Consider the following 41,848-nt stretch of genomic DNA (forward strand, 5'->3'; position numbering starts at 1 on the left):
ATCAAAAACAGAGCGGGTGCTTGATCCATGGACGGAACAAGCACACCAACAACGGCGCCCGTTCTCATTTTGCTTGGCCCCCCCGGGGCCGGCAAAGGCACGCAAGCACGTGTTCTGGAAGAGCAATTTGGCCTCGTTCAACTGAGCACGGGCGATTTGCTGCGCGCAGCGGTTGCCGCTGGCACAGATGCGGGTAAAGCAGCGAAAGCCGTGATGGAAGCTGGCGATTTGGTTTCTGACGAGATCGTCATCAACATCCTGCGCGATCGTTTGAAAGAGGATGACTGCGCCAAAGGCGTCATCCTTGATGGCTTTCCACGCACAACCGTTCAAGCCGAAGCGCTTGACACATTGCTCGCGGAAACAGGTCAAAAGATCAACGCAGCTGTCAGCCTAGAGGTTGATGACGCTGAAATGGTCACACGTATTTCTGGTCGCTTCACCTGCGGCGGTTGCGGCGAGGGCTATCACGACAGCTTTAAGCCAACTGCCAAAACAAACACTTGCGACAAGTGTGGCAGCACAGATATGAAGCGCCGCGCAGATGACAATGCCGAAACAGTCGGTCAACGACTTGAAGCATATCACGCGCAAACAGCGCCGCTGATTACCTACTACGACGGTAAGGGTGCGCTGAAAACAATTGATGCAATGGGCGATATCGCTCGCATCTCAAAGGACTTGGCTACACTCGTCGCAAAAGCGATCGCTTAAGTAGCAAAGGGAGACGCAGGGGCATTTGCCCCTGTTGAGGGAAACGGGACAAGAGGGAGGAAGGCTTATGGCCGACAACTCATCCAACAATGCATATTGGAGTGCCAATGTGCGCATTATTCGCTGGAGCCTAGTTATCTGGGCTGTGGTGTCATTCGGGTTTGGCATTTTGCTGCGCCCCATGCTGTCCGGCATTTCTGTCGGTGGTACGGACCTTGGTTTTTGGTTCGCACAACAGGGATCGATTCTCGTCTTTTTGGCGATCATCTTTTTCTACGCGTGGCGCATGAACAAACTTGACGCTGAACACGGCGTTGACGAGCAATAAGGGCTGACATCAATGGATCAGTATACACTAAACCTGCTGTTTGTTGGCGCGTCTTTTGCGCTCTACATCGGCATCGCGATCTGGGCCCGTGCGGGTTCCACATCTGAATTTTACGCTGCAGGTCGCGGCGTTCATCCTGTCACCAACGGCATGGCGACTGCGGCTGACTGGATGTCAGCGGCGTCTTTCATTTCGATGGCTGGCCTTATCGCTTTCACCGGCTATGACAACTCTTCCTTCCTGATGGGTTGGACAGGTGGTTACGTTCTGCTTGCTCTGCTTCTTGCGCCTTACCTGCGTAAGTTCGGCAAGTTCACCGTGCCTGAGTTCATCGGCGATCGCTTCTACAGCCCGACTGCACGTCTTGTTGCGGTTATCTGCTTGATCGTTGCGTCCGTAACTTACGTTATCGGTCAGATGACGGGTGTTGGCGTTGCCTTCTCTCGCTTCTTGGAAGTTTCCAACACTGCTGGTCTGTTGATCGGTGCTTGTGTGGTTTTTGCTTACGCTGTTCTTGGCGGCATGAAGGGTGTGACATACACTCAGGTTGCTCAGTACTGCGTATTGATCATGGCCTACACAATCCCTGCGATCTTCATCTCTTTGCAGCTGACAGGTAACCCGATCCCGGGTCTTGGTCTCTTCTCTGAGTACCAGCCAGGCGGCGAAGCTTCTGGCCTCTACCTGCTGGAAAAGCTTGACGCAGTTGTCCAAGATCTCGGCTTTGCATCCTACACGGGTCACCACCAGGACACATTGAACATGGTTCTGTTCACACTGTCCCTGATGATCGGTACAGCGGGTCTGCCACACGTCATCATGCGCTTCTTCACCGTTCCTAAGGTGTCTGACGCACGTTGGTCTGCAGGTTGGGCATTGGTCTTCATCGCTCTGCTTTATCTCACAGCCCCTGCGGTTGGTGCGATGGCGCGTTTGAACATCATCGACACAGTCTACAACAACGGCATCACTGAAGAGCCAATCGAATATGAAGCACGTCCAACATGGATGAAAAACTGGGAAGTTACCGGTTTGCTGAAGTTCGAAGACAAAAATGGCGACGGCCGCATTCAGTTCTACAACGACAAGTCCGACAAATTCGCAGCAACAGCTGAAGCGAATGGTTGGAAAGGTTCTGAGCTGAGCGTGAACCGCGACATCCTTGTTCTGGCCAACCCTGAGATTGCACAGCTTCCGGGCTGGGTTATTGCTCTGGTTGCGGCGGGTGGCCTTGCGGCGGCTCTGTCCACAGCGGCTGGTTTGCTTCTGGCGATTTCATCTTCTGTGTCACACGACTTGTTCAAAGGTCAGCTGACACCGAATATGTCTGAGAAAAACGAGCTTCTGACAGCGCGTCTTTCCATGGCTGTTGCAATTGTGATCGCGACTTACTTGGGTCTGAACCCTCCAGGCTTTGCGGCGCAAACTGTTGCTCTGGCCTTTGGTCTCGCGGCGGCATCTTTGTTCCCTGCATTGATGATGGGCATCTTCTCTAAGCGCATCAACAACAAGGGCGCAGTTGCAGGTATGGTTTCAGGTCTCGTGGTTACGCTGATCTACATCTTCTTGCACAAAGGTTGGTTCTTCATCCCAGGAACAAACACGTTCACAGATGCAGATCCTCTTCTGCTGTCCATCAAATCCACCTCCTTCGGTGCGATTGGTGCGATGATCAACTTTGCAGTGGCATACTTTGTATCCAACGCAACAGAAGACACACCACAAGAGATCAAAGACTTGGTCGAAAGCGTTCGTGTTCCACGCGGCGCAGGTGCGGCAACGGACCACTAAGCCCAAGGCTTATAAAACACTCTGCCTCCGAATATACTTCGGGGGCAGAACCCCTACATAGAGGAAGCCTGATATGGCACTCAGCACTGAAACCGTCGCAGAATTCCTGCAAACCGTGCATCCCTATGACAGTCTTGATCCAGCAGAGCGCGGGGCGCTCGCAGATCAAATCACATCACTAGAAATTCCCAAGGATCAGGTCATCTACGCGCTCGGCGATACGATGGATGCGCTCTACATCATTTATAGCGGCAACGTTGCGGTCTCCGACGATACCGGCGCACCTTTATCGCAACTAACCTCGCGAAACTCGTTTGGTGAACGCGCGTTGATGCGCGGCGGCATTGCGGGAACATCCGCGCGCACGCAATCTGATACAGTTTTACTGACCCTGCCCGCCCATGCCTTTCAAACCCTGCAAAGCACAAGTGATGCGGTGCGCCGTTTTTTTGATCGCTCGCGCCCTGTTCAAGCCACCAAGCAAACGCTCGCAACGCAGCGCGTAGATAGCCTAATGTCATCCCCCGCTATTTCCTGCGCAACAGGAACAAGCGCGCAACAGGCCGCAAGCCAAATGCGTGATACGGGTGTTTCGGCGCTTTGTGTTGAAAACGATGGTGAGTTGAAAGGCATTCTTACCAATCGCGATCTTACAAGCAAAATCCTAGCAGACGCACGCGATCCTGAAACACCTGTCGCCGAGATTATGACGCAAGACCCGATGTCTTTGCCGCCCTCGGCCATTGGGTCGGATGTTCTTCATCTAATGATGGAGAAGCACATCGGTCACGTACCGATCGTTGAGGCAGGCAAGCTGGTAGGCATCGTCACGCAGACCGATCTGACCCGCGTTCAAGCTGTGACGTCTGGTGAAATCGTCGCGGAAATCGCGGGTGCCGATACAGCCGAAGACATGGCGCTCGTTACGTCACGCATTCCCCAATTGTTGATGCAGCTGGTCACGACGGGAACAAGTCACGAAGTCGTAACGCGCTTGATCACCGACATTGCCGATGCTGCAACGCGCCGCCTGCTTGCTTTGGCAGAACTGAAACTGGGTGCGCCGCCCGTGCCCTATCTTTGGCTCGCCTGCGGCAGTCAAGGGCGCCAAGAACAAACCGGCGTTTCGGACCAAGACAATTGCTTGATTATCCACGACGATATGAAGCCCGAGGATGACACCTATTTCAAAGCCCTTGCGAACTTCGTGTGCGATGGACTGGACACCTGCGGCTATATCTACTGCCCCGGTGATATGATGGCCAGCGCCGACAGATGGCGCCAACCGCTGGCCGTGTGGAAGGGTTATTTTGACCGCTGGATCGAAACGCCTGACAAAGAGGCCCAGATGCTGGCCTCGGTCATGTTCGATCTACGCCCTATCGGCGGTGAGCAAAGCCTGTTTGAGAACTTGCAAAACGCAACGCTCGACAAAGCTGCGAAAAATTCGATTTTTGTCGGGCATATGATTGCCAACTCACTTGGCCACACACCGCCCCTTGGGCTGTTTGGCGGGCTAACCACAGTGAAAGACCCTGCGCACAAGAACCAAATCGACATGAAGCACAACGGCGTGGTTCCGGTCGTGGATCTTGGCCGCGTTTATGCGTTGCAAGGCAAGCTCATCCAAGCAAACACGCGCGCGCGCCTTGTTGCGGCGCAATCTGCTGGCGTTTTAAGCACCACAGGTGGCGCCGATCTTTTGGCCGCCTACGACTTCATCGCTCAGACGCGGCTTGAACACCAAGCCAACCAAGTCAAAGCGGGCGTTGCGCCAGACAATTTCCTTGCACCAAACGCGTTGCCTGACTTTGATCGAAGTCATCTACGCGACGCCTTTGTTGTGATAAAAACCATGCAATCGGCCATAGGCCACGGGCGCGGCATGCTCTAACGAGCGTCGATGCCCTAGGAGAATAGAATGTTTTTGGAACTTATCGGCGTTATCTTTGCAGGTGTTGCAATGGCAGGCGTTGTAATGCTGCTCAACCGCCTTGTTGGTGGCCGCATCCCAAAGTGGATGATGCCCGTTGCCGCTGGCATTGCCATGATTGGCGCAACGATTTCCAATGAATACAGTTGGTTCGAACGCACGCAAGCTGGATTGCCTGATGGCGTGGAAATGGTCACCAGTTTTGAAAAAAAGGGGCTGATGCGCCCTTGGACCTATGTGAAACCCTATACGGACAAATTTGCAGCGCTCGATCAGTTGTCTCTGCGAGAGCACGAAGCCCAGCCCGACATGAAGCTGTTGGACTTGCTGCTCTTTGCGCGTTGGTCCGCAATCCAAAAAGTTCCGATGGTGTTTGACTGTGCCAATGGTCGTCAAGCCGCCCTTATTGAAGGCGCTGAATTTAGCGCTGATGGGCAAGTGGAAACCGCCGCGTGGTTTTCGCCCCCCGCCAATGATCCTGTCCAAAAAGCAGCCTGCGCAAAGGTGTAAAACGTGCTCACTTCCCTAAGCCTTCGACTTCGAATCTTTCTCTTTTTCGCAGCGCTTGCTTTGGGTGCTCTGGCCATCACCTGCTTGGCTTTATGGCAAGGCTATAACAAAGGCGGCGGCAGCGCAGGTTTCATCCAAGCTGGCGTGATTTCAGGCTTTGGTATTTTGGGCCTAAGCGCGGGCGTTTGGCTTTTGTTTGACGAAAACGTCGCCAAACCAATCGAACGTCTCGCAGCGCAAATGCGCGTGCGGGCCCATGGCGGCGTAGAAGGCGAGCTGGACAAAAAAGCATCGCGCTTCTTGGGTGATCTTGCCCCCGCCGCAGAAGCTGTCACCGATGGGCTTGCCAAAGGAACATATCAAACTGCGCAAAGCGTTGCGCTTGCGACGGAAAAGCTCGCTTCGGAGCGCGAACGACTAGAGGCTTTGCTGAGCGATATCCCTGTCGCAATGATCATGGTGAGCGAAGTGCATAAAATCGTTCTTTATGACAGCCAATCTGCGAATGCGCTCAAGCAGATCGCACAACCGCGTCTGCATTCGTCAATTTTTGACTACTTGGATGAAACATCTCTGCGCTTAGCCCACAAACAGATGATCAAATCGGGGAAAAACGAACGTTTTAAGGCGCTTGGGGTAAACGGTGATTGTGAATTTGATGCAGTTATCCAGCCTTTGGGCGAGGCCAAAGGCTATATGCTCGTGCTCGAAAACAGCGTACATTTGAGCGAGGAAAACGCGCGCGCGCTCGTTTACGATTTTGATCTTCTGGATGATCTTGGTGACGGAACGTTGCAAGACAAGCCGCTTCAGAAGTTGACATTCACCGTTTTTGATACGGAAACAACAGGCCTGCTCCCGCATAAGGACGAGATCGTGCAAATCGGTGCGGTTCGCATCGTGAACGGTAAACTCATAGATGGGGAAGTCATCAACACGCTTGTTGATCCTGACATGCCGATTCCCGCCACCTCGACCAAAATACATGGCATCAGCGATGCGATGGTGCGCGGCGCGCCGCCCATTACCGAGGCCGCGCGGGACTTTCACACGTTCGCGAGTGGCTCTGTCATCATGGCACACAATGCGCCGTTTGATATGGCGTTTTTGCGCAGACACGCGAAGCAAACAGGTGTCGAGTGGACAAACCCGATCCTCGACACCGTTCTTTTGTCAGCTATCACCTTTGGTCAAAGCGAAGAACACACTCTGGACGCTCTGTGCGAGCGTTTAAACATTACAATCGAGCCACGCCTACGACACACGGCTCTCGGGGATGCTATCGCCACGGCACAGGTCATGTGCGCTCTACTTCCGATGCTGGAAGCGCGGGGGTTCGATACCTTGGGCAAACTTTTGGCCGAAAGCCGTAAACACGGGCGCCTCTTGGACGACGCAAACGCGTAACGGGCGTCTGTTTTGTTCGAAAAACGGAATTGAGAAGGATGGTGGTGGCGATGCAGGGATTTGAACCCCGGACACGCGGATTATGATTCCGCTGCTCTAACCAACTGAGCTACATCGCCAACACGGCGCGGAATACTGGACTGCAAATGCCTCGTCAAGTTAGAAAGACACAAGTTTCGTCGGAAATTTTCGATCCTTTTCATAGATCACTTTTAGCTCTGTGAAATTGCCGATGTTGGAACTGCATTTGCCTTCAATATGGCCCAGATTTTCTGCCCTTTGCGCAGCTCCATTTGCGCAAGGGCACGCGCAGAAATGCGCGCAAGCAAACGATCAGATCCCGCACGAAGCGCAATCGCGACGCTTGGCCCTTCTCCATGATGAATTTCGGTGATCTGAACCTCTAGCGCGTTTTGGGTCGATAGCCCTTGCGGCGAGGCAAGTGACAGAATCACATCCTGTGCCCGGATGCGCAGGCGCACTTTCTTACCGACTTCCGCATCAATCTTGGGCACATGCAAAAAGCCGTTGCTCAAACGAATCGCGCTCAATCCATCTTGCGCGTGATGATCAATCACGCCGCTCAGAAGCGCGCCTGCATCTTGTACGCCAATCAACTTAACGTTCGATGGATCGGCCAAAACGTCCTCCGCCAACCCCTGCGTCACGCAGCGCCCGCCGCGAAGCACAACCAATGTATCCGCGAGGCGAACAATCTCAGACATATCATGGGTGACGTAGATCATCGCAGGGCCCCCTTCTGCGCGCAGGCGCTCCAGATAGGGCAAGATTTCCTGTTTGCGGCTTTGGTCTAGCGCGGCAAGCGGTTCGTCGAGCAGCAGCAATTGCGGATCGCTGAGCAATGCGCGCCCCAAGGCCACTCTTTGCTTTTCCCCGCCTGACAACCCACCTGGCCGACGTTTCAGCAACGCTTCGATTCCGAGAACGTCTATCAAGCGGCGACGCTGAGGTTCGCTCGGCGGATTGCGGGCAAATCGTGCGCCGAAATCTAGGTTCCGCGCGACTGTAAGATGCGGAAACAGACGCGCATCTTGGAAGACATAGCCGATCCGCCGTTTGAAAGGCGGCAGGTTGATCCCGCGCGCGTGATCAAACAGCACGCTATCGCCCAAGGTAATTCGGCCCTCATTAGGCGTGCTCAGACCCGCAATCGCGTTTACCAAACTGGTTTTGCCGCTGCCGGAGTGGCCGAAAAGAACTGTCGTGCCAGCGCCGGCATTCATCTGAGCCTTAAGGTTAAAGGCCCCCAAATCCTGAGTAATATCAAGGCGCAAGCTCATAACCCTGCAACCTTACGCGCGGCGCGGCGCGCAAAGATTTCGGACAATGCCAAAGCCGCAATCGAAACGACAACGGACAGCACAATCAAACGCAGCGCCGCGTCTTCACCGCCAGGAACTTGAAGCAAAGTATAAATCGCAGACGGGAGTGTTTCGGTTTCCCCCGGAATTGAGGCCACGAACGTGATTGTCGCGCCGAATTCTCCCATTGCTTTGGCAAATCCAAGCACTGCCCCCGCCAAGAGACCGGGCGAAATCAACGGCAAAGTCACATGCCAAAACACTGCCCAGCGCGACGCCCCGAGCGTTGCGGCCGCATCTTCAAGCCCTCGGTCTACCGCGTCCAAACCCAAACGGATCGCACGGACCATAAGCGGGAATCCCATTATCGCGGCGGCCAGAGCCGCCCCAGTCCAGCGAAATGCAATGCTTATGCCAAAGATCGCGTCTAGCGCCTCTCCGATGGGTCCCTGTTTCCCAAATAGCGCCAAAAGGGCGTAGCCGGTCACAACGGGTGGCATCACTAGTGGTAAATGGATGAGAATGTTCAAAAGCGGCTTGCCGATGAAACGCCCACGCGCCAACGCCCAAGCCATCGCAATAGCAAAGGGAAGCGAAACCAGCGTCGCGGTGAATGCGACTTTGAGGGACAAAGCAACAATCGCCATTTCCGCAGTCGAAAATATCATCGGCAGCGGCTTTCATCGTCTTGAGAAATCTGAAGAAACCCATTTCGAGAGAAAATTGCATGGGAATTTGCGATTGTTTGCAAGGCAATTTCGGCGCCGTCGCGCGCATCTTTCGCAAGTGCACTCGGATAACGGATCAGCGGATAGTCACTTTGCTTTGGTGTAAAGACACGGCGCACCCGCGGCTCTGCCACAACATCGCTGGCATAGACAAACCCCAAAGGCGCTTCTTGTCGCGCAACAAGGGCCAAGGCCAATCTCACATTCGAAGCCTCCGCCAAATGCGGCCTCAACGCCGCAAGCCAACCTTGCCCTTCCAAATACGCAGCGGTGTATTGCCCGGCAGGTACAGAGCGCAATTGCCCGACAGCCAATCGCCCCCCCTTCAGCACATTTAGCACATCCACTTCGCTCAAAACGTCTAGATCAGGCGCTGTGTTTGCCCCCGCAAGCACCAGCGCATTTCCAGCGACGTCGCAGCGACTAGCGGATGCAAGAACACCCTCTGCATCTAACCAATTCATCCAATCCTTATGCGCCAAGATGATAACATCCGCCTCAGCGCCCTGTGCGATCTGGCGCGCGAGGGCGGCGCTCCCTCCATATACGGCCACGGCATCGAGGTCTTTTTCTTCAATCACCTCGTCAAGAACTGTTTTGAGACTGGACGCCGCAAAAATCACCACTGGCTCGGCGCGCAAAGGCAGCGCCAATGCAAGCAAAGCAATCCCAAGGCTAATAAAATGACGCATTCCACCCATGTCGCGACTATCTCGAAAGCGGCGAGAACCTGCAAGCACCGCTTGCGCGTTTTGAACCTGCGCGCTAGGGCTGAGCGGACAAAATATCGCCAAGGCACCGCCAAAAATGCTGTTCTACCGCCTTCTCCTATCACTTCTTACGCCCTTGATCATACTGGCGCTAAGCGTGCGCGTTTTACGCAAGCAAGAACGGTTTATCGATTTGCTCCAGCGTCTAGGGATGTGGCGAAACCTGCCCCGCGGCGCGGTAGTCTGGATTCATGGCGCATCTAATGGCGAACTAACAGCAGCCCGCCCAATAATCGCAGAACTGGCCGAGCGCGATCCATCATCAACGCTCTTGATCACTTGCAATACAATAAGCGCCAGAAAAATGGTCCTTAGCTGGGGGCTGCCACGGACAGATGCGCGTCTGGCTCCACTTGATTTGCGCCACAGGTATCGCGGGATAATGACGCGAATGGATTTGCAAAAGTTCATTTTGCTTGAGGCAGATCACTGGCCCAATCGAATTCTATGCGCACGCAAGCTGAATATTCCGCTCGCATTGGTTGGTGGCCGTATTTCCCAAAAAAGCGCCAACAGTTGGTCGCGTTTCTCTCGTCTTGCCGCGCAAATGTTCTCCAGTTTTGATCTCATTAGCGCGCAGGATGATAGTTCGGAAAAACGGTTACGAGATCTCGGTGCATCGCAAGCGGCGTTTTGCCCCCAAATAGCGTTGAAATCGCTCTATCACGGCGACAGCAGCAGGGCGTTGGATCATGAGCAGCGCCGCCTATTTTGGCTCGCCGCATCTACACACGAAGGCGAAGATGAAGTGCTATTGCGTACCGCAGCTGAAGCGCAAAAACACATTTCTGGACTTCAAATGATCTTGGCCCCCCGCCACCCCAAGCGCGCACCGGATATTCTAAAGATTGCAAAATCTCTGGATTTGAAAACCCTTCAACGCAGTGAAGGGCATGACCTTGAAGGCACATTCGATGTTTTTCTCGCTGATACTTTGGGAGAAATGGGCAAATGGTATGAGGCATCGGGCGTTTGCTTTGTCGCAGGTTCGCTCATCGCTAAGGGCGGCCATACCCCCTACGAGCCAGCATATTACGATTGCGCGCTGCTGCATGGCCCCTTTTTAGAGAACTTCGCAGAACCTTATGCGAATCTACAAAACGCTAAGGGCGCAAAGCTTTGCGAAACGGAGCAAGAAATCTGCGCTGCGTTAATCGAGCTGCAATCGAAAACAAACGCGGAAACAATGCGCGCAAACGCGCGCAAAGCTTTGGCTGCGACCCAGAACGTCACACCGGTGCTAGATGCGCTAGATGCTTTGGCAAAGACCTGATAATATGAAGAAACCTAAATCGAAGCAGAAACGCAAAAACAAAGAACGTTCGCGCTAAGAACGACCAAATATATGTCAGACAATCAAACTTTAGACCTCCCGCATTTAGCTATCGATATGCTCGGCGCGAAAAAGACGGGATTGCGCACTCAATTTGCCGCGCTCTGTTTTCGCCGACGAAAAGGTAAGCTTGAAATCCTACTGGTGACCAGCCGCCGTTCCCGGCGCTGGATTATCCCAAAAGGCTGGCCGCAAGATGGACTGCCTCCGTCTCAAAGCGCGGCGGTTGAAGCCATGGAAGAAGCTGGCGTAGAAGGGAAAGTGTTTAATGCCAGTATCGGCGCTTTTTCTTATACCAAAAGATATGGACCAAGCCGAGCTTTGCCTTGCGTTGCATTGGTTTATCCGCTCAAAGTCAAAAAAATGCACAAGAGCTATCGTGAAGCGAAACAAAGGAAACGAAAGTGGTTTAGTCGCGCAGCTGCTGCGAAACGTGTCACTGATCCAGAATTGGCATTCATAATACGCACTTTCGATCCTAAGCAGATTGCTAAATAGACTTTTAAGTCGACTATCCTTCTCAATCGAGATTACATTGAACGTATGATCAAATATGCTCTTAAATGTTCCGAAGGACATCAGTTTGACAGCTGGTTTCAATCGGCTCCGGCTTTTGACAAACTCAATTCCGCAAACATGGTGACCTGCGCTGTTTGCGGCAGCTTGGACATTCAGAAAATACTAATGGCGCCCGCGGTGCGCCCTGCGAGAACTGTCAGTAAGGCGCCTGAAAAACCTTGCGAAAGCGTGCAAGCTGGTGCGCTGACAACACCCGCGAGTCCGGAAGAGAAGATGATCGCAGAAATGCGGAAAAAAGTCGAAAGCAGCAGCGAATATGTAGGCGCTGACTTCGCGAACCAAGCCCGCGCGATGCATGAGGGCGATTCCCCCGAAAAGCCAATCTACGGGGAAGCCAAACTAGATGACGCGCGCAAGTTGTTAGAAGACGGTGTTCCGGTCCTGCCGCTCCCGTTTCGTCCAAGTGGGAAAGACAATTAATGGAAATTATCCTGACAGGAGCCAATCGCGGCATTGGTGCCGAGATGAGCGCGCAATTGCGTGCGCGCGGCGATCAAGTTGTTGCGACCTCACGCGATGGCAGCACGGGCGCAACGCTCGACGTTAGTGACCCAGAGCAGATTGCGCGCTTTGCTCAAGCCCAATCAGGGCCGCTGGATTTACTGATATGCAATGCGGGCGTCTACCTCGACAAAGGGCATGTGCTGCAAGGCGGGTACGAGTCACAGCTTTGGGCAGACACATTTGCGGTCAATGTCACGGGCGTTTTCTTAACGATCCAAGCCTTGCTGCCTGCATTAGAGCGCAGCGCCGCGCCGAAGATCGCAATTGTTGCATCGCAAATGGGATCCTCCGAGCGTGCAGGCGGCAACGCCTTTATCTATCGCGCCTCCAAGGCGGCCGCTGTCAACCTTGCCCGCAATCTCGCGATTGAATTAGGTCCTAAAAATATAGCAGTTGGTGCCTATCACCCTGGTTGGGTTCAGACAGATATGGGCGGCAAAGAAGCCGACATTGATGTTGCGACGTCTGCTAGGGGCTTGATCGCGCGATTTGATCTTCTAACCCCGAACCACACAGGGGTTTTTGAGAATTACGACGGCGCGACAATTCCTTTTTAGAAGGAACACAACCGCGACACTGCACCCCCCTTGCCCTTAGGGCGTGTGAGCCGTAAACGCTTGCCAACCTTTCCCAACAAGGACGCGAGCATGCCCGTTCTAGTGATGAAATTCGGCGGAACTTCCGTCGCGAACCTCGACCGGATCAAACGCGCGGCAAAGCGCGTCGGTGTTGAAGTCGCCAAAGGCTATGACGTTATCGTCATTGTCTCTGCGATGTCTGGCAAAACCAATGAGCTGGTAGGCTGGGTGAACGAAACATCCCCGCTTTACGATGCGCGTGAATATGATGCGATTGTTAGCTCTGGCGAAAACGTCACAGCTGGTTTGATGGCCCTTACGTTGCAAGAAATGGACATCCCCGCACGCAGCTGGCAAGGCTGGCAGGTTCCGGTGAAAACCACCTCAGCACATTCTGCGGCGCGGATCGAAGAAATTCCAAACGAAAACATCAACGCAAAGTTTGCAGAAGGTATGCGCGTTGCTGTTGTTGCTGGTTTTCAAGGAATTAGCCCAGAAGGGCGCATCACAACGCTCGGACGCGGCGGCTCGGATACGACCGCAGTTGCCTTTGCTGCTGCCTTTGAAGCAGAGCGCTGCGACATTTATACTGACGTAGACGGTGTTTATACGACGGATCCACGTATCACCGACAAAGCGCGCAAGCTCGACAAGATCGCCTTTGAGGAAATGCTCGAACTTGCCAGCTTGGGCGCAAAGGTTTTGCAAACCCGCTCGGTTGAATTGGCGATGCGGAATAAAGTGAAATTGCGGGTTCTCAGCTCGTTCGAAGAACAATCAGATGACGCAGGCACATTGGTCTGCGCCGAGGAGGAAATCATGGAATCTAACGTCGTTTCAGGCATCGCCTATAGCCGCGATGAAGCAAAAATGACCCTCGTTTCTGTCGCTGACCGTCCGGGAATCGCTGCCGCTATTTTTGGCCCCTTGTCCGACGCAGGCGTGAATGTGGATATGATCATCCAGAACATCGCCGAAGACGGCCGCACCGACATGACGTTCTCTTGCCCAACCGATCAAGTGAAACGCGCGGAAAAAGCAATGGAAGATGCAAAAGCATCAGGCGAGATCAACTTCCACGATCTGATCGCTGATACCGAAGTCGCTAAAATTTCCGCTGTTGGCATTGGCATGCGTAGCCAGTCAGGCGTAGCGGCGAAGATGTTCAAGACCCTCAGCGATGAAGGCGTTAACATCAAAGTTATCGCGACCTCCGAGATCAAAATCTCAGTTCTTGTTGATCGCAAGTATATGGAACTCGCTGTGCAAGCGCTGCATGATGCGTTCGAGCTAGATAAAGCGGCATAAAGCCAATCAGAAAGGCAGGTATAAAATTTCCTGCTTTTCATTTTTGTCTTTGCTCTCCCCTTCTTACACCGCATGCCCTATACGTCGTTTGTGACGAGGGCGGCGCGCGAGCGCCGCTATTGCTGTGTCGGGAGGCCAGAAGCACAACATGGTTCAAAACCGAGAAAGCGAAAGCCGCAAGCTTTTGGGGCGCTTACGCGACGCCATGGCCGAAGATGGTGATGGTCAACAGCGACTCGACAAAATCACCAAACTGATTGCGTCGTCTATGCAAACCGAAGTTTGCTCGATCTATCTCTTTCGCGACGCCGAAACTTTAGAGCTTTGTGCTACCGAGGGTCTGAAACAAGAATCGGTACACCAAACGCGCCTTCGATTGGGTGAAGGTTTGGTTGGCCTCGTCGCCAAGAAATCGAAAACGATAAATACTGCCGATGCGCCGTCCGAAAAAGGCTTTCGGTTTATGCCTGAAACCGGCGAGGAAATTTACTCCTCTTTTCTAGGTGTGCCAATTCAACGCCTTGGCGAAAATCTGGGCGTATTGGTTGTTCAATCCAAAGCCGAGCGGCTGTTTTCTTCGGATGAACTCTATGCGCTCGAAGTTGTGGCGATGATTCTGGCTGAAATGACAGAACTCGGAGCATTCCTTGGCGAAGGTGAAGCGCTGTCCGCGCGCCACCAACAACCTGTTCTGCTGCGCGGCACAACAGGCCAAGAAGGGGCCGCAATGGGGCACGTCTGGCTGCATGAGCCACGCGTTGTTGTCACGCATCTCGTCGCTGAAGACCCTGAAACCGAATCCAAGCGCCTTGCGGAAGCTGTCGACACGCTTCGCATCGGCGTCGATAAACTGCTCGCAGGCGCGGCTGGCGGAGATGGTGAACAAATTCAGGTTCTTGAAGCCTATCGCATGTTCGCAAATTCCAAAGGCTGGATGCGCCGTATGGAAGAAGACATTGCCAATGGCATGTCTGCTGAAGCAGCGGTTGAAAAAGAACAGACCCAAGCCAGAACACGCCTGGGACAGGTCAGCGACACCTATTTGCGTGAGCGTCTTCAAGACCTCGACGATCTCTCCAACCGCTTATTGCGCATTCTAACGGGGCAAGGCAGCCAAACAGGGGCCGAACTACCGACGGACCCGGTTCTCGTTGCGCGCAACATCGGGCCTGGCGAGTTGCTTGAATACGGACGTTCCTTGAAGGCAATCGTGCTTGAAGAAGGCTCTGTTGGCTCGCATGCCGCAATCGTTGCGCGTGCACTTGCGATTCCTTTGGTGATCCACACCGAAACGATTACGCGCGAGGCCTTAAACGGCGATCACATCATGGTCGATGGCGATCAGGGCATCGTGCATCTGCGCCCCGACGATAACGTCACCACAGCATTTCGTGATAAAATCGCGATGCAAGCCGATGCGCAGGAACGCTACTCTGCCATCCGCGACATGCCGGCAACCAGTGCCTGTGGCACGACCATCGCGATGCATATGAACGCAGGCTTGATGGCCGATCTCCCTTCGCTTTCCAGCTCGGGCGCCGAAGGTGTTGGCCTATTCCGAACAGAGCTTCAGTTCCTTGTGCGCAACCAGATGCCAAAGCGATCCGAGTTGAGCGCGCTTTATAGCCGCGTTTTGGACGCAGCAGGCGACATGCGCGTGGTCTTTCGAACGCTCGATATCGGCTCTGACAAAGTCTTGACCTACATGAAGCCCAATGACGAACCGAACCCTGCCTTGGGCTGGCGCGCTATTCGGGTCGGGTTAGACAAACCGGGCGTGATGCGCATGCAGCTCCAAGCGCTATTGCGCGCAGCCGCTGGGCGCAATTTGTCGATCATGTTCCCGTTTGTGGCCCAATATAGCGAATACGTTGCCGCCAAAGCCGAAATGGACAAAGCGATGGAGCGCGAGCGCCGTTTGGGGCACCCCTTGCCCGAAAAACTAGAAATTGGCGCAATGCTGGAGACACCATCTTTGGCATTTGCACCGCAAGCGTTCTTTGATGAAGTCGGTTTTCTGTCTATTGGCGGCAACGATCTAAAACAGTTCTTCTTTGCCGCAGACCGCGAAAACGAGCGCGTTAGGCGCCGCTATGACACGCTTTCGATCCCCTTCCTCAGCTTCTTGCAAGGGATTGTCGCGCGATGTGCAACTTCTGGAACTGCGCTGTCCTTTTGCGGCGAGGACGCAGGGCGCCCTGTTGAAGCGGCCTGTTTCGCAGCAATTGGCATCCGCACCTTGTCTATGCGCCCTGCCTCCATCGGCCCGGTCAAACATATGTTGCGCCGTGTCGATCTGAATGAATTGCGGAACATTATCGAAGAATGTCACGAAAAAGGGGCCGAAAGTGTACGCGAACCTGTGATGGACTATTTAAAAACGGTCGCGCGTTAGCGTTTCGCTAATTTCACAGCATCAGACAAACGCAACACCAGCTGCGCGCGCGCAACCCCGTGTTGCTGGCCCGCGCGCATCAATCCGAAATGCACATGCGCCATTTCTTGGTAATAGCTTGTGTACGCGTAATTGGTCGCAGCGCCCGCGACGGCACCAATGATTGGAACGGCCTGCGCGGCCAGTTTCTGCCCTAGCGCCGCGCTTAAACGTGGCGCAATGCGCGCAATGATGCTTTGCACGGCCGCCCCCGTAAGCGTGACGCGGGCGCTCAAGAAACCCATGTCGGCACCATCATCATCAGAGAGCGGCCCCGCAGCGGCGAAAACTTGCAAGCATTCCGCCTGAATTTCAGGATCATTGGGGTCAAACCCATATTCCTTGGCGATGCCTTGGATCGCGCGTAGCAAAACCGTTGTTGTGACAGGCAGCTCTGCCAACGCCGTTGGCAAGCCACCTGCGCCCCCTGCTGCGCCCATCGCCGTAGCTGCGACAGTATTGAGCCATAACCCCTGATCAGGAAGCACGCCCCTGCTCCGACTCGCTGCTTTCAAAGCCACATTCAGCGCTTTGGTTGTCGCCTCTTCCAACCTGTCTTTGACTGGATCAGGCAGGCGCTCTAACAGGTTTTCGGCTTGGCCACCCAATAGGTTTAGGACTTGAATGCCGACGCCGCCCGCTTTGCAATAGCGTTCTGCAATAAGCGTAATGTCTCGATCAAGGTCAGCGGGGATTAACGCGTTGTTCATCAATCAAAGATCGGAGCGGTCGGTCGATTTTTCAAGCGCTGCGCGAAACATCGCCTTGAACGCCATCCCACGCGCCTTTGGTAATTTCTAAACCAAGCACACGTTCAGGGTTCGTCGGAGGCGGCATAAAGACCCCCTCTAACCTCTTAAAACCAAACTTTTCGTAATATGGCGCATCGCCAACGAGCATGACACGATCCCAACCAGAATCGGCGGCGCGGGCAAGACTATCTCGGATCAACGCGCCTCCAAGCCCTTCGCCTTGACGTGTCGGGTGAACCGCAACGGGGCCAAGCAAAAGCACAGAATGCGCGCCGATTTTAACAGGCCAGTAGCGAATGGCACCAGCGAGGATACCATCACTGTCGCGCGCAACGCAGCTTAGCTCTTTGACCGTAGAAACACCGTCACGCAACCTATAAGAGGATAGCGCTTCACGCCCCGGCGCAAAGCACAGATCATAAAGCGCCTCGACTTCCCACCAATCCGCTTCTGTTTCACGTCTAAGTTCGTACACGCGCCGCTACCATCCATTTTGACTGGCATCGCGCCTAACATGACGTTAGCGATTGGGCAAACAAGGAGCGCCAAGATGTTTTACAAACCCGAAGATGGTCACGAGCTAGCTCATAACCCTTTCAACGCCATTGTGACACCACGCCCGATCGGTTGGATCTCGACCCGCGATAGCGAAGGTCGCGACAATCTCGCGCCTTATAGCTTTTTCAACGCAGTCGCATATGTGCCGCCACAAGTCATGTTCGCCTCGACAGGCACAAAAGAGGATCGCGACAATACGAAAGACAGCGTCGCAGTGATCCGCGAAACGGGTGTTTTTTGCGTGAATGTTGTCTCTGCCAACTTGCAAGATGCGATGAATGCGTCCAGCGCGACGTTAGCTGCAGGGCAGGATGAATTTGCACATGCGGGCCTGACAAAAGCCGAGTGCGAAAGCATCAATGCCCCGCGCGTTGCAGCTGCGCCTGCCGCGCTAGAGTGCAAACTTACGCAAATCATCACATTGGAAGGGCAAAGCAACTATCTGGTTCTTGGCGAGGTCACCGGAGTTCACCTGGACGATACTTGCATAATTGATGGGCGCTTTGATGTGACGACGTTCCAACCGCTGGCGCGGCTCGGATATCGAGATTATTCCATTGTCAAAGACGTTTTCGAGCTCAGCAGACCAGACGATTAAAAACGGGGGGCAATGCCCCCCGCTTACAATCAATGCCCGCCAAGAATACCTGTGCGAACCTGATAATCCACCGCGATTTCATAGTCGGGGTCATCATCGCTATCGACCATCAAGTGACCGGCTTTGTTCAGCAATTCGTGGCAATCACGGCTTAGGTGGCGCAGTTGAATGCGCTTTCCAGCTTCTTCATATTTCCCAGCAACCGCTTCGATCGCCTGCAATGCAGATTGATCCACGACACGGCTTTGTTTGAAATCTACGATCACCTCTTTTGGGTCATTTTCCACATTGAAAAGTTCGATAAAGCCATCAGAAGATCCAAAGAACAACGGCCCTTGGATTTCATAAACTTTCGCGCCCTCCGAAGTCGAAGACGGCCGCTCGATTGCATGAATACGGCGCGCGTTGTTCCAAGCATAAGCAAGCGCAGACACGATAACACCGACAACAACCGCCACGGCGAGGTCCGAATAAACAGTAACGACCGTCACCAATATGATTACGAATGCATCGGTTAACGGGACACGGCGCAAAATCGTGAGCGAGTTCCAAGCGAAGGTTCCAATCACGACCATAAACATAACGCCAACCAGCGCGGCCAATGGGATTAGCTCGATCACGGATGATCCGACCACAATGAACAACAGCAAGAATAACGCAGCAGCGATACCGGCGATCCGTGTGCGGCCACCTGATTTCACGTTGATCATCGACTGACCGATCATTGCGCAACCGCCCATGCCGCCGAAGAAGCCAGTGACAGTATTGGAAATTCCTTGCGCAATACATTCTTGCGATGCACCGCCGCGCTTGTTGGTCATTTCGCCCACAAGGTTCAAGGTGAGCAAGCTCTCAATCAGGCCAATAGCAGCGAGAATGACTGAATAGGGCAGGATGATTTCGAAGGTTTCCCAATTCAAAGGAACGCTTGGAATATGAAAGGACGGCAACCCGCCTTCGATAGAGGCCAAGTCACCAACGCGTGGCACGTCAAGTCCGAAGCCAATCACCACCGCTGCGACGATACCAATGCCAGCAAGAGGCGCTGGGATCACTTTTGTAATGCGAGGAACGACCCAAATGATCGCCATCGTCGCGCCGACCAGTGTCAGCATGAGAATAAGTGGGCCGCCAGACAGCCACTCGCCGCCAGACATGCCATGTCCTGTATTCACCACAGTCCCCGGCACCTTAAATTGGGTCAACTGTGCGAGGAAAATCACAATCGCAAGGCCATTTACAAAGCCAAGCATAACAGGATGCGGCACCAAGCGGATGAACTTGCCCCAATGCATCGCTCCGGCAAAAATCTGCAAAAGCCCCATCAAAACGACCGTCGCAAACAGATATTCAACGCCGTGCTGCGCAACCAAAGCAACCATAACTACGGCCAAAGCACCAGTTGCACCGGAAATCATCCCCGGTCGACCACCGATCAACGCGGTTATAAGGCCAACGATGAAAGCGGCATAAAGACCAACAAGCGGGTGAACCCCTGCAACAAATGCAAAGGCCACAGCTTCGGGCACCAAGGCCAAAGCAACTGTCAGTCCAGACAGAAGTTCGATACGCAGCCGCGCTACGGAAAATCCTTCGTCTGGCATCCAGCGCAAATCCGGAGGGGTCATACGGTTGGCGAATGCACCGAGAATGGCTCGTTTCATGAGGTAACCTATCTAACGGGAGAAGCGTGTTAGCGCTGCCTTATCCCAAGCACTGTGCAAAGAACACCCCTCCTCTCTTGCAAATTGGCCTGAAGCCGAGAATCATGAGTTTTCTTTGTACGATGGCCTCGTTACCGTGCACTTAAAGTGCCAAATGAGAACAATAGGAACCAAACATGAAAGAGACTATGATTGCTGTGATCGGCGGGTCGGGTATTTACGATATCGACGGGCTTGAAGATGCGGCTTGGCAGGCTGTCGAAACCCCTTGGGGCACCCCCTCGGACGAGATTCTCACAGGCACTTTGCAAGGCGTCAAAATGGCCTTTCTGCCGCGCCATGGTCGTGGTCATGTGCATAGCCCTACAACGGTTCCCTATCGTGCCAACATTGATGCGTTAAAACGAATTGGGGCGACGGACATAATTTCTGTCTCTGCTTGCGGCAGCTTTCGCGAAGAGATGGCACCGGGCGATTTTGTCATCGTTGATCAATTCATTGACAGAACTTTCGCACGTGAAAAATCATTCTTTGGAACTGGCTGCGTTGCCCATGTTTCCGTAGCGCACCCGACCTGCCCTCGCTTGTCAGACGCGTGCCACACGGCGGCGAAAGATGCGGGCATCAACGTCCATATGGGCGGCACGTATCTCGCGATGGAAGGGCCGCAGTTCTCTACCCTCGCCGAAAGCAAAATGTATCGCACAAGCTGGGGCGCGGACGTCATCGGCATGACCAACATGCCCGAAGCGAAACTCGCCCGCGAAGCGGAGCTTTGTTACGCCTCTGTTGCGATGATCACCGATTATGACAGCTGGCACCCCGATCACGGTGAAGTCGATGTCACAGAGATCATCAAAACATTGATGGGCAATTCTGATAAAGGCCGCGATCTGGTGAAAAGATTACCTGCACTTCTTGGCGCAAAGCGCGAAGATTGCCCACATGGATGTGATAAGGCGCTGGAATTTGGGGTCATGACCGCCCCCGAGAAGCGGGATCCGGAATTGGTTTCCAAGCTAAGCGCCGTCGCTGGCAGGGTCCTTGGATAATGGATATGTCTCTTTGGTTGGCCTTTGTAGCCGCATCAGTCGCGCTCTTGCTCATTCCCGGACCAACAATCTTGTTGGTCCTGAGCTATGCGCTTACTCAGGGGCGCAAAGTGGCCATTGCAACGGCGTCTGGCGTAGCTTTGGGTGACTTGATCGCCATGACCGCATCCTTGATTGGGCTCGGTGCCTTGATTGCCACCTCTGCGCTGGCCTTTAACATCGTCAAATGGGCGGGCGCAGCCTACCTCGTTTACCTTGGGCTGAAGATGTTAAAACATGCACCGGACAAAGGTGCGGGTCTGGTCAAGACTGACAATCACGCAAGCGCGCGACAGGTTTTTTGGCACTCCGCTCTTGTGACGGCGTTAAACCCAAAAAGCATTGGCTTCTTTGTTGCCTTCGTTCCGCAGTTCATTGCTGTAGACTCCGCTTACGCACCCCAAGCAATTGTCCTGATCGCCACCTTCGTTGGCCTAGCTGCGTTAAATGCGTTTGCCTACGCCCTCCTTGCGGATCGTCTTCGCACGCAAATTTCGCGGCCCATCGTAATGCGGCGTTTAACGCAAGCGGGTGGCATTACTCTTATTGGCATGGGCGCGGCAACCGCTGCTCTGCGCCGCGCGTGAGAGTGCGCGCGCTACTTGTTTGGCTTGCGCTGACAAGTAGCGCGCAAGCTCAGGAATTCATTGATGCTGAGCATGCTTTGAATGACGAGGATTTTTATCGCTTGGTCGCCTGTGCAGCGCCCCCGATGGATGCCTGCCAAAAACAAATCGTCAAATGGGACAAGGCCGATCTGAGCGTTGGCATAACCAAAATGGATCGCGCCTATCTTGGTGGCAAAGCCAAACGCGCGCAGGCCGCTCTTGCTCGTGCGATCCAAGAAGTGAACAGCGCAGGCAGCGCGATAAACTTGCGGCGCGATGACAAAAACCCAGATATCGAGATCCTGTTCCTTGATATACCGCGCGGCGGCGAAATACGCGGCTCTGGCTTTACGCGGCTCGAGGGAACCCCAATCTCAGCAGCGGGCGTACGTGTCTTCGTTAGCGAAAGCTCCATTCTGAAAGCGGTTATAATCTTCACACCAGCCCTACAAATCCGCGCATATGAAAGCGCTATGCTTGAAGAGATCACTCAAGGGTTAGGATTTCTGACCGACATTGGCGGTACATTCTACGAAACACGCTCGATCTTTTCGCAATCAAGCAACGCCCTTACGAAACTCGGGAAACAGGACATCATGGCACTTGGCCAGCACTATCCGGCGCGTTAGACACCACATGAACGCTAAAGGACACTGCCCGATGAAAACCGTCAGAGACTACATTCGCACCATTCCCGATTTTCCACATGAAGGAATTATGTTCCGCGATGTAACGACCTTGTTTTCTGACCCTCGCGGATTTCGCTTGGCGATTGATCAACTGCTACACCCCTATGTGGGTATCAAGATTGATAAGGTCGTCGGCCTCGAAGCGCGTGGTTTCATTCTTGGCGGCGCGATTGCACACCAGCTTAGCATCGGTTTTGTGCCTGTTCGCAAGGCGGGCAAACTGCCGGGCAAAACCATTTCGCAGGATTACAAACTGGAATATGGCGAAGCCACCGTTGAGCTGCACGATGACGCTATTGCAGCAGGCGAAAAAATCCTCGTCATTGATGATTTGCTCGCAACTGGCGGCACAGCTGAGGCTGGTATCAAATTGATCGAGCGCTTAGGCGGCGAGGTCATTGGATGCGCTTTTGTGATAGACCTGCCCGAGCTAGGCGGGCGAGCAAAGCTAGAGGCGCTCGGGATGGACGTTAAGGCCCTTTGTTCTTTTGACGGTGCATAATTGGGCTTAGCCGCCGCACTACTTAGGCCAAAACAACGCCGGGATTCATTATTCCATAGGGGTCCAACGCCGATTTAATCGCGCGCATTGCCGCCAGTTTCGCTGGATCACCATAGGTTTCCAAATCGGCTGTTTTCAATCGCCCAACACCGTGTTCGGCACTGAACGAGCCATCTAATTCGTGCACCAACTTATGAACAACCGATTTAACACTTGATCGCAACTCGCTGTAATCGGACGGCTTCTTTCCCGCGTCGGGGAAAATATTATAGTGCAGATTGCCATCCCCCAAATGCCCAAAACAATTGACCCTCAATGGCCCGATTTCAGCAACCGCGTTGTTGGCACGTTCGATAAATTCAGGTACCGCGCTGATCGGAACCGAAATATCGTGCGACGAAACGGAACCAATCCGACGATTTGCCTCTGGGATATGTTCGCGCACTGACCAAAAATCAGTGCGTTGGGCAACAGATTGCGCAATCAGGCCATCGCTAACAAGCCCAAGCTCTAAACCCGTTTCAAAAAGCGTTTCCAGCGCCGCCTGTGGATCAAGTCCGCGGGACAAACCGATATCAATCAAAACACTCCACTCCGGGTTTTGCGTAAAGGGTCTGCGAATATCAGGCAGGCATTCAGCAACAAAATCCAAGCCTTGCCGATGGATGATTTCAAATGCACTGACCGCTTCTCCAAGCTGGCTCCGCGCTGCAGACAGCAATGCGATTGCATCCTCAGGGGAGTTAACAACCATGAACGCGGTGCCCTCCCCAGCGGGTCGCGGGCTAAGCTTAAGGGAGGCCGCTGTGATAATGCCAAGCGATCCTTCTGCGCCGATCAATAGGTTGCGCAAGTCATAACCTGTATTGTCCTTTCGCAGACGCGAAAGCCCGTTCCAAATGCTCCCATCTGGTAAAACGGCTTCTAGCCCCAAACACAAATCACGCGCATTGCCATAGCGCAAAACGTTAACGCCGCCTGCGTTAGTGGCCAAATTTCCACCAATCTGCGCAGTTCCTTCTGCGGCAAGACAAAGGGGAAACAAGCGATCGACGTTTTCTGCGGCGCTTTGCACATCGGCAAGAATGGTTCCTGCTTCTGCAATCAGCACATTTTCATCTGCATGCACCGAGCGAATGGCATTCATGCGCTCCAATGAAACGATCAGCGCGGTGGGTCCGGCTTGGGCGATTTGCCCCCCCACCAAGCCAGTTCCACCGCCGTAGGGAATAATGCCCACGCGCGCTTGGCTTGCGAGTTTTACAATTGTCGCAACCTGCTCTGTGGTTTCTGGCAAAGCGAGCAGCGTCGGCTCTGCTTCAAACAACCCGCGAGGTTCCTCAAGATAGCGTGGCTCTGCGTCCTTGATGAGATGCGCAGGCAGTTTGCTGCACAGCGTTGCTTCGAAATCAGGTGTGATAGAGTTCAACATGTTAAGACCTCGCCAAGGTGTTTTTGAGTGCAACTAACCAGCGTTTGTGCGTCCGCGCCGATCCATACGCAATGCAGAATAAAGAACATGGGTGCGCCAACGCCCATCAATCTGAAGATAGGCTTGCGCAACGCCTTCGTATTTGAACCCTGATCGCTCTAACAGCCCACGGGACGCCTTGTTTTCTGGCAGGCATGCCGCTTCCAATCGAGACAAATCCATGCGCTCGAAAGCGTAGTGAACCATGGCCGCAATCGCCTCGCCCATATAGCCTTGGCGCGCATATTCTTGCCCGACCCAATACCCAAGCGTTCCACATTGCGCGGGGCCACGTCGAATATTGTCCAACGTAATTGCACCAATCAATGCACCATCTGCACGACGTTCCATAAACAACGGCAATGCTGTATCGCCGTTGATCGAGCGTTGCGCCCAATAGACCCGATTAGTGAAAGCTTTGCGCGTCAAGTGGTTAGCGGCCCAAGTTGGTTCCCACTTGGTTAGAAAATCTGCGCTATCAAACCGCAAATCAGCCCATGTACGAAAATCGGAATGCGCTGGTGGTCGCAGAGTAAGGCGCTCTGTCTCTAACCTAACTTTGCGTCGCATTCGAAGCATCAGCGCGCCCGATCTGCCAACATTTCATTCAACCCTAGCGCACGATCCACTGGCCCATAAAGCGCCAGCGCCGCGGGCGCTTGCGTTACAAGGTTTCCCGCAAAATCACGCACGCCCGTTGTCGTGACCCCGTCAATCAACGCCACCGTTTCTTCCAAAGGTGGAATGCGGTTCCAAATTTGCATAAGACGCGCGAGGCGTTCGGCCCTGCTCGAAGGACTCTCCAATCCCATGAGCATGCCTGCTTTCATTTGCGCCCTAGCCCGCGCGACTTCGCTGTCAGCTAAATCTGCCGCGGCGCGATCAATTTCGGTCATCGTAAGCTGCGCCAGTTCTGGCAGTTGCTCACCGCTTGTGCCTGCGTAGATTGTCGTCATTCCAGTGTCGGAATATGCCCCCGTTTGGGCAAAGATTGTATAGCACAAGCCGCGCTTTTCACGCACTTCTTGGAACAAGCGGCTCGACATGCCGCCACCTAGCGCAACCGAAAAGATCTGCGCTGTGTAAATCGCCTCATCACAATACCCCGGCCCTTCAAAGGCCAACGCAAAATGTGCCTGCTCCAGCGTTTTAACTTCACGGCGTTCACCGCCAATGAAACTTGCCGCTTTGGGTGCGTCGCTGGTTTGGCTTTCGAGCCCGCCAAAAAGTTTCTCTGCGAGGCGCACAATGGTTTCGTGATCAACATCGCCAGCCGCCGCAAGAATCATTTGCCCCGGTCCATAGTGTTCTTTGACAAAGCGGCGCAAATCTTCGCGGGTAAAGCTGCGCACGCGCTCTTCTGAGCCAAGGATCGTGCGGCCAATCGGCTGATCCGGATATGCCTCTTCTTGGAGCCAATCAAAGATCACATCATCAGGCGTATCAAGCGCTTGGCCGATTTCCTGCAAGATAACCCCGCGTTCGATTTCGATTTCATCTTCATCAAAAACTGGATTCAACAATATGTCGGAAATGACATCTAATGCGAGCGGAACATCCGCGCCCAATACGCGCGCATAATAGGCTGTTACCTCGCGGCTGGTGTAAGCGTTAATATAGCCGCCCACATCTTCAATCGCTTCTGCGATCTGCAAAGCGCTGCGTGTGGTCGTGCCCTTGAACGCCATATGTTCGAGGAAATGTGCAATCCCGTTCTGCTGGACCTGCTCGTTTCGCCCCCCCGTCGTAACCCAAATCCCGATTGATGCGGATTGAAGCCCCGGCATTTTTTCAGTGACGATACGAAATCCATTTGGAAACTCGTGAGTTTGCACACTCATTCAGAAATACGCTCGCGGATTATGGATTGCAGGGCCTGTAAATCGTTAGGGGCGCGCGTAACGCGTTCTTCTCGCTCAAATAGATCAGACATACGAGGCGGAAGCGCAGGCCTCATACCTGTCGCCGCCTCGACCGCATCTGGGAACTTCGCAGGATGAGCAGTGGCAAGCGTAATCATCGGCGTGGTGCCAAGGTGATCTTCTGCAACCGCTGCGCCAATGGCAGAATGCGGACAAAGGATTTCGCCAGTCTGCGCCAAAGCCTTCGTAATCATCGCCGAGGTGCCGGCCTCATCGACCATGCCACTGTCATAATTCTCGCGCAGTGCGCCCATGGCGTTGTCGGAAATCGTAAAGCCACCACCAGAGGCCAAATCATCCATAAGCCCTTTGATTGCCTGCCCGTCTTTTCCATGTGCCCAGAACAAAGCGCGTTCAAAGTTCGAAGACACTTCAATGTCCATCGACGGAGAAATCGAAGGTTTCACACCTGTTTTTGTGTATGCAGACGACTCCATGCAGCGGTGCAAGATGTCGTTCTGATTGGTTGCAATCACCAAACGGTCAATTGGCAGGCCCATTTGTTTGGCGATGAAACCCGCGAAAATATCCCCGAAGTTACCCGTTGGAACCGTAAAGCTGATCTTGCGTTCAGGCGCGCCGAGCGACACAGCGCTCGAGAAGTAATAGACAACCTGTGCTAAAACGCGCGCCCAATTGATTGAATTCACGCCAGCAAGTTTCACGCCGTCGCGGAACTCGAAATCATTGAACATGTCTTTCAGACGCGCTTGGCAATCGTCAAAATCACCATCCATTGCTATTGCATGAACGTTGCTTTCCGAAGGCGTTGTCATTTGGCGACGCTGCACTTCCGAAACACGGCCATGCGGGTAAAGAATGAAAACATCTACCGCATCCAAGCCGCGAAATGCCTCGATTGCAGCAGAGCCCGTATCGCCCGAGGTAGCGCCAACAATGGTCACACGTTTGCCAGAGCGTTTCAGCGCCACTTCGAACATTTGCCCGATCAGTTGCATCGCAAAATCTTTGAACGCCAAGGTTGGGCCGTGGAACAACTCCATCAGGAAGTGATTGGGGCCAAGCTGAACCAAAGGCGCGCGCGCATCATGGCCAAAGCCAGCATAAGCCCGCTCAATGCAACCTTTGAATTCGGCGTCCGAGAAGGTGTCGCCGACAAACGGGCGCATCACGCGAAACGCAATCTCTTCATAGCTAAGACCCGCCAAGTCGCGAATGTCATCTGCGCTCATTTGAGGGATCGTTTCAGGGACATAAAGTCCACCATCGCGCGCAAGGCCCGTAAGCATAGCCTCTTCAAAGGTAAGGACCGGCGCAGCGCCGCGTGTTGAAATATACTTCATGTTGAACCCTTCTGCGCGCCCCGTGCACGCCATAGGAAAGTCAGTGTCATAACCAGCCAAATCGCGGCCAGTGAGAACCATGTGATTGCGTATTGCAAATGATCGTTCGGAATTCCAACGGTATCGACAGGCAATGGCGAAACAGGATCATTTTCGAGCGACACCTCGCGCGCTACAAGTAGAATAGGCAGCGTATCAAGATGCTGAGCCATTACTGGCACATCGCGCGCAAACCAAATCTCGGCTTTCAAATCAGGCTCTGGAATTGAGCCGCCTGTTTCATCTGGCCAATGCAAATTTCCGATGATCGACGCCGCGCCAATTGGGCGGTCGCTGTTCTTTTGATCAACCTTGATAAACCCGCGATCCACTAAAATGCGTCGGCCATCGTTCGTATCAAATGCGCTGATGATCCGATAACCGGCCCCGACATGTTTTTGCGAAACCAGAACGTGAATTTCGTTTTCGCTAAAGGTACCTGTTGCCATGACCGGCAAATAGCGATCGCGCGTTGGATCGAGCGTCGCAGGCAACGCGATCGGGTCTGCAGTTATGCGAGACGTGATGTCAGCAAGTATATCCTGTTTCCAGGTCAATCTTTGTAGCTGCCAAACTCCAAGCGAAACGAGAATGGCGAAACCGGCCAACCCGAATATCAATGGCAGAAGAACACGTTTTAGCATCTCGCAAAATGCCCCATCAATTGAAAAGGCGCGCAGGAGAAAATCCTACGCGCCTTGGCTTTTGTCCTGTTGCGGCGCGGGTTTCAAGCCGCAATGCGCCGCAATAGAGATGGCTTAGCCACCCCAGACGTAAACAGCTGCAAACAAGAACAGCCAAACAACGTCAACAAAGTGCCAGTACCATGCGGCTGCTTCGAAGCCGATGTGGCGCTCTGCTGTGAAGTGACCGCGCTGCAAACGGAGCAGGCAGATGAACAGGAAGATTGTTCCGATCACAACGTGGAAACCGTGAAAACCAGTCGCCATGAAGAAGTTTGCGCCGTAGATGTTGCCAGAGAAACCAAAGGCCGCGTGAGAATACTCATACGCTTGGAACACTGTGAAGATTAGACCCAGACCAACAGCAATGATCAGACCGTTTTTTGTATCTGTGCGGTTGTTCTCATGTGCCAAAGCGTGGTGTGCCCATGTGGCGGCCGCACCTGAGCAAAGCAGGATCAATGTGTTGATCAGCGGCAGGTGCCAAGGATCGAATGTCTCGATGCCAGCTGGTGGCCAAATGCCATCAACCGCAGGCGATTCTGGACCCATCGGGTACATCGCGTGTTTGAAGAAGCTCCAGAACCAAGCTGCGAAGAACATGACTTCGGACATGATGAACATGATGAAACCATAGCGCAGGCCGATTTGTACGACAGGCGTGTGATCGCCAACGTGGCTTTCGTCGATGACTTCTGCCCACCAGCCATACATGACGTATAGCACTGCCGCGAGGCCGATCAGGAACATCCAAGGTCCGCTATCATGGAACCAAATAACGGCTCCAAACAGCATTACAAATGCACCAACCGCAGCAAGCAGGGGCCAGAGCGAGGGGTTAAGAATGTGATAGTCGTGGTTTTTTGCGTGTGCCATAGGTCCCTCGTCGGATGGGCTTAGTTATTAATTGTTTCAGCGGGTTGCTCAAGCGCGGCCTGTTGGACCGTCTCGGGCAAATCGATTTCGTAGAAAGTATACGAAAGCGTTATTTCTTTAGTATATTTTGCGTCGCGGTCTGTGACAATCTCTGGATCGATATAGAACGTCACGGGCATTTCAACGCGCTCGCCGGGTTGCAAGACCTGCTCTTCAAAGCAGAAACAGTCGATCTTATTGAAGAAATAGCCAGCTTGGTAAGGAGCCACGTTATAGCTCGCCTGCCCTGCAACGGGCTTGTCAGTTGGATTATAGGCTTCATAGAAGATCAAACCTGTTTCACCGATGCGCATTTCGATCTCGCGCACCATAGGTTTGAATTCCCAAGGCATGCCGCGCTCTTTGGAGGCATCAAAGCGTACCGTGATCGTTTGATCCAAGATTTCGTCGCTGCCCGCTTCCGCAACATTGGTGATACCACCAAATCCGGTAACGCGGCAGAACCAATCATAAAACGGAACCGACGCCCACGCGAGCGCGCCCATGACAACGACCAAAGTCGCCGCCTGAAATACCGTTTTCTTCTTGGGATCCATTGCCATTACTCTTGCGCCTCGCCGCGTGGCGGTTCGTAATCGCCACGTGTTACTTTAACGATGGTCAAGCCAAAAACGATCGCGATGAAGGCCGCTAGCGTAAGCCCGACACCAAGGTTGCGACCATATCTACGTGTATGAATTTCGTGCTGTTTGCTAAGCGCCATTACCAGCCCCCCAATCCAAAGCGGACAAGGATCGCTTCAACAAGGATCGCGCCGAAGTGCATGAAGAGATAAAGCAATGACAGCTTGAAGAAGCTGCGCTCTGCTTTGAAATTGTCTGCTTCGCTGTCCTCTTCATTGCGGCGGAAAATGTCCCACGCGCCTTTGATGAAGAGTGCGTTTAGCACAACGGCGACAGCAAGGTAGATTGGACCGCCAACCGAGGTAAACGCTGTTCCGACAGCCAGAATCGCCAGCAAGAGCGTATAAACAAGAATGTGAATGCGCGTGGCACGGCGGCCATGCGTAACAGTCAACATCGGAACGCCAGCGTTGTCGTAGTCCTTGCGCATAAACAGCGCGAGCGCCCAGAAATGCGGCGGTGTCCACATGAACGTAAGGCAGAACATCAGCACCGACTCGACAGAAATGCCACCCGTTGCAACCGCCCAACCGATCATCGGAGGGAAAGCACCCGCCGCGCCGCCGATGACGATGTTTTGGGGTGTCCAACGCTTGAGCCACATCGTGTAAATCACAACGTAGAAGAAAATCGTAAAGCCAAGAAGTGCGCCTGCGACCCAATTGGACGCAAGCCCCAACATAATGACGGACAGGCCCGACAATGCGACGCCAAATCCAAGAGCTTCGCTCTCAGTGACTTTGCCAGCAGGAATTGGGCGTTTTTGCGTACGCTTCATCACAGCATCAATGTCCGCGTCCCACCACATGTTAAGCGCACCAGATGCGCCACCACCGATGGCGATGAACAAAATGGAGGTAAAAGCGATCATTGGATGAACAGGGTTCGGAGCCGCCAACAGCCCAACAAGAGCAGTAAACACAACAAGCGTCATGACGCGTGGCTTTAGCAGCGCAAAGAAATCGCCAAAGCTCGCCTCGCGATCAAAGCTGGCATCGTTCAAGCTAGCATCGCTCATCCTGTCCTCCCCTCAGTCTTTCAAGAAAAGTGACGCGCAAAGAAAACCCTGCGCGCCGACGTTCATTACTGCAAGTTACTCAGCCGCGGCGACATCAAAGGCCTGCGGCACGCCCGCATACTCTTCAATCGCGCCTGTCAGCCACTTTTGATAAGCTTCTTCGCTCACAACTTTCACAGTGATGGGCATATACGCGTGGTCTTTACCACAAAGCTCTGAACACTGACCGAAGTAAACGCCTTCTTTCTCAGCTGCGAACCAAAGCTGTGACAAGCGACCAGGAACAACGTCCTGCTTCACACCAAAGGCAGGGATCGTCCAAGAGTGGATCACATCAGCGCCTGTGAGGTTCATAACGATTGTTTTGCCGACAGGAACAACGACAGCTGTGTCTGTTGCGAGCAAATAGTGGCTTTGTGCATAGCCGTACTCTTCCAGCTCGTCTTTCGCCAACATGAAGCTGTCGAAGCCGAACTCGTGATCAACATACTCGTAACCCCAGTACCACTGATAGCCCGTCACTTTGATCGTGATGTCTGCTTCAGGAATTTCTTGCTGCTTGAACAAGATAGGCAAAGAAAACGCACCGATGAAGACCAGAACAACGATTGGAATGATCGTCCAAGCGACCTCAATCGGAGAGTTGTGCGTGAATGTACCCGGCGTTGGGTTCGCGCGGCGGTTATAACGCACGATGCAATACGCCATCAGCGCAGTCACAAAGACGGTGATGACCGTGATGATCACTAGAATCATTCCATCGAGCCACTGCAAATCGCGTGCTAGCTCTGTTGCGGCAGGCTGAAAGCCAAGGCCGCGCGGGGTTGGCACCCCTACGACTTCCAAGGCTTCTTGCGCCATGGCCGGAGCCGCCAAAAGTGTAGCCAGTAGGCTATAAAGAGTTGTTTTCAGTTGCATATTACACCCTGATCGATTCCAGCGAGATGCCAGTCTGTTCGGTTATAGTTGGTCTTTTTTACTCAAACGGGCTTGGCACACTAGAAAGCACGCCGAGCCCGTTGTTATTGGGCTGTTTAAAACCATATTCTTAACTGTAGATAAAGACTATGCGTTGCGGCAAACGGACGCTTTTTTGATTTATGTCAAACGAAAGAGAAAATCTGCATGGCCCACAGCCCATTTCGCCCCTTTGAAGATCGCTTTTCGCGTGAAAGCGCCCTCAAAGTCCTTAAACAGGCCTGTGACGGCGCTGATGATGGAGAATTGTTTTTAGAGCGGCGCACCGCAGAAGCCCTCGTTTTCGATGACGGCAAGCTCAAAACCGCGTCTTACGATGCTTCAGAAGGATTCGGCCTACGGGCAGTTCTTGGTGAAGTTGCGGGATATGCTCATTCAACTGAAGTTTCAGAAGCCTCATTGAAACGTGCGTGCGCGACGGCGCGTCTAGCGATTGGCGAGGGCGGCGGCACAATGGCCGATGCTCCAAACAACACCAATGCAAAGCTATACCGCGATATCGACCCCATTTCCGAAGTCAGCTTTAGCGCCAAGATCGACACATTGCGCGAAATCGACGCCTATTTGCGTGATCTTGATTCGCGCGTTGTACAGGTGAGTGCCTCGATTGCGGTTTCGCTGCAGGAAATCACCGTTCTTCGACCCGACGGCGCAGAAGTTAGCGATACCCGCCCAATGACACGCATCAATATCTCTGTCATTGCAGAAGAACACGGACGCCGCGAAAGTGGCTCGGCGGGTGGCGGTGGCCGTATCTCACTTGATGGCTTGCTCGATCCTGAGCATTGGAAAGACAAGGCCAGAGAAGCCTTGCGCATTGCTGTTGTTAACCTCTCTGCTGTTCCAGCGCCCGCTGGCATGATGGATGTTGTTCTTGGCCCCGGCTGGCCCGGCATCTTGCTTCATGAGGCGGTTGGTCACGGGCTTGAAGGCGATTTCAATCGCAAAGGTTCAAGCGCCTTTTCGGGGCGCGTCGGTGAACGGGTGGCCTCCAAGGGCGTCACGGTTCTGGATGATGGAACGATCCCAAATCGTCGTGGATCGATCACCATTGACGACGAAGGCACGCCCTCGGCAAAAAATATACTCATCGAAGACGGCATCCTGCGCGGTTACATGCAAGATCGTCAAAACGCCCGCCTTATGGGAGTTGCGCCAACAGGGAACGGTCGACGCGAAAGCTATGCGCATCCACCCATGCCGCGAATGACCAACACATATATGATGGGCGGTGACAGTGCCCCAGCCGATATCGTCGCTGATCTGAAGGATGGTATTTATGCAGTTGGGTTCGGTGGTGGTCAGGTCGATATCACCAACGGCAAATTCGTGTTCTCTTGCACCGAAGCCTATCGCGTAGAGAATGGCAAAGTCGGCGCCCCGGTAAAGGGCGCGACATTGATCGGGGATGGTGCAACGGCGATGCAGCAGATTCGCGCCCTTGGAAACGATATGGCGCTTGATCCAGGTATGGGAAATTGCGGCAAAGCGGGGCAATGGGTGCCTGTCGGAGTAGGTCAACCCACTGTAATGATTGGTGGACTAACCGTTGGCGGCGCGGGAGGGTGACGAAACTCATCTAGGGTTTACGCGCTATTAACCCCGTTACTGCTAGAGATGATTCCGTAAGCAGGCGGAGGCATGATGAGCGAAAATACCCTTTCTTCCACTCACCCCCTACTCCCACCCACCACGGAAGATGAACGTGCGTTGTGGCTTCGCCTCTTGCGCTCACGGCGCGTTGGAATTGCGACGTTTTACAGATTGCTTACAGAGCACGGCAGCGCGGCAAAAGCGCTAGATGCGCTACCGCAGATCGCCGCCAAGGCCGGCATGAGCAAATATGCCCCCTGCTCTGAAAATCAGTGCAGGGCGGAGCTAAGTGCTGGTGCGCAGATCGGGGCAACGCTCATTTGTCGCGGCGAATCGCGCTACCCCAAACTGCTTGCCCAAATCCCCGATGCTCCGCCGATGATCTGGGTGCGCGGAAATCTTGAAGCGCTCTCTCGCCCAATGATCGCGCTTGTTGGCGCACGCAATGCATCCTCTTTAGGAACCCGCATGGCGCGGGCTCTGGCAACGGATTTGTCTGCTGCTGGATTTGTGGTTGTTTCAGGCCTTGCGCGCGGCATCGACACCTGCGCCCATCTCGCATCGCAAAAATCTGGTTCTATCGCGGTTTTAGCTGGCGGCGTTGATGTGATCTACCCTGCCGAGAACCATGAACTCGCGACCTCGCTCTTGGAAACAGGCGCTTTATTGTCTGAACAACCAATGGGGATGGCCCCAATCGCGCGGCATTTTCCGATGCGTAACCGAATTATTTCAGGCCTGTGCCCCGCTAGCGTTGTTGTTGAAGCGGCGGGAAAATCAGGCAGCTTAATCACCGCCCAAGGGGCATTGGATCAAGGACGAGATGTTCTTGCCGTGCCTGGTCATCCATTTGATGCGCGGGCGTCGGGTTGCAATATGCTCATCCGCGATGGCGCTATTCTGGTGCGTAATGCCGAAGATGTCATTTCAGCTCTTGCAGAGCTAACCCCGACACAACAGCCCGTCCAACAGATGGATTTGCCGCTTGCAGCGACAAACACGCCAAAACCCAACTTGCGGGAAACCAACGCGCTGCATCAGCGCATCTTGAATCGCCTTGGTCCCAGCCCGATGGCGGAAGATCAATTGCTGCGGGATATGGGCACTCAAACCAGTCAGGTGATTCCGATCCTAACCGATCTGGAAATACGCGGGCACATACGGCGGGCACCCGGAGGCCTCATAAGTCGCGCTTAGCGCGTTATTCAACGCCTGCACAATAATCGGCAATGACGCTTCGATACCGCCGACAGAATGGAGCGTAAGAAAACCAAACATCCGTCGGGCCAATTGCCCAATGCACCGCCACCCACGTTCGCCCCGACAATCGCATGAGGGCCTGCATCGATGTGCCATCCATCATTTCCGGATCAATTGTCCCTTCCGCAAACCCAGGTGTCGCATAGAGATCGATCGCTCCTCCGCCCGGGCGCTGCGCATGAACCGCAGCAAACCCAACTGGTCCGTTTACGCGTAGTTCATAAACAAGGAATTCGATCGGCGCGCCCAATTGCTCCTCTGCGTGGGCGCGCAGCGCATCTAACATTGCGGCGCGCTCTTCTGTCCCCCGAGCGGGCTCATAGTAATCCGCGAAGGCGGGCCCGTTCAACATCAACGCTAAGCACAAAGAGACCAAAATCCGCATCATCTTACCTTTTTTCAAAATGGCTTTTCTGTAGCCTAGCCCAGCCGTCGCCGACTTGTCTTGTTTCAATTTAAAAAAGCTCTTTTGCCTACACAAAGCCCGCGATCATATTGCGCAATTGACATTATTCCCTTTCCCCACACATGTACTCGGCCCATAAGAAAAGAAAATCTTGAGACGAGTCGTTAGGAAAATATATGCCAGTTGTTGTTGTCGAATCACCAGCTAAAGCCAAGACAATCAACAAGTATTTGGGCCCAGACTATACCGTTCTGGCGTCTTACGGCCACGTGCGCGACCTTCCTCCGAAAGATGGATCGGTGGACACCGAACATGATTTCGAGATGAAGTGGGAGATCGGAAACGACAGCCGCAAGCATGTCAAAGCCATTGCGGACGCCTTAAAAGAGGACAATGAACTCATCCTCGCAACTGACCCCGATCGCGAAGGCGAAGCGATTTCCTGGCACTTGCAAGAGGCGCTGACCAAACGCCGCTCGATCAAAAAAGACACCCCTGTCAGCCGCGTCGTCTTCAACGCGATTACGAAGACGGCTGTCACCGAAGCGATGAAAAACCCGCGAGAAGTGGATCGCCCTCTGGTCGAAGCCTATCTCGCCCGTCGCGCGTTGGATTATCTTGTGGGCTTTAATCTCTCGCCAGTTCTTTGGCGCAAATTGCCCGGCGCACGTTCTGCGGGACGCGTTCAATCCGTTTGCTTGCGCATTATCGTCGAGCGCGAACAAGAGATTGAGGCGTTTAACGCCCGTGAGTACTGGTCAGTCAAAGCCTTGCTTGCCACGCCGCGCGGACAGGAATTTGAAGCGCGCTTAACGGTGTTGGGAGGCCAAAAGCTCGATAAGTATGATCTGGCAAACCAAACTGCAGCGGAACTCGCGGTTCAGGCGGTGACATCTCGTGCGCTCACGGCCGTGTCTGTGGAAGCCAAGCCAGCCGCGCGCAACCCGTCTGCGCCTTTCATGACGTCGACCCTTCAGCAAGAAGCCAGCCGCAAATTTGGCTTTGGCGCACGCCAAACGATGAACATTGCGCAGCGTTTGTACGAAGCAGGCCACATTACATATATGCGAACCGATGGGATCGACATGGCCCCTGAGGCCATCGCAGAAACCCGCGATGCAATCAAAGAGCGCTACGGTGACAGCTATCTGCCAAAGTCCCCGCGCGAATATAAAAATAAGGCCAAGAACGCCCAAGAGGCGCACGAATGTATCCGCCCGACGGTCTTGGCAAAAGATGCTGAGAGCCTGAAGCTCAGCGAGCCGGATCAACGCAAACTTTACGATCTGATCTGGAAACGCACCATTGCTTGCCAAATGGAAAGCGCGAAAATGGAGCGCACGACGGTTGATCTTGGCTCCGATGATGGTCAGGTGCAGCTGCGCGCGACGGGTCAGGTTGTGTTGTTTGACGGCTTTATGAAAGTCTACGAAGAAGGCCGCGATGACGCAGTTGTCGATGATGATGACAAGCGCCTTCCCCAGATTGCGCAGGGTGATCCGATGGACAAGCGCACGATCACGCCTGAGCAACACCACACCCAGCCACCGCCCCGTTACACGGAGGCGACTCTGGTAAAGCGCATGGAAGAACTCGGCATTGGCCGCCCGTCTACCTACGCCTCGATCGTGACCACGATTCAGGACCGCGAATATGTGCGCAAAGAGAAGAACCGCCTGTTTCCAGAGGATAAGGGGCGAATTGTTACCATCTTCTTGATGAATTTCTTCCGTCAATACGTTGGCTATGATTTCACCGCGGACCTCGAAAGCCAGCTTGATCATGTGTCGGCCGGCGAGGCTGACTATAAAGAATTGCTTGGAACGTTCTGGCGAGATTTTCACGCCGCGATCTCGGAAACCTCCGAGTTGCGCATCTCTGAAGTTCTCGACGTGCTCGATGCCGCGCTAGCACCGCAGCTTTATCCGCCCCGCGAAGACGGAACAGACCCTCGCATTTGCCCGAAGTGTGGTCAGGGCAACCTGCACCTGAAAACCTCCCGCACGGGTGGTTTTGTCGGCTGTGGCAATTACCCCGAATGCACCTACACCCGCCCTATTGCGGGCGAAGGCGCTGATGGGGAAGAGCATCTGCTTGGCACCGATGAAGGCGACGAAATCTGGCTGAAGTCCGGTCGTTACGGCCCCTACGTTCAGCGCGGCGAAGTCACGCCTGAGAACAAAAAGCCCAAGCGCACCTCCCTGCCCCAAGCTCGTCATGGTGGCTGGGACAAGGCCGACACAACATTGGAGCAAGCCGTTCAACTGCTTAGTCTGCCGCGCGGCGTAGGCGAGCATCCAGAAGGTGGCCGCATCAGTGCCAACTTGGGACGCTTTGGTCCTTATATTATGCACAAATTGCCCGATGCGGAAAAACCGACCTATGTGAGTCTCAAGCAATGGACTGAAATGCTAGAGATTGGCATGAACCATGCGGTTGAGCTGCTTGCGGACAAGCGTGCAAACCCGGGTCGTCGTGGCGGCGCGGCCGCTGCGAAACCACTTAAAGAGCTGGGCGAGCACCCCTCCGATGGCGGCGCGGTCAATGTCATGGAAGGGCGCTACGGCCCTTATGTGAAATGGGAAAAAGTAAACGCTACGATTCCTAAAGGCACAGAGCCCGCAGATGTCACGATGGAAATGGCCGTCGAACTGATCGCCGAGCGTGCCGCAAAGGGCGGGAAAAAGAAGGCCGCTCCCAAGAAAAAGGCCGCCGCAAAGAAACCAGCCGCGAAAAAAACTGCGGCAAAAAAGGCAGCGCCTAAGAAAAAGCCCGCCGCGGCAAAAAAAGAAGCGGAATAGCGCCGCTAACTCAAATGTGAGTGGCCAAATCCATGAAGTTCTGAGAAGGCTGCATCAAATGCAGCCTTTTTTCTTTTGAGGTCAATAATGAGCATCAAAATTACCCGCCGCAGCGCCGTTTTAGGCCTGACAAGTACACTTGCGACACCTGCGCTTTTGAGCGCGCAGCAATATGTGCCCTCCCAGCCTGCAGCGCAGCGCCGCAATGCCTCTAGCTTTGTGACTCAAGACTGGCGAGACCATTTTGACACGCTCGGCAAGGGCGTCATCGTTGCAGACACCAGTTCGCGCGCGCTGCACTACTGGAACGCCGAGGGCACGGACTACCGCGTTTATCCCACATCCGTTCCCATGACCGACGAGCTAACCAAACGCGGCTACACCAAGATTGTGCGCAAAAAGGTTGGTCCAACGTGGACCCCGACCAAGAGCATGCGTGAGCGCGACCCGAGCCTTCCTGAATTCATGGAAGCAGGCGCAGGCAATCCGCTTGGCACCCACGCAATGTATCTCAGCTGGCCCGCCTACCTCATCCATGGCACCCATGATACGCGCAAAATCGGGCGTCGCTCCTCTTCTGGCTGCATCGGACTTTACAACGAGAAGATCGCAGAACTGTTTGCGATAACACCTGTAGGGACACAAGTTCGCGTCCTTTGATGCATGCCGCGACGCGGCATAATGATTGACTCTCCCTTGACCCTTCGTCACATATTTGCGCGAAACATTGGGTCAGGAGAATTTTCATGAAAAAAGTCTATGGCAGCGCTGCCGAGGCTCTGGAAGGCGTGCTTTTTGACGGCATGTTCATTGCATCAGGTGGCTTTGGCCTCTGCGGCATTCCAGAATTGCTTTTGGATGCAATCAAAGATGCAGGCACGAAGGATCTGACATTTGCGTCTAACAACGCAGGCGTTGATGATTTCGGCATCGGCATTTTGCTACAAACCAAGCAAGTCAAGAAAATGATCTCCTCCTACGTTGGCGAGAACGCTGAATTCATGCGTCAGTATCTCTCTGGCGAGCTTGAATTGGAATTCAACCCGCAGGGCACTCTTGCTGAGCGCATGCGTTCTGGCGGCTGCGGCATCCCCGGTTTTTACACCAAAACAGGTGTTGGCACGGTGATCGCTGAAGGCAAAGAGCACAAAGAGTTCCCAACTGGCCCGAACGGCGAGATGGAAACTTATATCATGGAAAACGGCATCTTTGCCGACCTCGCCATTGTGAAAGCGTGGAAAGCAGATGCGACGGGCAACCTCGTCTTCCGCAAGACAGCGCGCAACTTCAACCCGCCAGCGGCCATGTGTGGCAAGATGTGCATCGTTGAAGTGGAAGAGATCGTTGAGACGGGCTCGCTCGACCCTGACAGCATCCATTTGCCGGGCATATATGTGCACCGCATCATTCAAGGCGATCATGAAAAGCGCATTGAACAGCGCACAGTTCGGGAGGCGTAAGTCATGTGGGATCGTAATCAAATGGCGGCGCGCGCCGCACAAGAGTTGCAAGACGGCTGGTATGTGAACCTTGGCATCGGTATCCCGACGCTGGTGTCCAACTACATCCCTGAAGGCGTTGAAGTGACGTTGCAATCAGAGAACGGCATGCTGGGCATGGGTCCTTTCCCGATCTCGGGCGAAGAGGACGCTGACCTGATCAACGCGGGCAAGCAGACTATTACAGAGCTACCGCAGACGGCTTATTTCGACAGCTCGCAAAGCTTCGGCATGATCCGTGGTGGCAAGATTGCGATGGCAATTTTGGGCGCGATGGAAGTTGCCGAGAACGGCGATTTGGCGAACTGGATGATCCCGGGCAAGCTGGTCAAAGGCATGGGCGGTGCGATGGATCTTGTTGCGGGTGTTGGCCGCGTGGTGGTTGTGATGGATCACACCAACAAACATGGCGTCAGCAAAGTTCTGAAAGAATGCACGCTGCCGCTAACGGGTCAAAAGGTCGTGGATCGCATCATCACGAACCTAGGTGTGCTGGATGTTGTAGAAGGCGGTCTCAAAATCGTTGAAACGGCGGATGGCGTCTCCGAGGATGAGCTGCGCGCAGCGACTGAAGCGACAATCGTTTAAGAAAACCGTAAGGTGTGTGGTCTCACGCACCTTACTTTATCCACCGAGCTTTTTGAAAACGCAGCCATCTGTGGCCAGTTGCGGCGGCGTTACGCATAGGCCGCGCGCCACCTGGAACGCGGCAAGCACTTTGGGAACATAGTCGCGGGTTTCCGAATAAGGGGGTACGCCGTTGTTCTTACGAACAGCCCCCTCGCCCGCATTATACGCGGCCAACACCAAAACGGGGTCATTTGAGAATTCCCCCATCAGCCAATCCAGATAAGCGACGCCACCAGAAATATTCTGCGCTGGTATATTCGCATCCTTAACCCCAAACCGCGTCGCCGTTGCTGGCATCAATTGCATTAACCCTTGCGCACCAGCGGAACTGACAGCCTTGGTTTTGCCTGCGGATTCTACGGCTATAACTGCAAGAACCAAAGCGGGTGAAACTTTCTTGCCAATGGTCGCTTTCAAAATTTCAATGCCATGAGCCTGCGAGATACTATGCAATGTCTGCAGCCTCGGGGCCCGCACACCGCTGCCATTAGGTGGGTTGGACAGACGATTCAAAGCCGCCTGATAACGCCCCGCGCTTTTCCCGATGTCTGTTGAAACCGTGTCCCAAAACCAAGAGTAGGACGCAGAGGTCTTGCTCGCGCTGCCGCTACCGCCTTTGGCTTTGCCGCTAATCACAGTTCCGGCCTTCGCCCCTTTTGGGGTAATTTGGATCGTGATTCTCTTGCGGCTACCTGCTTTGGGGGGCTTTTGGCGTTTCGCCGAGAACTCAGGGAAAGGTTTGGGCTTTGACGTTTCCGCCTGCGCGACACCGACGGTCTGCAAAGAAAGCGCGAGAACCAGTAATCTTGCAATTTTAAAAGGGCTGTTTTTCATGCTCTGTCCAATAAAACGTCTACTGCGTTTTTCGCCAGTTTAGCGAAGTTGGTTGGGATTGCACCCAAAACCGACGTTTAGCACAAAAATTGCCCGTCCAAAAATCTGCGCATTTTCTTAAGCAATGAAAGCTCGAAAGAATTGCAGCCAATTTCCTTAACAGCGCCATGTTCACGCCAATTTTATGAGGAACAAAGACTCTATCAGCGCATTTGGTACGTGGTTTCGCGTCCTTCGCGCACATGAATAGAGAAATTTACAGGATAACCTTCAAATGAAAAACCTTATCAAATCATTCGCGAAACAAGAAAGTGGCGCAGTCACGGCGGAGTTTGTGGTTATCGTCGCCGCTGTTGTCGGCATTGGCGTTGCCTCAGTTGCTGGACTTGGTGGCAAAGACAAAGTTGTCAGCGTCGATCCCGATGCCGGGCTCGCAAATTTCGTCGCAGGCTTCTAACTCGTAAACGTTAGGTGAAGTGCGCACGCACTGAGACACAGTATATTCAACGCAAGGCCGATCTGGAAACAGGTCGGCTTTTTAGATTCTTGTATTTGAGCAGAAGCCCTGACTTAGAACTAAAAATGAATAATTCGTTAACATCTGCAAAATTGCCGTTTCTCCGCCCAAATCGCGCCCAAATTGCAAGTGATACAACCTACATCAAGTAACGGGCAGCAGCGCACACAGAGAGGCGGAGCAGAAAACCCTAGAGCTTGGGAAACTGAAAACCTGATCCTAGAAAGGGATATTAACATGACTAACTTCATCAAAGCATTCGCACGTGACGAAAACGGCGCAGTAACAGTTGACTGGGTAGTTCTTACAGCTGCGGTTGTTGGCCTTGCGGTTGCTGCATATGGCTCGATCCAGACTGGTGCGTCCAGCTTGACAGCGTCTACAGACACAACATTGTCCGGCATGACTGTTGGTGCAGTTGCTCTGCCAGCGGCTGAGTAAGAATTACGAATTCACCATATTTTTTGGTGCTTAGGGGCGGATTGGAAACAAACCGCCCTACTTGCAAATACTGTACCGACCCAAGATACGATCACTTGGAATTTCCTCAAATTGAGACGAAAATGGCCTTACACGTGCCTAAATCGCGCCTCATTTGACCTTGATACCTATTTCATCGAACGACGGGCAGCA

At 53.7% G+C, this 41,848-nt stretch carries 43 protein-coding genes and 1 tRNA gene; 25 read left to right on the top strand and 19 right to left on the bottom strand.

What is annotated here, in order from left to right; genetic code table 11:
* The first annotated feature begins 27 nt into the window (after nucleotides 1–27).
* From ACRBCU_RS13060 to ACRBCU_RS13085, 6 genes are all read left to right on the top strand, one after another.
* A complete protein-coding gene (locus tag ACRBCU_RS13060; protein WP_431365829.1) occupies nucleotides 28–714 on the top strand; it encodes an adenylate kinase in 687 nt (228 codons plus the stop codon).
* Nucleotides 715–781: 67 nt separating this feature from the next.
* Entirely contained in the window at nucleotides 782–1,042 is a 261-nt protein-coding gene (locus tag ACRBCU_RS13065) for a DUF4212 domain-containing protein (RefSeq protein ID WP_431365830.1), read from the top strand.
* Nucleotides 1,043–1,054: 12 nt separating this feature from the next.
* Nucleotides 1,055–2,833, top strand: coding sequence for a sodium:solute symporter family protein (locus ACRBCU_RS13070; protein ID WP_431365831.1), 1,779 nt, complete (start codon nucleotides 1,055–1,057; stop codon nucleotides 2,831–2,833).
* A gap of 73 nt (nucleotides 2,834–2,906) precedes the next feature.
* A complete protein-coding gene (locus ACRBCU_RS13075) occupies nucleotides 2,907–4,727 on the top strand; it encodes a DUF294 nucleotidyltransferase-like domain-containing protein (protein WP_431365832.1) in 1,821 nt (606 codons plus the stop codon).
* 27 nt (nucleotides 4,728–4,754) lie between these two features.
* A complete protein-coding gene (locus ACRBCU_RS13080; RefSeq protein ID WP_431365833.1) occupies nucleotides 4,755–5,276 on the top strand; it encodes a hypothetical protein in 522 nt (173 codons plus the stop codon).
* A gap of 3 nt (nucleotides 5,277–5,279) precedes the next feature.
* Nucleotides 5,280–6,683 carry an exonuclease domain-containing protein gene (locus tag ACRBCU_RS13085; protein WP_431365834.1) on the top strand — a complete coding sequence of 468 codons (1,404 nt, stop codon included), beginning with the start codon at nucleotides 5,280–5,282 and terminating at the stop codon, nucleotides 6,681–6,683.
* Between the two features lie 42 nt (nucleotides 6,684–6,725).
* Here ACRBCU_RS13085 and ACRBCU_RS13090 read toward each other — a convergent pair.
* The 4 genes from ACRBCU_RS13090 to modA form a co-directional block, all read right to left on the bottom strand.
* A tRNA-Met gene (locus ACRBCU_RS13090) sits at nucleotides 6,726–6,802 on the bottom strand.
* Nucleotides 6,803–6,895: 93 nt separating this feature from the next.
* A complete protein-coding gene (modC, locus tag ACRBCU_RS13095; protein ID WP_431365835.1) occupies nucleotides 6,896–7,984 on the bottom strand; it encodes a molybdenum ABC transporter ATP-binding protein in 1,089 nt (362 codons plus the stop codon).
* Nucleotides 7,981–8,673 carry a molybdate ABC transporter permease subunit gene (modB, locus tag ACRBCU_RS13100; RefSeq protein ID WP_431365836.1) on the bottom strand — a complete coding sequence of 231 codons (693 nt, stop codon included), beginning with the start codon at nucleotides 8,671–8,673 and terminating at the stop codon, nucleotides 7,981–7,983. The genes modC and modB overlap by 4 nt, the downstream gene beginning before the upstream one ends.
* Nucleotides 8,670–9,527: a molybdate ABC transporter substrate-binding protein gene (modA, locus tag ACRBCU_RS13105; RefSeq protein WP_431365837.1), complete on the bottom strand. Its 858-nt coding sequence runs from the start codon at nucleotides 9,525–9,527 to the stop codon at nucleotides 8,670–8,672. The genes modB and modA overlap by 4 nt, the downstream gene beginning before the upstream one ends.
* Nucleotides 9,528–9,540: 13 nt before the next feature.
* Here modA and ACRBCU_RS13110 point away from each other — a divergent pair, with 13 nt between their 5' ends.
* From ACRBCU_RS13110 to ptsP, 6 genes are all read left to right on the top strand, one after another.
* A complete protein-coding gene (locus ACRBCU_RS13110; protein WP_431365838.1) occupies nucleotides 9,541–10,776 on the top strand; it encodes a 3-deoxy-D-manno-octulosonic acid transferase in 1,236 nt (411 codons plus the stop codon).
* A 72-nt stretch (nucleotides 10,777–10,848) separates the two neighbouring features.
* Nucleotides 10,849–11,334: an NUDIX hydrolase gene (locus ACRBCU_RS13115; RefSeq protein ID WP_431365839.1), complete on the top strand. Its 486-nt coding sequence runs from the start codon at nucleotides 10,849–10,851 to the stop codon at nucleotides 11,332–11,334.
* A 45-nt stretch (nucleotides 11,335–11,379) separates the two neighbouring features.
* Nucleotides 11,380–11,835, top strand: a complete 456-nt coding sequence (locus ACRBCU_RS13120; RefSeq protein WP_431365840.1) for a DUF1178 family protein — start codon at nucleotides 11,380–11,382, stop codon at nucleotides 11,833–11,835.
* Nucleotides 11,835–12,476 carry an SDR family oxidoreductase gene (locus ACRBCU_RS13125; protein ID WP_431365841.1) on the top strand — a complete coding sequence of 214 codons (642 nt, stop codon included), beginning with the start codon at nucleotides 11,835–11,837 and terminating at the stop codon, nucleotides 12,474–12,476. Before ACRBCU_RS13120 ends, ACRBCU_RS13125 begins: the two co-directional genes overlap by 1 nt.
* A 90-nt stretch (nucleotides 12,477–12,566) precedes the next feature.
* Nucleotides 12,567–13,805, top strand: coding sequence for an aspartate kinase (locus ACRBCU_RS13130; protein ID WP_431365842.1), 1,239 nt, complete (start codon nucleotides 12,567–12,569; stop codon nucleotides 13,803–13,805).
* A gap of 148 nt (nucleotides 13,806–13,953) precedes the next feature.
* Nucleotides 13,954–16,200 (top strand): phosphoenolpyruvate--protein phosphotransferase, encoded by a 2,247-nt coding sequence (gene ptsP, locus ACRBCU_RS13135; RefSeq protein WP_431365843.1) that lies wholly within the window; start codon nucleotides 13,954–13,956, stop codon nucleotides 16,198–16,200.
* Here ptsP and ACRBCU_RS13140 read toward each other — a convergent pair.
* Nucleotides 16,197–16,949, bottom strand: coding sequence for an EcsC family protein (locus ACRBCU_RS13140; RefSeq protein ID WP_431365844.1), 753 nt, complete (start codon nucleotides 16,947–16,949; stop codon nucleotides 16,197–16,199). The genes ptsP and ACRBCU_RS13140 overlap by 4 nt on opposite strands.
* A gap of 31 nt (nucleotides 16,950–16,980) precedes the next feature.
* Nucleotides 16,981–17,466 carry a GNAT family N-acetyltransferase gene (locus ACRBCU_RS13145; RefSeq protein WP_431365845.1) on the bottom strand — a complete coding sequence of 162 codons (486 nt, stop codon included), beginning with the start codon at nucleotides 17,464–17,466 and terminating at the stop codon, nucleotides 16,981–16,983.
* 75 nt (nucleotides 17,467–17,541) lie between these two features.
* Here ACRBCU_RS13145 and ACRBCU_RS13150 point away from each other — a divergent pair, with 75 nt between their 5' ends.
* Nucleotides 17,542–18,147 (top strand): flavin reductase family protein, encoded by a 606-nt coding sequence (locus ACRBCU_RS13150; RefSeq protein ID WP_431365846.1) that lies wholly within the window; start codon nucleotides 17,542–17,544, stop codon nucleotides 18,145–18,147.
* Between the two features lie 29 nt (nucleotides 18,148–18,176).
* On the opposite strand, the gene ACRBCU_RS13155 is transcribed toward ACRBCU_RS13150, so the two are convergent.
* Nucleotides 18,177–19,811 carry a SulP family inorganic anion transporter gene (locus tag ACRBCU_RS13155; protein ID WP_431365847.1) on the bottom strand — a complete coding sequence of 545 codons (1,635 nt, stop codon included), beginning with the start codon at nucleotides 19,809–19,811 and terminating at the stop codon, nucleotides 18,177–18,179.
* Between the two features lie 176 nt (nucleotides 19,812–19,987).
* On the opposite strand from ACRBCU_RS13155, the gene ACRBCU_RS13160 reads away from it, so the two are divergent.
* The 4 genes from ACRBCU_RS13160 to ACRBCU_RS13175 are packed head-to-tail and all read left to right on the top strand — an operon-like array spanning nucleotide 19,988 to nucleotide 22,701.
* Nucleotides 19,988–20,863: an S-methyl-5'-thioadenosine phosphorylase gene (locus ACRBCU_RS13160; RefSeq protein WP_431365848.1), complete on the top strand. Its 876-nt coding sequence runs from the start codon at nucleotides 19,988–19,990 to the stop codon at nucleotides 20,861–20,863.
* Nucleotides 20,863–21,489 carry a LysE family translocator gene (locus ACRBCU_RS13165; RefSeq protein ID WP_431365849.1) on the top strand — a complete coding sequence of 209 codons (627 nt, stop codon included), beginning with the start codon at nucleotides 20,863–20,865 and terminating at the stop codon, nucleotides 21,487–21,489. The genes ACRBCU_RS13160 and ACRBCU_RS13165 overlap by 1 nt, the downstream gene beginning before the upstream one ends.
* Before the next feature lie 2 nt (nucleotides 21,490–21,491).
* Nucleotides 21,492–22,139, top strand: a complete 648-nt coding sequence (locus ACRBCU_RS13170) for a hypothetical protein (RefSeq protein WP_431365850.1) — start codon at nucleotides 21,492–21,494, stop codon at nucleotides 22,137–22,139.
* A gap of 31 nt (nucleotides 22,140–22,170) precedes the next feature.
* Nucleotides 22,171–22,701 carry an adenine phosphoribosyltransferase gene (locus ACRBCU_RS13175; RefSeq protein ID WP_431365851.1) on the top strand — a complete coding sequence of 177 codons (531 nt, stop codon included), beginning with the start codon at nucleotides 22,171–22,173 and terminating at the stop codon, nucleotides 22,699–22,701.
* Between the two features lie 22 nt (nucleotides 22,702–22,723).
* On the opposite strand, the gene ACRBCU_RS13180 is transcribed toward ACRBCU_RS13175, so the two are convergent.
* From ACRBCU_RS13180 to coxB, 10 genes are all read right to left on the bottom strand, one after another.
* On the bottom strand, nucleotides 22,724–24,133 hold the full coding sequence (locus tag ACRBCU_RS13180) for an FAD-binding oxidoreductase (protein ID WP_431365852.1): 1,410 nt from the start codon (nucleotides 24,131–24,133) through the stop codon (nucleotides 22,724–22,726).
* Nucleotides 24,134–24,166: 33 nt separating this feature from the next.
* Nucleotides 24,167–24,751 (bottom strand): GNAT family N-acetyltransferase, encoded by a 585-nt coding sequence (locus tag ACRBCU_RS13185; protein ID WP_431365853.1) that lies wholly within the window; start codon nucleotides 24,749–24,751, stop codon nucleotides 24,167–24,169.
* Complete coding sequence (locus ACRBCU_RS13190) at nucleotides 24,751–26,013, bottom strand: M16 family metallopeptidase (RefSeq protein ID WP_431365854.1); 1,263 nt, start codon at nucleotides 26,011–26,013, stop codon at nucleotides 24,751–24,753. The genes ACRBCU_RS13185 and ACRBCU_RS13190 overlap by 1 nt, the downstream gene beginning before the upstream one ends.
* Nucleotides 26,010–27,398 (bottom strand): threonine synthase, encoded by a 1,389-nt coding sequence (gene thrC / locus ACRBCU_RS13195; RefSeq protein WP_431365855.1) that lies wholly within the window; start codon nucleotides 27,396–27,398, stop codon nucleotides 26,010–26,012. The genes ACRBCU_RS13190 and thrC overlap by 4 nt, the downstream gene beginning before the upstream one ends.
* Nucleotides 27,395–28,081, bottom strand: coding sequence for an SURF1 family protein (locus tag ACRBCU_RS13200; RefSeq protein ID WP_431365856.1), 687 nt, complete (start codon nucleotides 28,079–28,081; stop codon nucleotides 27,395–27,397). The genes thrC and ACRBCU_RS13200 overlap by 4 nt, the downstream gene beginning before the upstream one ends.
* 114 nt (nucleotides 28,082–28,195) lie before the next feature.
* The gene (locus ACRBCU_RS13205) at nucleotides 28,196–28,996 is read right to left on the bottom strand and encodes a cytochrome c oxidase subunit 3 (RefSeq protein ID WP_431365857.1); all 801 of its coding nucleotides are present in this window, start codon (nucleotides 28,994–28,996) and stop codon (nucleotides 28,196–28,198) included.
* 20 nt (nucleotides 28,997–29,016) lie between these two features.
* Entirely contained in the window at nucleotides 29,017–29,598 is a 582-nt protein-coding gene (locus tag ACRBCU_RS13210; RefSeq protein WP_431365858.1) for a cytochrome c oxidase assembly protein, read from the bottom strand.
* A complete protein-coding gene (locus ACRBCU_RS13215) occupies nucleotides 29,598–29,759 on the bottom strand; it encodes a hypothetical protein (RefSeq protein WP_431365859.1) in 162 nt (53 codons plus the stop codon). Before ACRBCU_RS13215 ends, ACRBCU_RS13210 begins: the two co-directional genes overlap by 1 nt.
* Nucleotides 29,759–30,697 carry a heme o synthase gene (gene cyoE, locus ACRBCU_RS13220; protein WP_431365860.1) on the bottom strand — a complete coding sequence of 313 codons (939 nt, stop codon included), beginning with the start codon at nucleotides 30,695–30,697 and terminating at the stop codon, nucleotides 29,759–29,761. Before cyoE ends, ACRBCU_RS13215 begins: the two co-directional genes overlap by 1 nt.
* A gap of 75 nt (nucleotides 30,698–30,772) precedes the next feature.
* Nucleotides 30,773–31,615 carry a cytochrome c oxidase subunit II gene (coxB, locus tag ACRBCU_RS13225; protein WP_431365861.1) on the bottom strand — a complete coding sequence of 281 codons (843 nt, stop codon included), beginning with the start codon at nucleotides 31,613–31,615 and terminating at the stop codon, nucleotides 30,773–30,775.
* Between the two features lie 207 nt (nucleotides 31,616–31,822).
* Between coxB and tldD the strand changes: the two genes are divergently transcribed.
* Together tldD and dprA are read left to right on the top strand one after the other, a co-directional pair.
* Nucleotides 31,823–33,244 carry a metalloprotease TldD gene (gene tldD, locus ACRBCU_RS13230; protein WP_431365862.1) on the top strand — a complete coding sequence of 474 codons (1,422 nt, stop codon included), beginning with the start codon at nucleotides 31,823–31,825 and terminating at the stop codon, nucleotides 33,242–33,244.
* Nucleotides 33,245–33,319: 75 nt separating this feature from the next.
* Complete coding sequence (dprA, locus tag ACRBCU_RS13235) at nucleotides 33,320–34,465, top strand: DNA-processing protein DprA (protein ID WP_431365863.1); 1,146 nt, start codon at nucleotides 33,320–33,322, stop codon at nucleotides 34,463–34,465.
* 4 nt (nucleotides 34,466–34,469) lie between these two features.
* On the opposite strand, the gene ACRBCU_RS13240 is transcribed toward dprA, so the two are convergent.
* Nucleotides 34,470–34,982 carry a hypothetical protein gene (locus ACRBCU_RS13240; RefSeq protein ID WP_431365864.1) on the bottom strand — a complete coding sequence of 171 codons (513 nt, stop codon included), beginning with the start codon at nucleotides 34,980–34,982 and terminating at the stop codon, nucleotides 34,470–34,472.
* Between the two features lie 128 nt (nucleotides 34,983–35,110).
* On the opposite strand from ACRBCU_RS13240, the gene topA reads away from it, so the two are divergent.
* From topA to ACRBCU_RS13260, 4 genes are all read left to right on the top strand, one after another.
* Complete coding sequence (gene topA / locus ACRBCU_RS13245; protein ID WP_431365865.1) at nucleotides 35,111–37,735, top strand: type I DNA topoisomerase; 2,625 nt, start codon at nucleotides 35,111–35,113, stop codon at nucleotides 37,733–37,735.
* Nucleotides 37,736–37,822: 87 nt separating this feature from the next.
* The gene (locus tag ACRBCU_RS13250) at nucleotides 37,823–38,395 is read left to right on the top strand and encodes a L,D-transpeptidase (RefSeq protein WP_431365866.1); all 573 of its coding nucleotides are present in this window, start codon (nucleotides 37,823–37,825) and stop codon (nucleotides 38,393–38,395) included.
* Between the two features lie 86 nt (nucleotides 38,396–38,481).
* Nucleotides 38,482–39,195, top strand: coding sequence for a CoA transferase subunit A (locus tag ACRBCU_RS13255; RefSeq protein ID WP_431365867.1), 714 nt, complete (start codon nucleotides 38,482–38,484; stop codon nucleotides 39,193–39,195).
* 3 nt (nucleotides 39,196–39,198) lie between these two features.
* On the top strand, nucleotides 39,199–39,822 hold the full coding sequence (locus ACRBCU_RS13260) for a 3-oxoacid CoA-transferase subunit B (RefSeq protein ID WP_431365868.1): 624 nt from the start codon (nucleotides 39,199–39,201) through the stop codon (nucleotides 39,820–39,822).
* A gap of 36 nt (nucleotides 39,823–39,858) precedes the next feature.
* On the opposite strand, the gene ACRBCU_RS13265 is transcribed toward ACRBCU_RS13260, so the two are convergent.
* On the bottom strand, nucleotides 39,859–40,698 hold the full coding sequence (locus ACRBCU_RS13265) for a lytic transglycosylase domain-containing protein (protein ID WP_431365869.1): 840 nt from the start codon (nucleotides 40,696–40,698) through the stop codon (nucleotides 39,859–39,861).
* Nucleotides 40,699–40,972: 274 nt separating this feature from the next.
* Between ACRBCU_RS13265 and ACRBCU_RS13270 the strand changes: the two genes are divergently transcribed.
* On the top strand, nucleotides 40,973–41,155 hold the full coding sequence (locus tag ACRBCU_RS13270) for a hypothetical protein (RefSeq protein ID WP_431365870.1): 183 nt from the start codon (nucleotides 40,973–40,975) through the stop codon (nucleotides 41,153–41,155).
* A gap of 297 nt (nucleotides 41,156–41,452) precedes the next feature.
* Nucleotides 41,453–41,656: a hypothetical protein gene (locus tag ACRBCU_RS13275; protein WP_431365871.1), complete on the top strand. Its 204-nt coding sequence runs from the start codon at nucleotides 41,453–41,455 to the stop codon at nucleotides 41,654–41,656.
* Nucleotides 41,657–41,848: the final 192 nt, after the last annotated feature.

This window comes from Planktotalea sp., from assembly GCF_050633725.1.
Taxonomy (GTDB): domain Bacteria; phylum Pseudomonadota; class Alphaproteobacteria; order Rhodobacterales; family Rhodobacteraceae; genus Planktotalea.

Excerpts from the sequence above, each read along its gene's own strand:
- thrC (WP_431365855.1), bottom strand. The coding sequence starts at position 27,398 with ATGAAGTATATTTCAACACGCGGCGCTGCGCCGGTCCTTACCTTTGAA.
- coxB (WP_431365861.1), bottom strand. The coding sequence starts at position 31,615 with ATGCAACTGAAAACAACTCTTTATAGCCTACTGGCTACACTTTTGGCG.
- topA (WP_431365865.1), top strand. The coding sequence starts at position 35,111 with ATGCCAGTTGTTGTTGTCGAATCACCAGCTAAAGCCAAGACAATCAAC.
- dprA (WP_431365863.1), top strand. The coding sequence starts at position 33,320 with ATGAGCGAAAATACCCTTTCTTCCACTCACCCCCTACTCCCACCCACC.
- ACRBCU_RS13205 (WP_431365857.1), bottom strand. The coding sequence starts at position 28,996 with ATGGCACACGCAAAAAACCACGACTATCACATTCTTAACCCCTCGCTC.
- ACRBCU_RS13265 (WP_431365869.1), bottom strand. The coding sequence starts at position 40,698 with ATGAAAAACAGCCCTTTTAAAATTGCAAGATTACTGGTTCTCGCGCTT.
- ptsP (WP_431365843.1), top strand. The coding sequence starts at position 13,954 with ATGGTTCAAAACCGAGAAAGCGAAAGCCGCAAGCTTTTGGGGCGCTTA.
- ACRBCU_RS13160 (WP_431365848.1), top strand. The coding sequence starts at position 19,988 with ATGAAAGAGACTATGATTGCTGTGATCGGCGGGTCGGGTATTTACGAT.
- ACRBCU_RS13250 (WP_431365866.1), top strand. The coding sequence starts at position 37,823 with ATGAGCATCAAAATTACCCGCCGCAGCGCCGTTTTAGGCCTGACAAGT.
- modC (WP_431365835.1), bottom strand. The coding sequence starts at position 7,984 with ATGAGCTTGCGCCTTGATATTACTCAGGATTTGGGGGCCTTTAACCTT.
- ACRBCU_RS13115 (WP_431365839.1), top strand. The coding sequence starts at position 10,849 with ATGTCAGACAATCAAACTTTAGACCTCCCGCATTTAGCTATCGATATG.
- ACRBCU_RS13200 (WP_431365856.1), bottom strand. The coding sequence starts at position 28,081 with ATGCTAAAACGTGTTCTTCTGCCATTGATATTCGGGTTGGCCGGTTTC.
- ACRBCU_RS13065 (WP_431365830.1), top strand. The coding sequence starts at position 782 with ATGGCCGACAACTCATCCAACAATGCATATTGGAGTGCCAATGTGCGC.
- ACRBCU_RS13275 (WP_431365871.1), top strand. The coding sequence starts at position 41,453 with ATGACTAACTTCATCAAAGCATTCGCACGTGACGAAAACGGCGCAGTA.
- ACRBCU_RS13075 (WP_431365832.1), top strand. The coding sequence starts at position 2,907 with ATGGCACTCAGCACTGAAACCGTCGCAGAATTCCTGCAAACCGTGCAT.
- ACRBCU_RS13260 (WP_431365868.1), top strand. The coding sequence starts at position 39,199 with ATGTGGGATCGTAATCAAATGGCGGCGCGCGCCGCACAAGAGTTGCAA.
- ACRBCU_RS13080 (WP_431365833.1), top strand. The coding sequence starts at position 4,755 with ATGTTTTTGGAACTTATCGGCGTTATCTTTGCAGGTGTTGCAATGGCA.
- ACRBCU_RS13155 (WP_431365847.1), bottom strand. The coding sequence starts at position 19,811 with ATGAAACGAGCCATTCTCGGTGCATTCGCCAACCGTATGACCCCTCCG.
- ACRBCU_RS13140 (WP_431365844.1), bottom strand. The coding sequence starts at position 16,949 with ATGAACAACGCGTTAATCCCCGCTGACCTTGATCGAGACATTACGCTT.
- ACRBCU_RS13125 (WP_431365841.1), top strand. The coding sequence starts at position 11,835 with ATGGAAATTATCCTGACAGGAGCCAATCGCGGCATTGGTGCCGAGATG.
- ACRBCU_RS13185 (WP_431365853.1), bottom strand. The coding sequence starts at position 24,751 with ATGCTTCGAATGCGACGCAAAGTTAGGTTAGAGACAGAGCGCCTTACT.
- ACRBCU_RS13270 (WP_431365870.1), top strand. The coding sequence starts at position 40,973 with ATGAAAAACCTTATCAAATCATTCGCGAAACAAGAAAGTGGCGCAGTC.
- modB (WP_431365836.1), bottom strand. The coding sequence starts at position 8,673 with ATGATATTTTCGACTGCGGAAATGGCGATTGTTGCTTTGTCCCTCAAA.
- ACRBCU_RS13255 (WP_431365867.1), top strand. The coding sequence starts at position 38,482 with ATGAAAAAAGTCTATGGCAGCGCTGCCGAGGCTCTGGAAGGCGTGCTT.
- cyoE (WP_431365860.1), bottom strand. The coding sequence starts at position 30,697 with ATGAGCGATGCTAGCTTGAACGATGCCAGCTTTGATCGCGAGGCGAGC.
- ACRBCU_RS13215 (WP_431365859.1), bottom strand. The coding sequence starts at position 29,759 with ATGGCGCTTAGCAAACAGCACGAAATTCATACACGTAGATATGGTCGC.
- tldD (WP_431365862.1), top strand. The coding sequence starts at position 31,823 with ATGGCCCACAGCCCATTTCGCCCCTTTGAAGATCGCTTTTCGCGTGAA.
- ACRBCU_RS13060 (WP_431365829.1), top strand. The coding sequence starts at position 28 with ATGGACGGAACAAGCACACCAACAACGGCGCCCGTTCTCATTTTGCTT.
- ACRBCU_RS13165 (WP_431365849.1), top strand. The coding sequence starts at position 20,863 with ATGGATATGTCTCTTTGGTTGGCCTTTGTAGCCGCATCAGTCGCGCTC.
- ACRBCU_RS13070 (WP_431365831.1), top strand. The coding sequence starts at position 1,055 with ATGGATCAGTATACACTAAACCTGCTGTTTGTTGGCGCGTCTTTTGCG.
- ACRBCU_RS13130 (WP_431365842.1), top strand. The coding sequence starts at position 12,567 with ATGCCCGTTCTAGTGATGAAATTCGGCGGAACTTCCGTCGCGAACCTC.
- ACRBCU_RS13150 (WP_431365846.1), top strand. The coding sequence starts at position 17,542 with ATGTTTTACAAACCCGAAGATGGTCACGAGCTAGCTCATAACCCTTTC.
- ACRBCU_RS13110 (WP_431365838.1), top strand. The coding sequence starts at position 9,541 with ATGCTGTTCTACCGCCTTCTCCTATCACTTCTTACGCCCTTGATCATA.
- ACRBCU_RS13210 (WP_431365858.1), bottom strand. The coding sequence starts at position 29,598 with ATGGCAATGGATCCCAAGAAGAAAACGGTATTTCAGGCGGCGACTTTG.
- ACRBCU_RS13175 (WP_431365851.1), top strand. The coding sequence starts at position 22,171 with ATGAAAACCGTCAGAGACTACATTCGCACCATTCCCGATTTTCCACAT.
- ACRBCU_RS13120 (WP_431365840.1), top strand. The coding sequence starts at position 11,380 with ATGATCAAATATGCTCTTAAATGTTCCGAAGGACATCAGTTTGACAGC.
- ACRBCU_RS13190 (WP_431365854.1), bottom strand. The coding sequence starts at position 26,013 with ATGAGTGTGCAAACTCACGAGTTTCCAAATGGATTTCGTATCGTCACT.
- ACRBCU_RS13180 (WP_431365852.1), bottom strand. The coding sequence starts at position 24,133 with ATGTTGAACTCTATCACACCTGATTTCGAAGCAACGCTGTGCAGCAAA.